47 protein-coding genes (1 of these 47 running past the window's edge) are annotated in these 57,671 nt (G+C 60.8%); 37 read left to right on the top strand and 10 right to left on the bottom strand.

Going from position 1 to position 57,671, the window contains the following annotated elements; translation table 11 throughout:
* Positions 1 to 1,027 carry the 5' portion of a sensor histidine kinase gene (locus ACM62R_RS01770; protein WP_415182353.1) on the bottom strand. It extends 518 nt beyond the left edge of the window, so the window shows 1,027 of its 1,545 coding nt (coding positions 1-1,027); its start codon is at positions 1,025 to 1,027; its stop codon lies beyond the left edge, outside the window.
* Between the two features lie 237 nt (positions 1,028 to 1,264).
* Between ACM62R_RS01770 and ACM62R_RS01765 the strand changes: the two genes are divergently transcribed.
* Positions 1,265 to 1,543 carry a hypothetical protein gene (locus ACM62R_RS01765; protein WP_415182352.1) on the top strand — a complete coding sequence of 93 codons (279 nt, stop codon included), beginning with the start codon at positions 1,265 to 1,267 and terminating at the stop codon, positions 1,541 to 1,543.
* A 68-nt stretch (positions 1,544 to 1,611) separates the two neighbouring features.
* Here ACM62R_RS01765 and ACM62R_RS01760 read toward each other — a convergent pair whose 3' ends face one another.
* Positions 1,612 to 2,109, bottom strand: coding sequence for a hypothetical protein (locus ACM62R_RS01760; protein WP_415182351.1), 498 nt, complete (start codon positions 2,107 to 2,109; stop codon positions 1,612 to 1,614).
* A 253-nt stretch (positions 2,110 to 2,362) separates the two neighbouring features.
* On the opposite strand from ACM62R_RS01760, the gene ACM62R_RS01755 reads away from it, so the two are divergent.
* Positions 2,363 to 3,355 carry an MDR family oxidoreductase gene (locus ACM62R_RS01755; RefSeq protein WP_415182350.1) on the top strand — a complete coding sequence of 331 codons (993 nt, stop codon included), beginning with the start codon at positions 2,363 to 2,365 and terminating at the stop codon, positions 3,353 to 3,355.
* 185 nt (positions 3,356 to 3,540) lie between these two features.
* Here ACM62R_RS01755 and ACM62R_RS01750 read toward each other — a convergent pair whose 3' ends face one another.
* Positions 3,541 to 4,707 (bottom strand): L-lactate dehydrogenase, encoded by a 1,167-nt coding sequence (locus ACM62R_RS01750; RefSeq protein ID WP_415182349.1) that lies wholly within the window; start codon positions 4,705 to 4,707, stop codon positions 3,541 to 3,543.
* A gap of 21 nt (positions 4,708 to 4,728) precedes the next feature.
* Between ACM62R_RS01750 and ACM62R_RS01745 the strand changes: the two genes are divergently transcribed.
* The 6 genes from ACM62R_RS01745 to ACM62R_RS01720 all read left to right on the top strand — a co-directional run bounded on the left by ACM62R_RS01745 (position 4,729) and on the right by ACM62R_RS01720 (position 13,062).
* Positions 4,729 to 4,953, top strand: coding sequence for a hypothetical protein (locus tag ACM62R_RS01745; RefSeq protein WP_415182348.1), 225 nt, complete (start codon positions 4,729 to 4,731; stop codon positions 4,951 to 4,953).
* A gap of 66 nt (positions 4,954 to 5,019) precedes the next feature.
* On the top strand, positions 5,020 to 6,015 hold the full coding sequence (locus tag ACM62R_RS01740) for a zinc-dependent alcohol dehydrogenase family protein (RefSeq protein WP_415182347.1): 996 nt from the start codon (positions 5,020 to 5,022) through the stop codon (positions 6,013 to 6,015).
* A gap of 256 nt (positions 6,016 to 6,271) precedes the next feature.
* Positions 6,272 to 7,243, top strand: a complete 972-nt coding sequence (locus ACM62R_RS01735; protein ID WP_415182346.1) for a phosphatase PAP2 family protein — start codon at positions 6,272 to 6,274, stop codon at positions 7,241 to 7,243.
* Positions 7,244 to 7,542: 299 nt separating this feature from the next.
* Positions 7,543 to 8,613 (top strand): cysteine synthase A, encoded by a 1,071-nt coding sequence (gene cysK, locus ACM62R_RS01730; RefSeq protein WP_415182345.1) that lies wholly within the window; start codon positions 7,543 to 7,545, stop codon positions 8,611 to 8,613.
* A 150-nt stretch (positions 8,614 to 8,763) separates the two neighbouring features.
* Complete coding sequence (locus ACM62R_RS01725; protein WP_415182344.1) at positions 8,764 to 11,961, top strand: glycosyltransferase family 2 protein; 3,198 nt, start codon at positions 8,764 to 8,766, stop codon at positions 11,959 to 11,961.
* Positions 11,962 to 13,062, top strand: a complete 1,101-nt coding sequence (locus ACM62R_RS01720; RefSeq protein ID WP_415182343.1) for a glycosyltransferase family 2 protein — start codon at positions 11,962 to 11,964, stop codon at positions 13,060 to 13,062. It abuts the gene before it with no gap.
* A 55-nt stretch (positions 13,063 to 13,117) separates the two neighbouring features.
* Here the strand turns inward: ACM62R_RS01720 and ACM62R_RS01715 are convergent, their stop codons facing one another.
* The 4 genes from ACM62R_RS01715 to ACM62R_RS01700 form a co-directional block, all read right to left on the bottom strand.
* A complete protein-coding gene (locus tag ACM62R_RS01715; protein WP_415182342.1) occupies positions 13,118 to 14,005 on the bottom strand; it encodes a branched-chain amino acid ABC transporter permease in 888 nt (295 codons plus the stop codon).
* A 1-nt stretch (position 14,006) separates the two neighbouring features.
* Complete coding sequence (locus ACM62R_RS01710) at positions 14,007 to 14,729, bottom strand: ABC transporter ATP-binding protein (protein WP_415182341.1); 723 nt, start codon at positions 14,727 to 14,729, stop codon at positions 14,007 to 14,009.
* A 62-nt stretch (positions 14,730 to 14,791) separates the two neighbouring features.
* The gene (locus ACM62R_RS01705; RefSeq protein WP_415182340.1) at positions 14,792 to 15,943 is read right to left on the bottom strand and encodes an ABC transporter substrate-binding protein; all 1,152 of its coding nucleotides are present in this window, start codon (positions 15,941 to 15,943) and stop codon (positions 14,792 to 14,794) included.
* A 24-nt stretch (positions 15,944 to 15,967) separates the two neighbouring features.
* Positions 15,968 to 17,815 (bottom strand): ATP-binding cassette domain-containing protein, encoded by a 1,848-nt coding sequence (locus ACM62R_RS01700; protein ID WP_415182339.1) that lies wholly within the window; start codon positions 17,813 to 17,815, stop codon positions 15,968 to 15,970.
* 157 nt (positions 17,816 to 17,972) lie between these two features.
* On the opposite strand from ACM62R_RS01700, the gene ACM62R_RS01695 reads away from it, so the two are divergent.
* The 15 genes from ACM62R_RS01695 (at position 17,973) to ACM62R_RS01625 (ending at position 38,029) form a co-directional block, all read left to right on the top strand.
* Positions 17,973 to 18,857, top strand: a complete 885-nt coding sequence (locus ACM62R_RS01695; RefSeq protein WP_415182338.1) for a MurR/RpiR family transcriptional regulator — start codon at positions 17,973 to 17,975, stop codon at positions 18,855 to 18,857.
* Positions 18,854 to 19,513: an isochorismatase family cysteine hydrolase gene (locus ACM62R_RS01690; protein WP_415182337.1), complete on the top strand. Its 660-nt coding sequence runs from the start codon at positions 18,854 to 18,856 to the stop codon at positions 19,511 to 19,513. Before ACM62R_RS01695 ends, ACM62R_RS01690 begins: the two co-directional genes overlap by 4 nt.
* A gap of 9 nt (positions 19,514 to 19,522) precedes the next feature.
* Positions 19,523 to 20,848, top strand: coding sequence for a glutamine synthetase family protein (locus tag ACM62R_RS01685; RefSeq protein ID WP_415182336.1), 1,326 nt, complete (start codon positions 19,523 to 19,525; stop codon positions 20,846 to 20,848).
* 10 nt (positions 20,849 to 20,858) lie between these two features.
* Positions 20,859 to 21,653, top strand: coding sequence for an N-formylglutamate amidohydrolase (locus ACM62R_RS01680; RefSeq protein WP_415182335.1), 795 nt, complete (start codon positions 20,859 to 20,861; stop codon positions 21,651 to 21,653).
* Positions 21,650 to 22,954, top strand: a complete 1,305-nt coding sequence (locus tag ACM62R_RS01675; RefSeq protein ID WP_415182334.1) for an aspartate aminotransferase family protein — start codon at positions 21,650 to 21,652, stop codon at positions 22,952 to 22,954. The genes ACM62R_RS01680 and ACM62R_RS01675 overlap by 4 nt, the downstream gene beginning before the upstream one ends.
* Before the next feature lie 389 nt (positions 22,955 to 23,343).
* On the top strand, positions 23,344 to 24,279 hold the full coding sequence (locus ACM62R_RS01670) for a sulfurtransferase (protein WP_415182333.1): 936 nt from the start codon (positions 23,344 to 23,346) through the stop codon (positions 24,277 to 24,279).
* Positions 24,279 to 25,409: a YeeE/YedE thiosulfate transporter family protein gene (locus ACM62R_RS01665; protein ID WP_415182332.1), complete on the top strand. Its 1,131-nt coding sequence runs from the start codon at positions 24,279 to 24,281 to the stop codon at positions 25,407 to 25,409. Before ACM62R_RS01670 ends, ACM62R_RS01665 begins: the two co-directional genes overlap by 1 nt.
* Entirely contained in the window at positions 25,406 to 25,570 is a 165-nt protein-coding gene (locus tag ACM62R_RS01660; RefSeq protein ID WP_415182331.1) for a hypothetical protein, read from the top strand. The genes ACM62R_RS01665 and ACM62R_RS01660 overlap by 4 nt, the downstream gene beginning before the upstream one ends.
* A gap of 156 nt (positions 25,571 to 25,726) precedes the next feature.
* Complete coding sequence (locus tag ACM62R_RS01655; protein ID WP_415182330.1) at positions 25,727 to 26,728, top strand: ABC transporter substrate-binding protein; 1,002 nt, start codon at positions 25,727 to 25,729, stop codon at positions 26,726 to 26,728.
* Positions 26,725 to 27,534 carry an ABC transporter permease gene (locus ACM62R_RS01650; protein WP_415182329.1) on the top strand — a complete coding sequence of 270 codons (810 nt, stop codon included), beginning with the start codon at positions 26,725 to 26,727 and terminating at the stop codon, positions 27,532 to 27,534. The genes ACM62R_RS01655 and ACM62R_RS01650 overlap by 4 nt, the downstream gene beginning before the upstream one ends.
* Positions 27,531 to 28,280, top strand: a complete 750-nt coding sequence (locus ACM62R_RS01645; protein WP_415182328.1) for an ABC transporter ATP-binding protein — start codon at positions 27,531 to 27,533, stop codon at positions 28,278 to 28,280. The genes ACM62R_RS01650 and ACM62R_RS01645 overlap by 4 nt, the downstream gene beginning before the upstream one ends.
* Positions 28,277 to 29,524 (top strand): NnrS family protein, encoded by a 1,248-nt coding sequence (locus ACM62R_RS01640; protein WP_415182327.1) that lies wholly within the window; start codon positions 28,277 to 28,279, stop codon positions 29,522 to 29,524. Before ACM62R_RS01645 ends, ACM62R_RS01640 begins: the two co-directional genes overlap by 4 nt.
* A 154-nt stretch (positions 29,525 to 29,678) precedes the next feature.
* Positions 29,679 to 31,424, top strand: coding sequence for a ShlB/FhaC/HecB family hemolysin secretion/activation protein (locus ACM62R_RS01635; RefSeq protein ID WP_415182326.1), 1,746 nt, complete (start codon positions 29,679 to 29,681; stop codon positions 31,422 to 31,424).
* 28 nt (positions 31,425 to 31,452) lie between these two features.
* Entirely contained in the window at positions 31,453 to 36,108 is a 4,656-nt protein-coding gene (locus tag ACM62R_RS01630) for a filamentous hemagglutinin N-terminal domain-containing protein (RefSeq protein WP_415182325.1), read from the top strand.
* 31 nt (positions 36,109 to 36,139) lie between these two features.
* Complete coding sequence (locus ACM62R_RS01625) at positions 36,140 to 38,029, top strand: caspase family protein (protein WP_415182324.1); 1,890 nt, start codon at positions 36,140 to 36,142, stop codon at positions 38,027 to 38,029.
* A 7-nt stretch (positions 38,030 to 38,036) separates the two neighbouring features.
* On the opposite strand, the gene ACM62R_RS01620 is transcribed toward ACM62R_RS01625, so the two are convergent.
* A complete protein-coding gene (locus ACM62R_RS01620) occupies positions 38,037 to 40,127 on the bottom strand; it encodes a serine/threonine-protein kinase (protein WP_415182323.1) in 2,091 nt (696 codons plus the stop codon).
* 140 nt (positions 40,128 to 40,267) lie between these two features.
* Between ACM62R_RS01620 and tssH the strand changes: the two genes are divergently transcribed.
* The 5 genes from tssH (at position 40,268) to ACM62R_RS01595 (ending at position 47,368) form a co-directional block, all read left to right on the top strand.
* Positions 40,268 to 42,982, top strand: a complete 2,715-nt coding sequence (tssH, locus tag ACM62R_RS01615; protein ID WP_415182322.1) for a type VI secretion system ATPase TssH — start codon at positions 40,268 to 40,270, stop codon at positions 42,980 to 42,982.
* Positions 42,983 to 42,988: 6 nt separating this feature from the next.
* Entirely contained in the window at positions 42,989 to 44,071 is a 1,083-nt protein-coding gene (locus ACM62R_RS01610; protein ID WP_415182321.1) for a DUF2169 family type VI secretion system accessory protein, read from the top strand.
* On the top strand, positions 44,068 to 45,108 hold the full coding sequence (locus ACM62R_RS01605) for a 3-oxoacyl-ACP synthase (protein WP_415182320.1): 1,041 nt from the start codon (positions 44,068 to 44,070) through the stop codon (positions 45,106 to 45,108). The genes ACM62R_RS01610 and ACM62R_RS01605 overlap by 4 nt, the downstream gene beginning before the upstream one ends.
* Positions 45,105 to 46,376, top strand: coding sequence for a PAAR-like domain-containing protein (locus ACM62R_RS01600; protein ID WP_415182319.1), 1,272 nt, complete (start codon positions 45,105 to 45,107; stop codon positions 46,374 to 46,376). The genes ACM62R_RS01605 and ACM62R_RS01600 overlap by 4 nt, the downstream gene beginning before the upstream one ends.
* 89 nt (positions 46,377 to 46,465) lie before the next feature.
* Positions 46,466 to 47,368 carry a hypothetical protein gene (locus ACM62R_RS01595; protein WP_415182318.1) on the top strand — a complete coding sequence of 301 codons (903 nt, stop codon included), beginning with the start codon at positions 46,466 to 46,468 and terminating at the stop codon, positions 47,366 to 47,368.
* A gap of 6 nt (positions 47,369 to 47,374) precedes the next feature.
* Here the strand turns inward: ACM62R_RS01595 and ACM62R_RS01590 are convergent, their stop codons facing one another.
* Positions 47,375 to 47,722, bottom strand: a complete 348-nt coding sequence (locus ACM62R_RS01590; RefSeq protein WP_415182317.1) for a hypothetical protein — start codon at positions 47,720 to 47,722, stop codon at positions 47,375 to 47,377.
* A complete protein-coding gene (locus tag ACM62R_RS01585) occupies positions 47,722 to 48,141 on the bottom strand; it encodes a DUF6484 domain-containing protein (RefSeq protein WP_415182316.1) in 420 nt (139 codons plus the stop codon). The genes ACM62R_RS01590 and ACM62R_RS01585 overlap by 1 nt, the downstream gene beginning before the upstream one ends.
* A 232-nt stretch (positions 48,142 to 48,373) precedes the next feature.
* Here ACM62R_RS01585 and tssA point away from each other — a divergent pair, with 232 nt between their 5' ends.
* From tssA to tssJ, 9 genes are read left to right on the top strand one after another with little or no spacing between them, the layout of a single operon-like run.
* Positions 48,374 to 49,504 carry a type VI secretion system protein TssA gene (tssA, locus tag ACM62R_RS01580; protein WP_415182315.1) on the top strand — a complete coding sequence of 377 codons (1,131 nt, stop codon included), beginning with the start codon at positions 48,374 to 48,376 and terminating at the stop codon, positions 49,502 to 49,504.
* 53 nt (positions 49,505 to 49,557) lie between these two features.
* Positions 49,558 to 50,094: a type VI secretion system contractile sheath small subunit gene (gene tssB / locus ACM62R_RS01575; RefSeq protein ID WP_415182314.1), complete on the top strand. Its 537-nt coding sequence runs from the start codon at positions 49,558 to 49,560 to the stop codon at positions 50,092 to 50,094.
* Between the two features lie 2 nt (positions 50,095 to 50,096).
* A complete protein-coding gene (gene tssC, locus ACM62R_RS01570; RefSeq protein ID WP_415182313.1) occupies positions 50,097 to 51,602 on the top strand; it encodes a type VI secretion system contractile sheath large subunit in 1,506 nt (501 codons plus the stop codon).
* Between the two features lie 30 nt (positions 51,603 to 51,632).
* Positions 51,633 to 52,121, top strand: coding sequence for an Hcp family type VI secretion system effector (locus ACM62R_RS01565; protein ID WP_415182312.1), 489 nt, complete (start codon positions 51,633 to 51,635; stop codon positions 52,119 to 52,121).
* A gap of 21 nt (positions 52,122 to 52,142) precedes the next feature.
* On the top strand, positions 52,143 to 52,865 hold the full coding sequence (gene tssE, locus ACM62R_RS01560) for a type VI secretion system baseplate subunit TssE (RefSeq protein WP_415182311.1): 723 nt from the start codon (positions 52,143 to 52,145) through the stop codon (positions 52,863 to 52,865).
* Positions 52,865 to 54,742, top strand: coding sequence for a type VI secretion system baseplate subunit TssF (gene tssF, locus ACM62R_RS01555; protein WP_415182310.1), 1,878 nt, complete (start codon positions 52,865 to 52,867; stop codon positions 54,740 to 54,742). The genes tssE and tssF overlap by 1 nt, the downstream gene beginning before the upstream one ends.
* Positions 54,706 to 55,764 (top strand): type VI secretion system baseplate subunit TssG, encoded by a 1,059-nt coding sequence (gene tssG / locus ACM62R_RS01550; protein WP_415182309.1) that lies wholly within the window; start codon positions 54,706 to 54,708, stop codon positions 55,762 to 55,764. Before tssF ends, tssG begins: the two co-directional genes overlap by 37 nt.
* Positions 55,761 to 57,149, top strand: a complete 1,389-nt coding sequence (gene tagH, locus ACM62R_RS01545; protein ID WP_415182308.1) for a type VI secretion system-associated FHA domain protein TagH — start codon at positions 55,761 to 55,763, stop codon at positions 57,147 to 57,149. Before tssG ends, tagH begins: the two co-directional genes overlap by 4 nt.
* A 1-nt stretch (position 57,150) precedes the next feature.
* Positions 57,151 to 57,615 (top strand): type VI secretion system lipoprotein TssJ, encoded by a 465-nt coding sequence (gene tssJ / locus ACM62R_RS01540; protein ID WP_415182307.1) that lies wholly within the window; start codon positions 57,151 to 57,153, stop codon positions 57,613 to 57,615.
* Positions 57,616 to 57,671: the final 56 nt, after the last annotated feature.

The following is a 57,671-nucleotide window of genomic DNA, read 5'->3' as shown; positions in this document are numbered from 1 at the left end:
CCTCAAGCCGGATTAATGAAATGACCGTTTGCAGGTTGTTTTTGACGCGGTGGTGAATCTCGCGTAGCAGATGGTCGCTTTTTTCATTAGCGCGAATAAGTTCGGCCTGCCGGACCTCATCTGTTTTCAACACCCTCAAAAGCCAGATTGATAGAAACCCGGCACTTAACGCGATAGGTAGAAAAATCAGCGATTCTGCGCGTAGCTGTTTCCAGAAATTGCTGAAAACCGTGGCCTCGTTCAGCCCCACGATCGCAATCAGCGGCCAGTCGTCCAGTGCCCAATAGCCAACCATGCGTTTGGTTCCATCAACGGGCGATCTTGCCTGGTACCAGCCGTTCGACGTGGATTTCAGGTGAAGGAACAGCTCGGATTGTGACAAGTCACGCGGCGCGATTGGCGGCGCGCGGGCGATCATCATCCCATCGGTCGCAATCAGCGCCAAAGTTGATCCCTTATCGACCCCCATCGCAGCTGACATTTCCGCAAGGGATTGCGCCGGGATGGCAATGGTTGCGGCGCCATGAAAAACACCGTCCTTTGAAAGTCGTCGGGCCAGAATTATGACTTGCTCACCGGAAAGCCGTTCAGTGACCACGGGAGAAATCGTCAACTCCATCCCATTTCTGATCTTGCGAAAATAGCTGCGGTCGCTGATGTCAATTATCGAAGGGTTCTCAAGGCTGCTGAAGGCCAACGTGCCTTGTGCATCATAGACCGAGTATTGATAGTCTGGGGGCAGGTCGCGCACCGCCTCACCGATGTCACGCACCGTTGCACCTGAGGCGATAGGCGCCCCGCGCAATGCGTCCTCCATTCGCCGCAATGCCTGTGCGCTGGCTTGCAAGACCCACGAATACTGCGTGGCAACCACATGTGCGGTGCGATGGGCCTGCACCTGCGCGGCGTTGCGTACCGACGTGAACTGTCCATAGGCCAACAGATAAACCAGCGCCGCCACGAACAAGATCAGAACCAACCCGCTGACGCGGATCACCTTGCTTGCGCGAAAGACTGTTTTGGCCATACCGGAGGCACTCCACCCATCGTCGTAACCAAGAAAACCACTGCCAGCAAACGATCTGGGCGATGTCATAAAAGGGTCTAACGCCGCAAGATACGGACCTTTGTCCCTGTAAGCTGCACAATAAATCAGTGTTCCGCAACAGTTCTTGTTCAGTTTGGGCGGGGATATGTCAGACTGTGGATTGGGCACAAAACCCGATGCAACATTTTGTGTTGATCCCGGAAAGTGAGGCAATACATGACTGTTTCAGTGGAAATTCTAGAGGGCAGGCTGTTTGCCCAGCGTCGTTTGCTGGTACGGCTTTTGGCAGAACTCGCGCCGGGTTTGGGGGGGCAAGCGTGGCTTGACCGTTTCATGCCAGACACCACCGGCGTCGCGGATGCGCAAGAAGACCCCGGCGCGGTCCCCGATCCGGCTTTTGCGGTCGAGGCCGCTGTCGCACAGGAACACCGGCTAATGGCCGCCGAAGTGCGACGCATCCTGGCCGGTTTGCCACAGGACCCTGCAAAGCCTTAGGGCTGTGTTGGTTCAAGCCGCGTTGGCGGGTGGCCCCGGCAGTTGCCCGCCGGGGTTGGTTCAATGGTTTAGTCAATCTTATCGGCAACCGCCTGGGCAAAGGCCTCTACCATCGAGTGGTAATAGAGCGGGCTGTCGATGGTCAGCAAAGTCGGGTCGGTGCCTTCGGGCAGGTAAATCACCGCCTGATCAAAGCTGACGGCCAGGTCAAACGCATCAAACGCGCTGTTATCGGTTTCCGAGGTAATCGCTACCTTGCCGACCAGTTTCGATTCCGCCAGGCCGTGAACCGCATCTAGCGTGGAGGCCAGTTCAACCTCGTCAATATCAACCGAGATTTTGGCGCCATCACTACCTTCGGGGGCAATTTTGTCGGTCAGGCGTGCAACGATCGCCTCTTTCAGGTCACCGGCAACCGTGGTCAGGTGTTCGGCGGCTTTCGGGTTCTGAATTGCGCTCATATCAAGGGATACGTCGACATCCTTGATCATCGTGTCCGCCATGGCAAGCGAGGCGGTTCCCAGAAGGGCGCAGGTTAGGGCGGGGGTAAGAAATCTGCGGATCATACCAAAAACTCCGTTCTTTGTGGTGGCTGCCAGTCAAGCGGCCTTACACATCAAACGCCGAAACCGGGTATGAGTTCCGTAAAGTGCTATCTTACGGCTAATCAGCGCCCCATTAAGCCTATCTCCGCGCCGCATCGTTCTGGACTGATTGGCAAGGCGCCGTCCTGCGCGCTAGACTTGGATGCAACCCCGCGCCGTTGCGGCAGTTCTCTGCCAGTTTCCTGCGCCTCATATCGAAATGACGGAGCTCTCCATGACCCAAGCCATTATCATCGAAAAGTCCGACGAGACCCAAACCGCCGCGTTGCGTGACATAGATCTGCCGCCCCTGGCAGAGGGTGAAGTGGCGGTGGATATTGCCTATTCCACGCTGAATTACAAAGATGCGCTGGCGCTGACCGGCGCGGCACCGGTTGTGCGCAGTTTTCCGATGGTGCCGGGGATTGATTTGGCCGGGGTCGTGCGCCACAGCCAGCACCCCGATTACGCGCCCGGCGACCGGGTTGTGCTGAATGGCTGGAGCGTGGGCGAGAAATATTGGGGTGGGCTGGCCACGCGCGCGCATCTGCGTGGCGAGTGGCTGGTGCCGCTGCCCGAGGGGGTTTCAATGCGTCAGGCGATGGCCATTGGCACAGCCGGCTACACGGCGATGCTTTGTGTGATGGCGCTTGAGGCTAATGGCGTGACGCCTGACAGCGGCGAAGTCGCGGTGACCGGGGCCTCGGGGGGTGTGGGTAGCGTGGCCGTCGCGCTGCTGGCTGCCGAGGGCTATTCAGTGGCCGCCGTCACAGGCCGCGAAAGCGAGGCGGCTTATCTAATGGCGCTCGGCGCTTCATCGATTGTGGCGCGCGAAGAGTTGACGGGTAAGCCGCGCGCTTTGAACAAGGAACGCTGGGCAGGTGCGATTGATGTGGTGGGCGGCACGGTGTTGGCGAACCTGATTTCGATGATGAAATATCGCGGCACGGTTGCGGCATGCGGCCTGGCAGGTGGGATGGATCTGCCCAGCTCGGTCGCGCCGTTCATTCTGCGCGGTGTAACGCTGGCCGGGGTAGATAGCGTGATGTGCCCACGTCCCCAACGGATCAAAGCATGGCAACGGCTGGCGCGTGATCTTGATATGGATAAGCTGGAATCAATGGTGGTCGAGGTGGCCCTGAAAGACGTGATCGCAACCGCCCCGAAATTCCTCAAAGGGCAAGTGCGTGGCCGGATCGTCGTGCCCGTCGCCCCTGAGCTTGCCTGACGGCACCGCAACGGTAACTGATCGGGGCTGATCAAGGATGATTTGACCTTGCGGCAATACCAGCCAAAGGAAGGCGCGGTTGGAAAAACCATTGTTGGCGATGCTATCCGATCCAGCATTGACGGGGAACATCGCTGGACGGCCAGGATACTTTGCGTGGTGGCCCGCTGATGGCGCGTCAGGTGTCAATCCATCCAGTCGCCCTCAAACCCCTTCGGGATCAGCAGGTTATGCCGCCCGAGGTTGTCAATTCCACGCTCTCCCACCAGCCCCATCGTGGTCAGCAGCTCTTTTTGGATCACCTCCAGCGCCTTTGTCACGCCCGCCTCGCCCATCGCGCCCAGACCATTGACATAAGCGCGCCCGATATAGGTGCCCCTGGCCCCCAAAGACAGCGCCTTCAACACGTCTTGCCCCGACCGGATACCGCTATCCATATGCACTTCGATCTGATCGCCCACCGCATCCAGTATGGCCGGTAGCGCCCGGATTGACGACAGCGCCCCGTCCAACTGCCGCCCGCCATGGTTGGACACGATGATCGCATCCGCCCCAACGGCCAGCGCCTTGCGGGCGTCGTCGGCATCCATGATGCCTTTCAAGATCACCTTGCCGCCCCACATTTCCTTGAACTTGGCAATCCGCGCCCAATCCAAGGACATATCAAACGCCTCTGCCGTCCATGTCGCAAGGTTCGTCGGGTCCGAAACCCCCTTGGCATGGCCCACGATATTGCCAAAGAACCGCCGCTTGGTTTGCAGCATCCCAAGGCCCCATTGCACCTTGGTCATCATATTGGCAATTGACGCGGGCGTCAGTTTCGGCGGCGTCGAAAGCCCGTTTTTCAGGTCCTTGTGCCGCTGCCCCAAGATCTGCAAATCCACGGTAATCACGATGGCCGAACATTTTGCCGCCCGCGCCCTTTCAAACAACCGCCGCATGAAATCATCGTCTTTCAGCGTGTAAACCTGAAACCAGAACGGCTTGGTCGTATGCTCTGCCACATCCTCAATCGAGCAAATGCTCATCGTGGACAGCGTAAACGGCACGCCAAACTTTTCGGCCGCTTTTGCCGCCAGAATCTCACCATCCGCGTGCTGCATCCCGGTCAAGCCAACGGGGGCCAGCGCGACCGGCATCGCCACCTTTTCGCCAATCATCCGGCCTTCGGTGCTACGCCCCGACATATCGACGGCAACCCTTTGGCGCAGTCGCAATTGCGCGAAATCAGATGAATTTTCCCGAAAGGTCTGTTCGGTATAGCTGCCGCTCTCTGCATAATCGTAAAACATCTTTGGCGTGCGGCGCTTGTGCAGGCGTTTCAGGTCATCAATGCAGGTGATCACGGGCATGGCAGTCTTCCCCTTTGGGTGATGCTTTTGCCTACCAACCCCGCACCGCCTGCGCAACTGCCTACGAAAAAGCGTGCGGCGCTGGCGGTAAGTTGGCAGCAGGCCGATTATCGCCTTGTCGTGCCGGGTCTATTTGATAACTTTACCCTGACCCGCCGAAAGACCCCCGGCCTGGTGGCGGCTTTGCTGATGGGGTGGATGTTCCCGGTCGGCGGAATTGCAACTTGTCACTATGATAAGTGTTGAATGTTATCCATAGCGCCCAGACGGACCAAAACCATCTTGCACTCATATCCTCAGGATTAAGGCTAAATGAAAGCTGTCGTTTTTACCGCAAAGAACACCGTGCAGTTCACCGATTTGCCGGACCCCAAGCCAGGCCCCGGTGAGGTTTTGGTCGAGGTCAAGGCAAGCGGGATTTGCCACACCGACTTTGAGGTGCTGAAGGACAATTACGGCACCGGCGCGTTTCCTGTTGTGCCCGGCCACGAGTATGCTGGCATCGTGGTCGAGGTCGGGTCTGGCGTAGCCAACGTCAAGACTGGTGACCGGGTCGCTGTTGATCCAAACCTGGAATGCGGGACGTGCCGTGCCTGCAAGCGTGGTTGGGCGCATCTTTGCGAAAATCTTGGGGCTTACGGCGTCACGACCCACGGCGGCTTTGCCGAGCGAAGCCTCGTCAAGGCCTCTGCCGTTCATTCCATCGGTGAGATGAGCTTTTTACAGGCAGCGCTGGCCGAACCGATGGGTTGTGTATTGAATGGTCTGGACGCGGTTTACGCCCCTTGGATGGAAGAGGCGCTGATTTTCGGTGCCGGTCCGATGGGGCTGTTGATGGGGCTGGCGTTGAAGGCGCAAGGCGTGGCAAAGGTCGCTTTCGTGGATCTTGCGCAAAGCAGGCTTGAGCTAGCGTCCAGCTTTGGCTTTGACCCGGTGGCGGCCGGATCCGATGCGCTCAGGGCATGGCACCGCCGGGCTGATTTAGCGGTTGAAGCCACCGGCGTTCCGGCCGTTGCCTCGCAGCTGACCAACTATATGGCGAATGGTGGCAAGGGTCTTTTCTTTGGTGTGTGCCCGTCGGATGCCAGGATCGACATCGCCCCGTTTGAGCTGTTCCGCAGGCAGTTGACACTCGCAGGCTCGCATTCGCTTAACCACAATATTCCAAGATCACTGGAGGTTATTGCAAGCCTCGGTTCTGAAATTGATCGGGCCGTATCGCATAGGCTGCCGCTTGAAGAGATATCCAAAATACTGGAAAGCAAGCCGCCTCGCGATAGCCTGAAAGTGCAGTGGCAGCGCGACTGACGGTGCAACCTGAAAAGAGTATGGGTGAAGCGATGACCGTCATCACTGAATTCTCGGGGCGCAGCTTGCAATGACGCAGATCGGAAGACATTCGATTAGGAAGTCCAAGCTCAAGCCTTCCGTCCTGCGGCGTTGAGGCAAGCGTCTACGCTTACCATTTTTCGTTATCGCCACAACAACTCCTTATTGCTACCATCTGCCTGACGAAATCTGTGCGTACCAAAGCGACAGCCCCCAATAACCGTTGGCCGCAAAAATGTATTTATGTCGCCTTTATATCTACGTCGTCCTTGCCGTTGCCATCATGGGAAATGTTGGTCTTGCCATTTTCAGCCGAGCGGAAATCGCTTATGTCAACTTGCAACCGCTTCCCGAGACTGGTGCGATGTTGGCGCTTATTTTATTCGCATTAAACAGATCAGTACCAAACTCTACTGCAAGACCGCTCATAATTGTTGTCATCTCGTTTCTCATAGAAGCATTTCTGCTGCTGATCCTTCTCGTCCTTGCGTTTCGGGTTGGGGATCACATTACAAAAATTGGAGCGCCGCCCTATGTAGATGACTGGCTGGCGGCGACAGACATGGCGCTAGGGATCAATTGGATCGGGTATTTTGAATGGATACACGCGCGACCCAATCTGCACCCGATGCTTAGGCTTTTTTATGACGAAGTTAACTGGGCCATAGCGGCTGTGGTCGTCTGTTTTGCTATACTGGGCCGTTTCGATCGGGTGCGCTTTTTCGTTGAGGCTTTTGTCATATGCGCGGGTCTATCCATCCTTTTTGGTGCCTTTCTGCCTGCGCGTGGGGCGCCAGATTTCTGGGTGTATGACGCTGGTCACTATTCAAACTTTGTATCACTTCCGGGTGTATTTTATCTCGATGCATTGGAATATGTTCGCCAACCCGGTCCGGTTGTTATCGGAAATGGCGCGCTGACGGGCCTGGTTACCTTTCCGTCGTTACATACTGCCATCGGCGTTTTGATCATTATTGCCTGCTGGCGGTCTTTGTTGGTGATACCTGCAGTTTTTTACAGTTCTATCATGATACCGGCGACCCCGGTCTGGGGTGGACATTATTTCAGCGATCTCATCGGCGGGACCATTATGGCGCTTGGGGTTGCGGCGGTTTTGATCCGGTCGCCAGCTTTCAGCCAAACGTTCGCCCGTCGCCAAAAGGGTCTTGCCATTCCAGTAGCACGAGGTTTTCGTCCTGTTGGGTAAGGGCCAAACAAATCCCGACCGTGGCCGGGCGGCAGATTTCCGCGATAAAACCAAGAGGTGTGACAAGCGGGCCTTATTGTCTCTGATCCGGCTCTGTCGAATTCGCGCGGATGATCCGCGAAGTGACACTGTTTTGTGGTCACCGGTCGCAATATCATGCCTTTCCTATCATGTTTCGCACGATCACGCACTGCTTTGAGGCGGGGTCGCAACCCAAACACGACGCTGACAAACCGGATATATCCGTGTTACGCTTTTGTTTTCACGCCATACGGCGAATTACACGAGGTGAACATAAGGTGACAGGCCCCAGAACAACCCATGGCCGCGGCCGGCTTTTCGATAGTGTTCTTGACACGGTCGGTGATACCCCCTGCATCCGGATCAACGCGCTCGCGCCCGACCATGTGCGCCTTTTTGTCAAGGTCGAAGCCTTCAACCCGGCGGGCTCGGTCAAGGATCGGCTTGCCCTGAATATGATCGAGGCGGCGGAACGCAGCGGTGCGCTAAAACCCGGTCAGACCGTAATTGAGGCGACCAGCGGCAACACCGGTATCGGGCTGGCCATGGTCTGCGCCCAAAAGGGCTATCCCCTGGTCATCACCATGGCGGAAAGTTTCTCGGTCGAGCGGCGCAAGCTGATGCGGATGCTGGGCGCACAGGTGGTGCTGACGCCGCGGGCTGATAAGGCGATGGGCATGTACCGAAAGGCGATCGAGCTGGCCGAACAAAACGGCTGGTTTCTGGCGCATCAATTTGAAACCGATGCCAATGCGCAAATCCATGAAACGACAACCGGGCGTGAAATCATCAGCGATTTCACAGGCGAACGGCTGGATTTCTTCGTGTCTGGCTATGGCACCGGTGGTACCGTGACCGGCGTGGCGCGCGTTCTGCGCCGTGAACGCCCAGAAACGCACATTGTTCTAAGCGAACCGCTGGAAGCCCAGCTTGTTGCGCGGGGCCACCCCCAAGAGCGCGCGTCAGACGGCACTGCCGCCAGCAGCCACCCCGATTTCGGGGCGCATGCCATTCAGGGCTGGACGCCCGATTTCATTCCGTTGGTTTTGCAAGAGGCTATCGATAACGGCTATTATGATGAGGTGCGCACCGTCAGTGGCGCCGATGCCATAAGATATGCGCGGGAACTGGCCCAGAAAGAAGGCATATTCACCGGTATTTCGGGTGGGGCCACCTTTGCAACCGCGCTTGAGGTTGCCGCAGAGGCAAAACCCGGTTCAGTCATTCTTTGCATGCTTCCTGATACCGGTGAACGGTATCTGAGCACGCCGCTGTTTGACGGTATCCCCGAAGACATGACCGAGGCTGAACAGGCCTTGTCGCGATCGACCCCCGGCTATCAGATGTAGTGGGTAGGTGCTGCTGCGGGTCAGGGTCACGTCCTGGCCCGGAAAGACGCGGCCGGTGGGGGGTAAGGGCCTTGATCAGACCGTAAGATTTGGCCATCTTATCGCCAAAATGGCAGTCCAATCTGGAAATGCCCGCAAAAAGGTGTGCCGATGACCGATCTGCCTATCATTGCCTCTCTTTGGATAGGGGGCAATCTGAGTTTCATTGAGCAGGTATGCCTGAAATCATTTGTCGACCACGGGCACCGCACACTGCTTTATACCTACGAAACCGTTGACAATGCGCCCCCAGGTGTTGAGGTCATGGACGCCAACACCATCTTTCCCGCGTCTGATTTCATTCGTCATGAAAAATCCGGCTCGCCTGCGGTCCACGCTGATGCCTTTCGCTACAAGATGATTGCGCTGCAAAATGTGATCTGGGTTGATGCAGATGTCCTTTGCGTGCAGCCTTGGACCTTTACGGATCAATGGGTGTTCGGTTGGGAAAAAACCGGCAAACTTGTGTGCAACGCGATCCTGGGCCTGCCACGGTTTTCGCGTACGCTTGCCCGCCTGAACGAATTTTGCCAGAACGAATATCCCATCCCCCCCTGGGCGGACAAAGACGAGCGTGCAACGCTAGAGGCGGCGGCGGCGGCAGGTGCGCCGACGCATGTTTCAGCGCTGAAATGGGGGGTCTGGGGTCCGTCGGCGCTAACCTATTTTCTGAATGAAACCGGCGAAATGGCCCATGCCATGCCACAAGAGGCGTTTTACCCCATTCCGTTCAAGAACCGGCGTGACCTGCTTATGCCCGATGACCGGATCGACCTGCAACTGGGCCCGGGGTGCTATGGCGTGCATTTGTGGAACCGGCGGCTTAATCGCAGGTTGCTGACACACCATAACGGCGTGCCACCTGACGGCAGTTATCTGGGCCGCGCGCTGCTGCGCCATGGCATAGACCCCAGCGCGGCCCCGATACCGGATCGCCCCCCAATGGACATCGAAACCACGCAAAAGACGCCGCGCGTGACCGATATTGCCGTGCCCCCGGTTCCAGATCAGGTGCTGAACAGGCTGGTGCAACAGCCCCCGTATCAACGTGCGATCGACAACCTTGAACTGCGCACGAATGATCTGGCCAATCGGTTGCCACCGATAAAGACACCGATTTCCAATGAAGAAATCCTGATCCTGACCTCAATGAAGAACGAGGCGCCCTTCATTCTGGAATGGATCGCGTATAACCTGGCTATCGGGGTGAGGCATTTTTTGGTCTACACCAATGACTGCACCGATAATACGAACGCGATCCTGGACCGGCTGGCCGATAGGGGGCTTGTCACACGCATTGATAACCCGTGGGATCCGGCATCGGGCAAAAAGCCACAACATGTCGCGTTGGAAAACGCAATGCAGCAGCCGGTATTTCAACGCGCTGACTGGGTGCTGACCATTGATATTGATGAATTCGTCAATATCCACGTGGGCGGCGGAACCTTTGCTGAACTGTTCGAGGCGGCGAATTACCCCAATGTCATCTCATTCACCTGGAAGTTTTTCGGCAATGGCGGGGTGAACACCTATGAAGACCGCCCCATCATGGCGCAATTCACCGCCTGCGCGCCAGAATTCATTCCCAAACCGCGCCTGGGCTGGGGCTTCAAGAGTATGGTGCACAAATCCGCGCCCTACAAAAAGATCGGTGTGCACCGACCCTTACACCTTAGTGATGAGGAAAAGCTGCCGCAGGTCCGATGGGTCAACGGATCAGGGCGCACCATGCCTGCGGCTTTGCTGACGAATAACGGCTGGCGTTCTACCAAACGGTCCTTGGGCTATCGGCTGGCCACGCTGAACCATTATATCTTGAGATCGGCCGAAAGTTATCTGGTCAAGCGCGATCGTGGCCGCATCAATCATACCGAACAGGATCAGGGCATAGACTACTGGATGCGGCGCAACTACACCTCTGAAACGGATGGCCGCATGCATGCGCGTTTACCGATGATGCAGGCCAAGCTTGACCAGTTGATGGCGGACCCGCAGCTGGCAAAGCTGCATCAGGATGCGGTTATCTGGCACCGCCAGAAGATCGCGGCCCTCAAGGCAACCCCGGATTATGCCGCGCTATTTCAAAACATTACCGAAATTGCGCGCCCGGATGCAATCTATCTGACCAAACCCGAAGAAGAGGATATGGCGGCTGGCAATATTCAGGCCGATGTCCAGATCCCCGAACCCGAACAAGAAGACATGACACCGCAGCAGATTGCTGCAAAAACCGATTTTCTGCGCGAGATGCTGCAAGGCCGCGTGCGCCGACAAGACCTGCCTGCGCGCGAAAACCAACTGCGCATCGACACGGCCACTAAAACGGCAGACACCAACCGCAAGCCGCCTGCGGATGTCGTGCCTCGTATCAGCATTTCAGTTCCCAAGCCACCGGGGTCGGCGCTTTTACAGCCACGCGATGCACGGTTTGCAGATGCGCGCAGCCACACGGCCCAAAAGGGTGGCTTTTTCTGGGAGGGGCCTGAAAGCGCGTTGTTTTTTGAACCTTTCGGCAAACGGTTGATTGTCTCTTTCGACAACCTGTCGATTGTTCGCGGCGATGACCCGCGTTGGCCGTGGGGGTATCGTTTCCTGACCCAGACCATGGGCTACTCTATCCTGGGGGTGATGGCGAACGAGCGTAATTGGTTTCGCGACGGGTTTGTGCATGACAGTTTTGACGTGCTGCGCGACGCGGGTTTTTTTGACAAATTTGAGGATGTTGTCTTTTACGGAGCATCCATGGGCGGGTTTGCTGCGTTGACCTATGCGCGCGCGGCACCTGGCGCGCGGGTGCTGGCCATTGCACCGCAATCAACACTGGATCGCCGGATCATGCCCAACGAAGATCGCTGGGGTTGGACCGCACGTCTGGATTGGGATGACCGATACGCCGATGCGGCCGGCGCCACCGCAAACGCGCGCGAAGTGATCACCATACACGACCCCTATTTTGCCCCCGATCAGGCACAGATCGCGCGACTTTCGGGTGATAATCTGCGTAGGCTGCATATGCCCTTTTTTGGCCATCAGTTGCCAAACGCGCTGCTGCAAATGGGGATCTTGAAACCGATACTGGTGGATTTGTTCAACGGCACCCTGGATGACCGGCGGTTTTACTCCCTTTTGCGCGCACGCCGAAATTTACCGCGGTTTCAACACGATCTACTGATGAAAGCCGAAGAAAAGCAGCATCCGAAACTGGCGATCCAAGTTTGCGAGTATATCCTGAAAAGGCGTGACGCCACGAACGTCAGCCGATCATTGGACCGCATTCGCGCGTCTTTGGCCACAACAGGGGCGGCATAGATGGCACGCCGGCTGATCGTGACCTGCATGAAGAACGAAGGCCCCTTTATCCTGGAATGGGTGGCCCATCATCTGGCTATCGGGTTTGACCATTTTCTGGTCTTCACCAATGATTGCGATGATGGCACGGTCGAGCTTTTGGATGCGCTTGCCGCGCGTGGAATCGTGACGCGGATGGATAATCCATTTCAACAGATGGGCGATGGCTACAACCCGCAAAAAGGCGCGCTCAAATTTGCAGAAAGACTGGATCTGGTGCGTCAGGCTGAATGGGTTTTGGTGTCTGACGTGGATGAATTCGTCAATATCCACGCCGGAGACGGCACCTTGGATGCGCTTTTTGCCGCAACCAATGGCGCAAGCGTCATCTCCATGCAGTGGCGTCTGTTCGGGAATGGCTTTCACACCAAATATGAGGACGCATTACTGACAGAGCGGTATGCCCATTGCGCACCCAAATACTGCCCGACACCGATACAGGCGTGGGGTATCAAGACCCTGTTTCGCACCGATGGGCCGGGCGTAGCGGGCACCTATGACAAGATCGGGGTCCACCGCCCCCTGAAACGCAAGACAAAGACCATGCCGCATTGGGTCAATGGGTCCGGTCTTCAGCTATCGGAAGAATATGCCGATGAAGGGTGGCGTTTTGGCATCCGCGATCACGGCTACGATCTGGTAACGCTAAATCATTATGCCGTGCGCAATTGCGAAAGTTTCCTTGTGAAACGCGATCGCGGCCGCGTGAACCATGTCGATCGGGATCAGGGCTTTTCCTATTGGATGCGCATGAATTTCAACATGGAAACGGATAATTCGATCCGTCGGCGGTTACCGGATACGAAAAAGCAACTGACGCGGCTAAGGCGCCTGAAAGGGATCAGGGGGCTTCATGATGCCGCTGTTGCAGCCCATCGCGCCAAGATCGCCGCGCTGATGTGCCGCGATGATATGCGCGATTTCCATACCGAAATCGCATCGGAAAAGATGGCGGTCATTTCGCGGCATTTGAATCTTTTCAGCCGATCACAGCTAAGCGATGGGCCGGGGGCGGTGCCGGAAAACCTGATCTCATTCCTGAAACAGGTGCCGGTTCTATAGCAAACCGGTCTGGCGGCCCCGTTTGTGGCCCATTTTGCAAAACAATCCCAATCGATCAGAGTTTCAACACCGTCTGACGCGCCAAAAGCCCCTGTGGGCGAAACAGAAGAACGCCGATCACCAGCATGATCGCAAAGGCATCGCGGTAGGGTAACCAGGCATCGGGCAGCCACGCCTGAAGCATGACCTCGATGAAGCCCAAAAGAAAGCCGCCTGCGACCGCGCCGGTCAGACTGCCAAGGCCGCCGATGATCGCCGCGATGAAGGCCTTTAACACCGGCAAAAACCCCATGAGCGGATCAACCGATCCGCGCTGCGCCACCCACAAAAGCCCCGCGACCCCGGCAAGCAGACCCGAGATGGCGAAAGCGGTGGCAACCACCCCATTGGCGCGCAAGCCCATCAGACGAACAATCGCGAAATCCTCTGAAGCGGCGCGCATCGCGCGGCCGGCAACAGTGCGGTTCATGAAAAGCGTAAGCCCGATCAGCATCAGCGCGGTGACCGCAATAGAGATCGACTGGATGATGCCCAGATGCAATGGCCCGATGTTGATGACCCCCGATAGCGCAGCCGGCATCGGAACAGGCACCGGGCGCGCCGAGATGAAGTTCTGGAATAGCACCCGCAAAATTGCGCTGACGGCAAAGCTGGTCAGCAGCAGCGTCGTGCCGCTGGCGCCGCGCACCGGCCGAAAGGCCACCCGCTCCATCGCCATGGCTAGCACCACCGGCGTGGCAACGGCCAGCATGATCGCCAGCGGCAACGGCACAGAGGCAACCAGCGAAAACGCCATGACATAGCCTGCCACCGTCATCAGTTCGCCATGCGCAAAGTTGATAAGTCCGATGATCGAAAAAACGACCGCAAGGCCCAGCGCCAGCAACGCATAGGTGCCGCCAAGGCTGAGCGCATTCAGGATCTGCTGCAAGAAGATGTCCAATTCAAGCTCCCAGATAGGCGTCGCGGATTTCAGGCGAGGCGATAAGTTCGGCTGCCGTCCCGGCAATTTCGATAAGACCGTTCACCAGCACATAGCCCCGGTCGGCAATTTCCAGCGCCAGCGCGACGTTTTGTTCGACCAGCAGGATGGTCAGCCCGCGGTCGCGCAGGTCGGATATCAGCGCAAAGATCCGGTCGACGACCTGCGGTGCAAGGCCAAGTGATGGTTCGTCAAGTAGCAAAAGATCGGGCGAAGACATCAGCGCGCGGGCAATCGCCAGCATCTGCTGCTCTCCTCCCGACAGCGAGCCGGCCTTTTGGTGCAAACGCTCGGCTAGGATCGGAAACAGGTTCAGCATGTTGGCTTCGGTTTCAGATAGTGATCCACGCGCGGCGTGCTTGGCCCCGCCCAACAGCAGATGTTCGGCCACGGTCAGGGTTGGAAAGATGCGGCGACCTTCGGGAACCAGCGTCATTCCCTGGCGCACAATCATCTCTGTCGGCAGCGTGGCGATGTCGTGCCCCCGAAAGCCAAGGTGCCGTGCCTTGCGGGGGGCCATGCCCACCAGCGCGTTGAGGGTCGAGCTTTTGCCAGCGCCATTTGCGCCCAGCAGGGTGACGATCTCGCCTTTTGCGACGGTCAGGTCGATGCCGCGAACGGCCTCGACGGCGCCATAGCTGACGGTCAGGCCCGAAACGTCAAGAAGATGGGCAGGGCTGTTCATGATCGGTCCTTTTGGGCATGGAGGGGGCGGCCCCCGATCGACGGGGGCCGGGGCTTGCGCGATCAGGGGGCAGGAATATCGGCCGCGGCCGGCACACCCTGCGTGACCAGTTCGCGTTTGCCATCAACAATGCGCACCAACGCAACAGTGCGCAGCGGCATGCCCATGGTTCCAGCATAGCTGATTGCCCCGGTCACCCCTTCGATGTTGTCCAGACTGGCGATGGCATCGCGTATGGCCGTCGGGTCAAGGCTGTCGGCCTTGGTCACGGCAGCATCAATGACGGTGCCCAGATCGTAGCCGTTGGCGATATAGAGAGTGTTCGGCACTTCGCCGGTTTTTTCCTTGTACTTGGCGTTGAACGCGGCAAGCGGGCTACCCTCGGCGGCGAAACCGGCGGTCGAAAAGACGACGCCTTCGACCAGATCCCCCATCGCGAACGTGGTGGGGCTATCAATCCCGTCCGAGCCCAGAACCGGCGTTGTCACGCCCGTTCCGCGCAGTTGCCGGATAAAGGCGGGAAAATCGGGTTCATAGGCGGCTGTCATGATCACATCCGGCTTGGGGTCCATCGCCGCGATCTTGGTGACTTCCGCGCTGAAATCCTGCTGGCCCATCGCGAATGTGCCTTCGCCCAAAAGCGTGCCGCCCTTGGCGGTGAATGCCTGGCCGAAATATTCGGGCAGTTTCAGTGTATAGGCACTGTCGGGAGACATCAGGATATAGGCGGTCTTGTAGCCCTGATCCGTTGCGTAATCTGCCAGCATCGCGGCCTGAACGTTGTCGGCGGGATAGTTGCCAAACATGTAATCGCCCACCGCCAACGGCAGTGTCGGCGTCGTGGCGCAGAAGGAGAACGCCGGAATTCTAGCCTCTTGGGTGATCATTCCCGCCGCGATTGATGGGTCAGCGTCGCAGGGCGTGATGACAATTTGCACGCCCTCTTCGACCAGTTCCTGCGCAACCAACGCCGTTTGTGCGGCGTCTGACCGGGTATCTTTGGCAATCAGCTTGATGGGGAACTTGCCGGCGATGCCGCCGGCGGCATTGATCTCGTCCACCCGCATCTGAAAACCCGCAAGAGAGGGCTGATCATAAGGCGCCAGCACGCCGGTCTGTGCCGTGGCAAGGCCAATGGTCAAATCCTCGGCAAGCGCAGGGGCGGCAAGCGCGATGGCGAGCGCGGTGAAGGTAACGGTTTTTCCAAGTATCATTTTTCTTCTCCCGGTTGGTTGCGGTCAGGTGGCGGGCAGCCCCTGCCCGACAGGTGGCTTTTGGGCCGACGTTTGTGCGGCACGTTTGCGGCCGATATAGGCCTCGATCACGGCAGGGTCAGCGCGGATTTCCTCGGGTGTGCCCATGGCGATCTGCTGGCCCTTGTTCAGAACCACGATACGGTCGCAAAGCCGCATGATCAGTTTGAGGTCATGCTCGACCACCAAAAGGCCAAGCTGATGTTCGGCACGGATGTGGCGAAGAACGTCCATCAGCGAATCCGTCTCAGTCGGGTTCATACCGGCGGCCGGTTCGTCCAGCAGCAGGAAATGCGGCCGCAGCGCCAACGCGCGGGCAATTTCCAGCCGCCGTTGTGCGCCATATGGCAAGGTTGAGGCGATGCGCGGGGCAAGATCAGTCAGCCCGACAGTCGCCAGCGCGGCGCGAGCAGCGGCGACGCTATCTTCGCCCGGGCGCGCAACCGAGTTCGCGGCAACGCGGACATTTTCCAACACGGTCAGATTCTTGAACAGGCGGATGTTTTGAAAAGTGCGGCCCAATCCAGCCCGCGATACCTCATGTACAGCCAGCGCCGCCACGTCCTGCCTGCCGATCATCACACGGCCCGACGACGGGGGCACGATCCCGCAGACAGCATTGATCAGCGTCGATTTCCCGGCGCCGTTCGGGCCGATCAGACCGGTCACAAGCCCCGGCTCGATCACGAAAGTAACATCCTCAAGCGCCGTCATCCCCCCGAATTTCTTGCTGACATTCTCAACGGTCAGGCTCTCGGCCGTGGCTGTCTGGGCCGAGACGTATTCCGGCGCGGTGGCGGGCACATCGTCAAGGCCCAGCCGTTCATCCAGTTCCCGCACGCCAAAAAGCCCTTCGCGCAGGCGATACATGACCAATAGAATTACCAGACCGATGCCAATGTCGGTAAGGCCAAAGATCGGCGGCAAGGTAATGATGCCAAAATCGCCTCCGGACTCGACGCGGCGCAAAAGCTGGACGAGAATGATGATGACCGCCGTGCCGCCAACCGCACCCGACACCGTCGAAATCCCCCCAAGTATAAGCATCGACAGCAAGAGAAAGGTCAGGTTGAAGTAAAAGTCCTTGGGCGAGAACGCACCCAGAAAATGCGCCAATAGCGCGCCCGAGGCCCCGCAGAGCAGCGCACCAAGAACGAAGGACCAAAACCGCAACCGCACGACGTTGACACCGACCGCAATGGCCGCGATTTCATCTTCGCGCGCGGCCCGCAATGCCAGACCGCTGCGAGAGCTTCGGTATAGCCGTGCGGCGACAACAGCTGCCACCGCGCAGCCGGCCACCAACCACATCGGCACGCCGCGTGGAATGCCAAAGAAGGTCTGGCTGCCGCGCGTGATGGTGGTGGAGGCGACCAGCGTGACATGGGTGATGACCAAAATCCCAAGCGTGGCGATCGAGGCGGCAGAGCCGCCAAGCCGCGCAATCGGTAACCCAAAGATGGCCGCGGCGATCACCACCATAACAAGCGCCCCTGCCAGCGCCACCACAAGCGGCTGGCCATTCAGCGCAGCGATCCAACCGGGCAGTTTTGGCAAGGCCGTGGCCTGTATTGCAGGCTGGATCGTCAACAACGCCGAGGCATAGGCGCCGATCGCCATGAAAGACGTGTGGCCAAAAGACATGATGCCCGAGTTGCCCGAATAGATCTGGTTGCCCAGAACAGCCACGACATAGATCAGAAAAAGCGTCGCCAGCCTTGCCCCGGATGCGGGCAGAACCGTTTCGGCAAGCACCGCAACTATAATGAACACTAGCGCCATCATGGCCGATCCGACCCAGGCCGATTTCCCGAACTGCCTCAATCCCAGCACGCAACCTCCCTAACCGGTCCGACAGGCGGACTCGGTAAAAGGAAGCATGTTCGGTGACTATCGTTGTGTCAATAGTGTTTCAAACATTGCAGCATGATTGACAAATGTAATGAATGTTTCCACGATGCCATATGGATTCCCGTTAGGAAGAAGGCCCATGACCATTCGTGACCGCCTGACCGATGGCAGCGTACCGCTGACCCGCTCCGACCTGAAGGTCGCGCGGACGCTACTGTCGAACTATCCGGCAGCGGGGTTGAATACGGTGGCCCATCTGGCGCAGGCGGCCGGCGTTTCAGGGCCGACCGTGGTGCGGTTCGTCGGGCGGCTTGGCTTTGAGGGCTATCCCGATTTTCAACGCGCGCTGCTAGGCGAGGTGCAAGAACGCATGTCGTCGCCGCTGTCGATGATGAATGCGGGCAAGGGAGCGGTGGCGCCCGACAACATCTACCTCGAATCGATGCGCTCAGCGGGTCATGCCGTTGAAACGACGATGTCGATGGTGCCGTCTGCCAGTTTCGACAAGGCTGTCGAACTGGCCATTGACCCGTCACTGTCGGTCCATTGTATTGGCGGGCGGTTTTCGGGCTACCTGGCCGGCATGCTTTGGTCGCACCTCAAGCAGCTCAGGCCGGGATGCCATTGGGTGCAGGGGGCGCGTTCTGATCAGGTCGATGCGCTTGTCGATCTGGGGCGGCGCAGTTTGGTGATCGTCTATGATTACCGCCGCTATCAGATCGACACGGTCCAGTTTGCCCGGACCGCAGCGGCACAAGGCGCAAAGATTGTCTTGTTTACCGACCCCTACGCATCGCCAATCGCCGGGGTGGCTGACGTGATCCTGACCGCACCGGTCGAAAGCCTGTCGCCATACGACACGATGGTGCCGGCATTGGCGCAGACCGAAGCACTGATTGCGGCGCTGACATTGCGGCAGGCAAGCAAGTCGCGCAGGCGGATCGAACAGATGGAAGCGCTGCGTCATGCGTCCTCGGTCACCGAGGACGCATGGGACGTGACAGCACAAGGAGAAACGGAATGAACGAATTCTCGATCGAGGTTGGCGGCCAGACGGTTCGCCGGTCAAGCGATTACGAAAAAGGGCGCACGTCCTTCCTGCTGGTGGACATGCAGCGCATCTGGGCAGAGCCGATGATGGACCCGACCCATCCGCATCCGGCCGACAGTTATTTCATGAAACGCGTTCATGAAATGGTCATTCCCAATCAGGTGCGCATCCTGAATGCCTTCCGCGCCGCGGGCGAGAACGTGCTGCACACGATCATCGAAAGCCTGACTGCCGACGGGCGCGACCGCTCGCTCGACCACAAACTGTCAGACATGCACGTCCCGAAGGGCGCGCCGGAAGGGGCCATCATTGCCCCCCTGACGCCGACCGAGAATGAGCCGGTCCTGCCCAAGACGTCATCGGGGCTGTTCAATTCAACCAATGCGGATTATGTGCTGCGCAATCTGGATACCCGGTTTTTGATTATCGCCGGGATCGTCACCGACCAGTGCGTTGACATGGCGGTGCGCGATGCGGCGGACCGAGGCTATCTGGTGACGCTGGTCCACGATGCCTGCGCAACATACACGCCCGAACGTCATGAGGCGGCGCTACGCGCCTATGGCGGCTATTGCTGGATCACCGACACCGACACGGTGGTCGCGCGCATCAACGCACTGAAATGCTGAGGAGAAGCCATGACCGCGCCTGAGACCGAGGAACTGGTGAGTTTCGTCACTACCGACATCGCCGCGATCACCCGTGGCCGCTCGATCGCGTTGCGCGACCTTGCGGGCGGCATGGAAAAGGGGGTCGGCTGGGTGCCCGCGAACCTGGCCCTGACCCCGTTCGATGAGATCGCCAGCCCCAACCCCTTCGGTGCTGCGGGCGATCTGCGGCTGATCCCCGATGCGGGCGCAAAGGTGCGGGTGACGTCGATACCTGACATGACGCCCTTGCATTTCTATCACTCGGACATCACAGAACTGGATGGTAGCCCGTGGCAAGGTTGCGTGCGCACGATGCTGAAAACGGCGGTGGCTGATCTCGAAGCCGAAGCCGGGTTGCGCGTTGTTTCAGCCTTTGAGCAGGAGTTCCAGATATTGGGTGCCGACTGGCCGGCGGCGCCGTCGTTCGGCCTGTCGGCCCAACGGCGCGCCGATCCGTTCGGGCCCCTTTTGGTGACGGCCCTGCGCGAGGCGGGGGCCGACCCCGAGACGTTTCTACCGGAATACGGGCGCGACCAGTTCGAGTTGGTCTGCGGCCCCTCGGGTGCCGTGGTCGCAGCCGACCGCGCCGTGACGATCCGCGAAATCACCCGCGAGTTGGCGGCGCAGTTCGGCTGGAAGGCTTCGTTCGCGCCCAAGACCGACCCGGCAGGCGTAGGTAACGGCGTCCACATCCATCTGAGTTTCACTGACCTTGATGGTCGGCCCGTGACCTTCGACGCCAGCCGGCCCGGTCGCCTGTCAGAACGCGCCGGGGCCTTTGCGGCGGGTATCGTGCGCCATCTGCCGGCGCTGACGGCCTTTACCGCGCCGACGGTCGTGTCCTACATGCGCCTGCAGCCCCATCACTGGGCGGCCGCCTGGACGACGCTGGGCGAAAAGGACCGCGAGGCAACCCTGCGGATCTGCCCTACGTCCGAGCAGCCCGGCTATGACCCATCGCGCGCCTTCAACATGGAGTTCCGCGCCGCCGATGCGACCGCAAGCCCGCACCTGTCGCTGGCCGTTCTGATCCGGGCGGGGCTGGAAGGTCTGCGCGCCAACCTGCCTCAACCGCCAATCGCCAAGGGCGATCCGCAGGCGATGACGGCAGCCGAACGCGAACGGCTGGGCATCCACCGCCTGCCGGGCAGCCTAAAAGAGGCGCTGGACGCGCTTAATGCGGATCCGGTCGTGAAGGGCTGGTTCAGCCCGACGTTCCTCGAATGCTATTTCGCGATGAAGCAAAAAGAGATCGAGATCGTCGCAGGGCTGGAAGGCCAGGCACTCTGCAATCGCTATGCGACCGTCTACTGAGGCTGATGAGATGACCGATACATTCCTGGCACTGGATGAACCGCCCGCCTATGGCGTTGTGAACCCCGACGGCGCATCGCCCTACGTTTTGTTGTGCGAACATGCCTCGCCGCGCATTCCGCGCGGGCTGGACAACCTTGGGCTAGCTGATGCTGACCGTATGCGCCACATCGGCTGGGACATCGGCGCGCAGGCGCTGGCGTTGGGCCTGTCGGCGGCACTTGATGCACCGCTATTCGTGGCGCAGTATTCGCGGCTGGTGGTTGACTGCAACCGCCCGCTTGGCAACCCCTCGATGATGCCCGAAGTCAGCGAGACGACCGAGGTGCCCGGCAACCGCAACCTGGATGAGGCCGCGCGGCAGGCACGGCTTGACGCGCTGTTTCGGCCCTATCATGCGGCGATTGCCCGGCGGCTGGATGCGCGGCAGGTGGCGGGGTTGCCGACGCTGGTTGTCGGCGTCCATTCCTTCACGCCGGTTTACAAGGGCCAGTCGCGGCCATGGCACGCGGGCATCCTTTACGACGGCGCGCAGGCCTTTGGGCAGTCGATCATTGCGGAACTGGCCCTTGATCCGGCGCTGACAATAGCGGCGAATGAACCCTACCGCATCGACGTCGACGACTATACCGTGCCGATCCACGGCGATGCGCGCGGTCTTCCGGCGGTGCTGCTAGAGGTCCGGCACGATCTTATCGGCAGCCATTCGGGGGTGCGGGAATGGACGCGCCGCCTCTCCGCCGCGTTGCGCGCGGCAGAGGGGCATGCGAGCGCTGGCCATATATCAGGGCAGGCGGTGCAATGACCGGGTATCAGCGCGACGAAGCCACGATTGCTTCGGTGCAAAAGTTGCGGTTCTTTCCCCAATCGGTTGTTGGCGGGCACGGCGTGCGGCTGCTGTCGGACGACGGGCGCAGCTTGATCGACTTTTCCGGGGCTTGGGGCGCGGCGAGCCTTGGCTACGGTCATCCGGCGATTGTCGCGGCGGTAACGCGGGCGGTGGCTGATCCGGCGGGGGCAAGCGTGCTGTCCACGGCGAATGCACCCGCGACGGCGCTGGCCGCGCGGCTGCTGGACCTGTTCCCTTCGGACCGCCCGCAAAAGGTCTGGCTTGGCCATGCCGGGTCTGACGCCAACGAATGTGCGCTGCGCGCCGCGCGACAGGCCACCGGGCGGCAAGGGATCATTGCCTTTCGCGGAGCCTATCACGGCGGCACGGCGGGTTCCATGTCGGTGTCGGGCCATGCCGTGCAAGACGGGTCCGAAAAGGCGGCGGGGCTGATCCAGCTTGCCTATCCCGACCCCTACCGCCCGGAACTGGGCGACGCTGACAGCGTGCTGGCCGATTTGGCGATGCGGCTGGCCGAGGTTGGCCCCGAAACCATCGCCGCCTGCTTTATCGAACCGATCCAGTCTGACGGTGGGCTGATTGTGCCGCCGCCGGGGTTTCTTGCGCGGCTGGCGGCCCTCTGCGCCCGCCATGGGATCTTGACGGTCTGTGATGAGGTCAAGGTCGGCCTGGCCCGCACCGGACGGCTGCATTGCTTTGAGCACGAGGGCTTTCGCCCCGATGTTTTGGTGCTGGGCAAGGGGCTGGGCGGTGGTTTGCCGCTATCTGCGGTGATCGGCCCGGCTGAGGTGATGGACTGTGCGACATCCTTTGCCATGCAGACGCTACACGGAAACCCGATTTGTGCGGCGGCGGGGCTTGCGGTGCTTGACACTATCGCGGCTGAGGGTTTGGCGGCGCAGGCCGCTCTGCGCGGTCAAAGATTGCGCGACGGGCTTGAATGGCTGAAAGCCCGCCATCCGCTTGTTGGCGATGTGCGCGGGCGCGGGTTGGCGCTGGGGGTCGAGCTTGTAACCGACCGCGCCACACAGACCCCGGCCGTGGCTGAAACTGCGCAGATCGTCTACCGCGCGCATGAGCTGGGGCTGGTGCTTTACTATGTCGGGATGCGGTCGAACGTGTTGGAACTGACCCCGCCCTTGGTGCTGACCGACGCCGACATCGACGCGGCCATCGACATTCTCGATCAAGCCTTTGCCGATGTGGCCGCGGGCCGGGTCGATGCGGCTGCCGTGGCGCGCTTTGCTGGTTGGTAGGTTGCCTTGACAAAGCGGCCGATTAGGCAACGTTAGTGTCGATATGAGGGCAGTATTCTTGCTACTTGGCCCTGCCACACGGGACCTTAAAACCAAGCCGCAAAGGCCAAGGCTGGGGCGCTTTTGCCCGACCCGATGAAGTTGACCCCGGATGCGGGCGACTTGGGGGTTTGGGGCGAGGTGGCGAATAAGAACTGCGTTCCAATCCTTTGCATTCTTTTGTTCTGACCCTCCTCTGGGGCGCGAAAAATCGGGCAACTATTGTGGCCATCGTGCTGGTTGCAGAACATTATTCTGGAAATGGCCGAAAAATCGGGCGGTGTGTTCCTTGTATTTGCACATACTTTCATGATTTTGGACGAAATTACCTGTTATGAGAGGAAAACCCCATGCAACGGATCCTTCTGCCTTTTCTCGGTGGTCTTGCAGCGCTTGGTGTTTCAAGCGCGCTGGCTGGCGATCTAGGGCCGCTGATTACGCCTGCCGAACTGGTTGCAGCCGGGGGCGCGCAAGCCCCGGTCATTCTGGATATCCGCGCCAAGGGCTTTGACCAAGGGCATATCGAAGGGGCGATATCAGCGCCTTACGGCCTGTTCCGGGGGCCCGCTGAAAACCCCGGTGCCGTGCCGCCGCTTGCCCAGTTGGAGGCGACCTATGAACAGCTTGGCCTTGCGCCAGAGCGTCCGGTGGTGATCGTATCGCAAGGCGATACCGATACTGATTTTGGCGCCGCTGCGCGTGTTTACTGGACGTTGAAAAGTTCGGGGTTTGGCGATCTTGCGGTGCTGAACGGCGGGGCGACGGCGTGGGTCAATGCCGGGCTGCCGCTTTCAACCGCGGCGGTGACGCCGGCGCCGACGGATCTGCATATCACCTGGCAAGACGCTTGGACTGCCGATACCCCGGCCGTCGCACGGGTTGTTGCAGGCACCGATCAGGGCAAGCTGATCGACGCCCGCCCGACGCCATTTTTTGAGGGTCAAAAGGCGCACGAGGCTGCGGCCCGTCCCGGCACCCTGCCCGGTGCGCAAAGCCTGCCCTATACGGAATTCTTTCGCCCCGGCGCGACGGCTATCGGCGCGGATTCCAATGGTGCGGATCTGAAGGCACGGCTGGGGATCAGCACTGGCGATGAGGTTGTCGCGTTTTGCAATACCGGCCATTGGGCTGCGACAGACTGGTTTGCGCTGTCGGAATTGGCGGGGATCGAGAATGTAAAACTATATCCCGGCTCGATGGTTGAATATTCGCAAACCGATGGCGAAATGGCCAACCAACCGGGCCTGCTTGCCAATTTGCTGAATCAGCTTGCAGGCGGTAACTGATGGCTGACGTCTCATTGGTGTTCGGGCGCAGCTCGGGCGGGGTCACGGCGCGGGCCGGGCTGATCGGTGCGGCGGTGATTGCGGTCGCGGCGGTCGCGCTGTTTGTCGGGGCCCGGTTTGGGCTGATGCTGGCCATTGGTCTGGGGTTTGGCGTCGCGCTGGAGGGGTTGGGGTTCGGCTTTGCGGGGCCATGGCGCGCGATGATCCTGCGGCGTGAACCGGCGGGGATTCTGGCGCAGCTTTTGGCGATAGCGCTGGTTGCCTGTGTCGCGATCCCGCTGCTGGCCGCGCATCCAGATGAGCTGATCGGGGCGCAGGCGCCAATTGGCTGGGCGATGGTCGGCGGCGCGTTTGTCTTTGGCGCGGCGATGCAGGTTGTTCTGGGTTGCGGGTCAGGGACGCTGGTCAATGCTGGATCGGGCAACCCGGTGGGTTTGTTGGCGCTGCCCTTTTTCGCGATCGGAAGTTTTGCCGGGGCTTATCATTTGATCTGGTGGACCGGGCTTGGTGCGCTGCCGATCTTGGCGTTGCGTGGCACGGTGGGGCTGATGATTACGCTGTTGGCGCTGGCGCTGACGGCGATGCTGTTTTGGCGGCTGGGAAAGCCGGGTTCGCGCCGGGTGCCTGCGCGGTATCTGCTGGCGGCGGCGGCTCTGGCGGGGCTGGCGGTTGCCAATCTGGTGGTGGCGGGTCAGCCCTGGGGCGTGGTTTACGGCCTTGGGGTTTGGGCGGCCAAGGGCGCGGTTGCGCTTGGCGCTGATCTGTCGGGCTCGGCGTTCTGGGCGGCCCCGGCCTCGGTAGAGCGGCTGAATGCCAGCATTCTGACCGATTATACCTCCCTTACCGACATCGGATTGTTGGCGGGGGCGTTTGGCGTGGCTGCATGGCGCCGCGGCGGATTGGCGCAGCCGTTGCAATCTTATCCGGCGCGGGCGTGGGTGGCGGCTGTGGTGGCGGGGCTGTTGTTGGGCTATTCGTCGCGGCTGGCCTTTGGCTGTAACGTGGGGGCGTTCTTTTCGGGGATCGCAACGGGTAGCCTGCATGGCTGGGTTTGGTTTGTTGCGGCATTCGCGGGCGCGTTCGTGGGTATCCGTATCCGCCCCCTTCTTGGGCTGGAGGTGCGCAGATGACCCGTTATTTCACGGCAGGTTTGGCGATGTTTGGAGTGGTTGCGCTACTGGGGTTTGATCTGGTCCGCAGCCCGCCAAACCCTTATCAGGCGCCGCCGCTATTTGCGCTTGGCTCTGGTATGGTGGCGTCGGGCGGCTTTTGCGGCGCGTTGCCGGATTAGGGGGCAGAGTTTTCGCGCGTTCGGGTGTGTTGTTGACTTCGGCTAATTCTTGATGGAAACACTGCGACATTGATCAGGCACGCGTTTGCCGTCTGCCGGGTCAGGTGTATTCACCGGGCATGCCACCGCCAGCCCGCTGCAGGGAAAGGGCCGCCCATGTCAAAGCCAAACACCAGGATTGCACGCAGGACCCTGTTGCAGGCAGGGATAGGGGCAGGGGTGACGCTGGCGATGCCGCGTATTTCACGCGCCGCCCCGATGCTGGCGCGGCTGGCGCTATACGGCCCGCCTGCTGGCCCCTCCATTCCGCTGGCCTATGCGGTGGCGACCGGCGCTTTTGCCCATCTGGCGGATGAGGTCAGCTTTATTCCCTGGAAAGACCCGGATGAGCTGCGTGCGGGTCTGACCTCGGGCACGATGCAGCTGGTAATCCTGCCCACGCAGGTTGCAGCGAACCTTTACAACCGGGGTCTGGGGGTCGGTCTGGTCAATGTGATGACCGACGGGCTAAGCTTTGTCGTCAGCGCCGATCCGGCGGTGACATCGGTTGCGGATCTGGCCGGGCATCGCATGGCGCTGCCGTTTCGCAATGACATGCCTGATTTTCTGATGCGGCGTCTTTTTGCAGACGCGGGCGTGGCTGAAGGGGCCGTGGATATCGTGCCTGCCGCCACCCCGATCGAGGCGGTGCAACTGCTGCTGACGGGGCGCGCTGATGCCGCGGTCTTGCCTGAACCCGCCACCACCATGGCCGAGATGATGGCCCTTCAATCCGGCAAGCGGGTTTATCGTGCGATCGACATGCAACTGGAATGGGGCAAGATCACCGGGCTTGGTCGGTCCGTGCCGCAAGCGGGCCTGGGCATGACCGATGCCTTCCGCGCGGCGTACCCCGACGCGCTGGTTGAAATACAGGCCGCAATCGCGGGGGTGTTGCCGGGGGTTCTGGCCAATCCGGTGGCGGCGGCCGCCGCGGCGGCAGGGCCGCTGGGGATGCCCGCGCCAATATTGGCCAAATCACTGCCGCATTGCGCGCTGGTGGCGACCCCTGCCAGCGCCGCCCGTCCGGCCCTTGAGGCGATGTTTTCCGAAGTGGCGATGCATGACCCCAGAATTATCGGCGGCCATCTGCCCGATGACGGGTTTTACCTGCTATGAGCGCGCTGACCGACAGGGCGGGCCGGGTCGGCCGCTTTCTTTGGGGCGGTTGGGCCGGGCTGGCGGGGCTGGCGCTGTTTGCGGCGCTGTGGCAGGCCGGGCATGAGGCGTATGGCGATTTCATCTTACCCTCGCCCCAGGCGACGCTTTGGGCCTGTGCGGCAATTCTGTCGGATCCGGAAAATTGGCGGATCATCGGGCAAACGCTGCAACGCGCGGTGTGGGGTTTTGCCGGGTCGGCGGTGATTGGGGGTCTGGCGGGGTTGATTGCCGGGTATTCCCCCGCCACGATGCGGCTGGCGCGGCCCTTGCTGATAGTGGTTTTGGGTGTGCCGCCGATTGCGTGGCTGGTGCTGGCGATGATCTGGTTCGGCGCGACCGATGGCATGGTGATCGTGACCATCATGGTGGGGGTTGTGCCTTTGGTTTTTGCGGGCACCGCCGAGGGTGTCGCGAACCGGGACCGCGGCCTTGATGCGATGGCGCAGGTCTTTGGCGCGGGCCCGTTGCGCCGGCTTTGGGGCGTTGGCCTGCGGCAGATGCTTTCGCATCTTTTTCCCGCGCTTGTGCTGGGGTTGGCGACCTCGATCAAGGTGGCGGTGATGATCGAGGTTCTATCCTCGGTGGGGGGAATCGGGAATGAGCTGTCACGCGCCCGTCAGTATATGGACGTCACACAAGCACTTGCCTGGGTGTGCCTAGCGGTGGCGGGGCTGATCGCGTTGGAATACGCGCTTGTTCACCCGGTCCGGGCAGAGCTGGAACGCTGGCGGGAAGCGGCGCGGCCGTGGGGGGTCAAAAGATGATCGCATTGCAGCTTACGGGTGTTGGGCATGCGTTTTTGGGGCGGCAGGTTCTGGCAGGGATCAACCTTTCGGTCGCTGCCGGAGAGGTGCTGGCACTTGTCGGCCCCTCGGGGTGTGGCAAGTCGACGTTGATCCATTGTGCCGCGGGTCTGGTCGATCCGCGTGAAGGCCGGGTCATGCGGCATTACGCCCGCCACGGCATGGTGTTTCAAGACCCCCGTCTGCTGCCCTGGGCCACAGCCGAGGCGAATATTGCCTATGCCGCCACCCTGTCGGGCATGGGCCGCAAGGCCGCCCGTGCCGCCGCCCACGCCGCCGCCAGCCGTGTGTCTTTCGCCGCCGAGGATATGGCCAAATTCCCGGTAGAGCTGTCGGGGGGTATGCGCCAGCGTGTCGCGATTGCCCGCGCGCTGGTCGTGCGCCCGGACTTCCTTTTCTTTGACGAACCGTTCACCGCGTTGGATGTAGCGTTAAAGCGGCGCTTGCAGGATCTGGTGATCGAAGCCGTGGGGGCGGGTGATTTCGGGGCGCTTTTCGTGACGCACGATCTGACCGAAGCTGCGCGCATCGCGCACCGCATAGCAGTGATGGACCCGCGAGGGGCCGGCATCGCGGGTACCCGCATCGTACCCGGTCAACCCGGCGCGCGTGACGAGGCGGCCCTGTTTGCCCTGACCGAGGGCTGGCGCTGCCATGACCCGTTGTTTCGCCGTATCCATGACGTCGACGAAAGACGCACCGCATGACCCTGCAATCCCCGATCCCCGATTTACGCGGCATTCCGCCGATTGAACACGCCAAGCACAGGGTCGGGCTGGCGGATGTGCTTACCGATGAGGGCTTTCGGCTGTTTTTTCCGCTGGCGGCGCTGCATGCCGCGCTTTGGCCGTTTTTGTGGATCGCGGTTCAGGGCTATAACCTGCTAGGCGCCACGCAGATTACGTCAAGCGTCTGGCACATGCATGAAATGCTTTATGGCTCTTTCGGGGCGGCGCTGATCGGGTTCTTGACCACTGCTTTTCCGGAATGGACCGACACAAGGCCGATGCGCGGGCGCGTGCTTTGGTATTTTGCCGGTGCGTGGGGGGTGGCGCGGGTGATTGGGCTGCTGGGCGCGGATCTGCTGACGCCATTGGCTGCGCTGGCCGATCTGGCGTGGCTTGGCGGGTTGATCGCCTATGCGGTGTGGATTTCCTGGACCAAGCGCACGGACCGGCTACTGGCCTTTATCGGCTGGCTTGCGGCCTTTGCCCTGGCCGAGGCGGTGACGCGCGGTTGGATGATTTCCGGCGCCAGCTTTGAGGCGGCACAGGCGGTCAAGGTGGCGGGGTTGATCTTTTTGGGGATGCTGGGGCTGGCCCTGGCGCGGATCGGTGTGCCGGTAACCAACCTTGTCTTGGACCCGACCGAGCAAACTTCGCCGTTTCGGCCGCACCCGGGACGGTTGAACCTTGCCTCGGGTTTGGTTGCGGTGGCGATTGCGGGGCAAGTCGCGGGGCTTTCGGAGGCGGTCAACGGCTGGCTTCTTGTTGCCGCGGGGGCGGGATTGCTGGACCGTGTTGGCGAAGGTTTTGTCGGGCGCGATGGCCGCCGCGCCGAGATTGTGGCGTTATGGCTGCCACCCGCGCTGGCCGGGGCGGGGTTGCTTTGGCTGGGCGCAGGGCAACTGGGCGCACCCCTGGCCCCGGCGGGTGGCTGGCATCTGGCGCTGATGGGCGGGTTGGGGCTGGCGGTTCTGGCGGTGATGTCCATCGCGGGGCTGTTCCATTCGGGCCACACGCTGCCCGTGGCGCGCCCCGTCAAGTGGGCAATCGGGGTGATGCTGGCCTCTGTCATGGTGCGGCTAGCGCCGGAATTGGGCGTGATAGACCCGTTTTTGGCGCATCTGGCGGCCTCTATCCTATGGGCGGCAGCGTTCGGCCTGTGGCTTGTCGCCTATTGGCCGCTTTTGTCAGACCCCGCGACCTTGGGCAAACACGAGGGCTGCTAGGCCGGCGATCTGCGCGCGCGCAACCGCTTAGGGTGAAAACTGCACTGTGACGTTCACCAAAAACGCGCGCACATTGTAGAGAATTCGTGACTTTTGGCGCTGATAGCTATTAACTGTTTCCATCGCCTGACGTGATTGTAGGGGAGCATGCCATATGGTGTCCAAAGATCCGCGCCGGAAACCCGCTCTACAGCGACTGGCGCAGACCATTTCCATGGTGCTGGCGGCCGGCATTGGGCTGTCAGGCCCGGCGCTGGCACAACCCGGCACGCCCGCCAGCAATGTGACGCCGGAAACCTTTCAGCCGCCGCTGCAAAAACTGAACGGCGCGATTGTGTTCAGCGGCGCGACATCGGTCAAGGCGCCGCCGGGGGCGGACGCGATCGCGATCACGCTTTCGGGTGTTGATCTGCGTGGCGGGCTGGCGCAACTGGCAACCGCAAATGCCGCGCTGAAGACGCGCCTGACCGGCAAGCGGATCCCCGTATCAGAGCTGTTTGATGCCGTGGCTGCGCTGGAAGAGTCCTACGCCAACGCGGGCTATGTGCTGGTGCGCGTTGTGCTGCCACAGCAGGCGCTGCGCGATGGCGGGGTGCTGAAGGTCGATGTGGTCAACGGGTTCGTAGAGGCGGTCGACCGCGAAAACGTACCCCCCGAGGTGCAGCAGCGGATCGACAGGTTGACCGCGCCGCTGGTCAACCGCAAGGGGCTGACCCTGGCCGAGCTGGAACGTCAGTTGCTGTTGGCGGGCGATATTGCCGGTGTGGCATTGGGGACCGCGCTGGGGGTCGGGCAACTACCCGGTGGAACGGTGCTGACGCTGGACCCAGAGTATCAAAGGATCACGGGGTTTGTCGGGTTTGACAACTTTGCCGACGATGATCTGGGGCCGGTTACGCTGAATGCAGGGGTCGAGTTCAACAGCGTTATGGGCCTGGGCGAGACGCTTTATCTGCGTGCATCGGGTGCGCCCTACAAGTTTTTCAGCAGTGATCCGCGGTACCGTGTTCTGGCGGCGGGCGCGCTGGTGCCGCTGGGCACCTCGGGGTTGGCGCTGAACGGCGAGGTGACGGTCAGCCACACCACGCCCGACGACGACATCGTGCCAACGCAGTCGCAATTTGACCGGCAGTCCTTGCGGCTGATCTATCCATGGATACGGTCGCGGCAAATGAACCTGACGACGCAATTGGCGCTGGACCGGCAACAAGACAGCCAGGACCTTATCGCCGGCGCCGTAACGCCGATTTACGACGACAAGACAACGGTGCTGCGTGCGGGGGCAAGCCTGAATTACCAGCACGGGGGCGGCGCCTATAGTGATGTCGGCGCGGTGCTGTCGAAAGGGATTGACGCGCTGGGTGCGCGCACGCTGGCGGACGTTGGCGCGGGCACGCCGCTGTCACGTCAGGGCGCGGATGCGACATTCACCAAGCTCAGTTTTTCGGGCTTTCATCAACGCCCACTGACGCGCAACCTGATCTTGTCGGTGACGGCGCGGGGGCAGGTGTCGTTTGGCGATGCACTGCTTACGGCAGAACAATTCGGCCTTGCCGGGCCGCGGGAAATTTCGGCGTTTGATTCTGGTGATTTGCGGGGCGATAGCGGCTGGGTGTTGCGCGCGGAACTGGCGCATCAGGCGCCGGGCACTCTGGGCAAGATGCCGGTGATGTTCAGCCCTTATGTCTTTTTGGCCGCGGGGGGGGTGACCATCGAGCAGCCCACCATCCTGGAGCATGGTCATGAAAATGCCCAAGCCTATGGTATCGGTCTGGATCTGTTTTCCCAGACCGAGTCACGATTTAGAGCAAGCAGTCTGAGGCTTGAGATGGCCAAGGGGGAACGCGATTATGGTCCGGATGAAACACGGTTCAGCATATCGGGAAATTTCCGTTTCTAAGCGCTGGGGGCGTTACCAGCTTGCGCCTGTGACGCTGGTCATTCTGGGCTTTGTGCAGCCTCTGGCCGTGCTGGCCGATGAGGTGTTGCCGCAGGGGGGAAGTGTTGTTCAGGGCGGTGCCGTGATTTCGGTACCCGGCGCTGGGCAAATGATCATAAATCAAAGCAGCAACCGTGCGGTGGTGAACTGGAATTCGTTTTCCATCGGGCAGGGGAATTCGGTTGATATTCGCCAGCCGTCAACCTCTAGCGCGATTCTGAACCGCGTTACCGGCACCACCACTAGCGAAATTCATGGCCGGCTAAGCGCAAATGGGCAGGTGTTTGTCGTCAACCCCAACGGGATTTTCATCGGTGAACAGGGCGCTGTCAGCGCAGGCGGCGGTTTTGTCGGTTCGACGCTGGACACGACGGATGAGAATTTCATGGCAGGTCGGCTGCGCTTTGAGGGGCAGGGGGCCTCGGCGGCGGTGCGCAATGACGGGCGCGTGACCATCGGGCGGGGTGGCTTTGCCGCGCTGCTGGGGGGGCATGTGTCAAACGCGGGAACGGTGACTGTGCCGATGGGCCGGATCGGGCTGGCAAGCGGCGAGATGGTCACGCTGGATGTGTCGGGCGACCGTTTCTTGCAAGTGGCTGTGCCCACCGAAGGCGATTCGGATGAGATGCGCGCCCTGATTGAAAATGCGGGCACTGTTGCGGCTGAAGGCGGGCTGATCGAAATGCGCGCCGCCACGGCGCGCGATGCGGCGCGCAACGCGATCAACCTTTCGGGTGTGGCCGAGGCGCGTTCAGTGTCGCGGCGGGGCGGGACGATCATTCTGGGCGGAGGCGCGGGCGGCAAGGTGCGCGTCACCGGTCGGGTGACAACCCGGCCTGCGGCGGCGGTTGAAAAATCTCCTCGCCCACAGGCCCGGCCCGGTGGTGACATTACGATAACCGGTCAGGCCATAACGCTGCAAGGCGCAAAGATTGCGGTTGGTGGCGATGGCGATGGCGGGCGGATCAATATCGGAGGGGCTTTTCAGGGTGGTGACAGCCTGCCAAGCGCCCTTACCCTTGAGGTGGACGGCGATACGCGTATCACGGCCGACGCCGGGCAGACAGGCAACGGCGGCCGGGTGATCCTGTGGTCGGATCAAAAGACCACGTTCGATGGCCAGATTTCCGCACGCGGCGGGGCAAGCGGTGGCGATGGTGGCTTTGTCGAGGTGTCGGGCAAACAGACGCTCGCCTTTCGCGGATTGGTCAATACAAACGCGCCATATGGGGCAACAGGCACGTTGCTGTTGGACCCCCACAACATAACCATTGCAGACGCGGCGTCTTTTGGGATCGGGCCGGATGGGTCGGGGTATACCGCGTCCGGGGATGACGCAATCCTGTCGGTGACGGATCTTGAGTCGAACCTTGCGGATAACAACATTCAGGTTTCAACAGGCTCTGGCGGCACGCAGGACGGCAACATCACGGTTGCGGCGGAAATCAACTGGAGTTCCTTCAACACTCTGGCTTTCAACGCGGCGAATGACGTGACCCTGAATGCCGGTGTCATTGGCCCGAACGGCACCTTTCGGATCAGCGCGGGGGGCGATATCACCACCGGTGCCGGCGGCGCTGTCGAGGTGGCCCGCTTTGATCTGGAGCGGGGCGACTGGATCCAGCAGGGCGCAACTTTGCCCAGCTTCAGTGCGGGCGATTTTCGGCTGGCGCAGGCTGCCGACACCTCATTCTTGCGCGTAAGCGGGGGCACGGGCGACGGTGATCCGTATCTGTTGTTTGATGTGTACGGGTTGCAGGGTGCCGGCTCGCAGCCCCTGCTGGGCCGAGATTTTGCGCTGGCGAATGATATTGACGCCTCTGGCACCTCGGATTGGAACGATGAGCTGGGGTTCGCGCCGATCGGAACACCGGGGGGCAACGTCTTCAGCGGCACGTTGGACGGGCGCGACAACACGATTTCGGGCCTTGGCGTGAACAGGTCGGTGGCTGGCCTGTTTGGCGCGACGAATGGCGCGATGATTTCCAACATGACGCTGGATAAGCTGGCCATCGCTGGCGAGAATATGGGGGGGCTGGCGGTTCTGGCGATTGATACGGTGATCGAGAATATTCAGGTGAACGGCAATGTGGATGCGCTTTATCCTGATATCGTGGGCGGTATCGTCGGTGAATTGCGCGGCGCGGCATCGCAGCTGCGCAACAGCAGCTTTTCGGGCCGGGTGACGGCAACTAACGAAACCGACAGCGGCTATAGCCTTGGCGGGCTAGTGGGCACCAATGCGGGTGGCACGGTTGCCAACAGCGACTTTTCCGGGGTGATCGAGGAACAGGGGATTACCGACGCCTTGCATAGTATCGGGGGCGCTGTGGGGACCAACCGGGGCACGGTTACCGGGGTTACAACTGCAGGTGATATGCTGATTAGCGGAAATGATGGCGTGCTTCTTGCAGGGGGGCTTGTTGCAGACAACCAGTCCGCCGGAGTCATCAGCGGTGCTGATAGCGACATATCGGTGACGTTGGATGATGTGGCGGCAGACCAGATCTATGCGGGCGGGGTTGTCGGGCGCAATAGCGGCAGCGTAGCCGCGTCAAGGACTACCTCGGCGGTTGTTGTGGGCAATGCTGATGGTCCCGTGTCCGTGGGTGGCTTTGCGGGTCTTAATACCAATACCGGCAGCATCAGCGACGCGATGGCCGAGGGAGGTGTGGACGTTTCGGTGTCGTTCTATGCGGCGTCTGGTAATGCGTATATCGGGGGCTTCGTCGGGGAAAACCAAGGCGCTGTCACGCGTACGGCGGCGCGCGGCGCTGTGGACAGCCAGACAGGCCTGCTCAGCGCCTCCGTAGGTGGTCATACCGGCTATAACGACGCGGGGACGGTGTTGAACAGTTACGCCAGTGGCGCCGTCAGCTCCACATCAGACGCCGCCCATTTTGTCGGCGGTCTGGTGGGCCGCACGAACGGCGGGGCGATTACCAGCACCTACGCCAGCGGTGCTGTGGGCGGCGCCGGTAGTGGGGGGCTGACTGAGGGCGGTTTGATTGGCCAGAACGCCGCCACCGCGGTTGCTGCCTCTTACTGGGATACGGAGACATCGGGACAGGCCGATGGCGGCCCCGGCCTGGGGCTGGGGCTGACCACGGCAGAGTTTGCAGACACCGATGAATTTCTAACCACCGCAGGCGATGCCGGCTGGAATTTTGATACCGTCTGGGCGCCCGGTGCTGCCGGGCGCTACCCGGCACTTTATGCGATTGACCGGGTCTTGTTTGCGCGGCCTGACCCCCTGGCCCTAAGCTATGGTCAGGTGCCCCCGGCTGCGACCGGGCCCGTGGCCGGCGGCCCCTTGGCCTATGTCTTTGCCGCCCCGGCAGAGACGATTGACACCGCCCCCATCTTTGCCGCACCTGTTCTGGCCGGCACGGCGGTTGGAACCCAAAGCTATTCGGTGGCCACCCTGCCGCTGACCAGTTCCACCGGGCAAAGCTATGCCGTTGTGGCGCGCACGGGCCGTGCCGAGATCAGCCCCGCCGCGCTGACCCTGACCGCCAATGACGCGACCAAGACCTATGGCACAGAGCTGACGTTTGCCGGAACCGAGTTTACGCTGACTGAGGGCACGCTGTTCTTTGAGGATAGCGTAGACACACTCACGCTGGCCTCTGACGGGGCGGCGGATGACGCGCCAGTGGGGGGCAGCCCTTATGCCATCACCGCAGACGGGCCCGTCACCGGAACAGGGACGGATAACTATGATATCACCTTTGTGAACGGCGCGCTGACGGTAGACCCGGCACCGGTAACGTTGACGGGCACGGTGAATGACGCGCGTAAACCCTATGGCACGGCCCTGACCTTTGCCGGGACCGAGTTCACGCTGACGGGTGGCGCACTGCTTTTTGATGACAGGCTTGACACGCTCACGCTTAGTTCGGCGGGGGCGGCGGCGGGTGCACCGATAGAATACAGCCCCTACGCCATCACCGCGGGCGGGCCGGTAACCGGAACGGGTGTTGATAACTATGCGTTCACGTTCGATCTTGCCGATGGCGCGCTGACAGTGGACCCGGCCCCGGTGACGGTGCCGCCGCCCGACATTCCGGTTTTTGATTTGCCGAACCCGGCCGATACGCTGGTTATTCCGGGGGGCGGCGGTGCTGTGGTCAATATCCCGCGGGACGGCGGCACTACCATCACCGGGCATAGCCCGCGCGATACGCTGCTGTTGGTGCAGGAAATAGCAAACACGCTGGAAATCGCGGCGGCGAACTGTAACGAAAGTTCGGGCGATGTGGGCCGGTATCTGGCCTGTATTTCTGACGCGCTGGATGCATTTGCAGACCAACTTGACGCCATTTCGACCGACCTGCCGCCGGGCATGGAGGACGTGGCGCGGATTGTGCGCGATGCACGCGAGGGTGTGGGCCGCGCCCGCGCCCGCGCCTTGGCGCGCATGGCGCAGGCCACTACCGACGCAGAGCGCGACCAGATCTTCCGCGATGCCGTGAACGAGTCGCGCGCCGCGCTTGACACGGCCTCAAGCGAAATCCGCAAGGCCATTTTGCTGGTCCGCGCCGATGATCCTGAACTGGCGGCGGTGCAGCGGGCAACGATCAATACCGTGGCCCTGGCAATCGACAATGTCGGAATCCAGCTAAGCCGCGTTGAGGAGCTGTGAGACTTTTATGCGTCTGGTGTGCCTTTTCGTCATGTTCTGGCTGTCCTTCATGGGGCTGGCCCGGGCCGAAACGCGGGTTGCACTGGTTATCGGGAATTCCGATTACGAACATATTGATGCGTTGAAAAATCCGCGCAATGATGCGCTGGATATCTCTGTCGCGCTGGAGGGTCTGGGCTTTGATGTGATGCTTGCAATTGACGCGACGCAGGCGCGATTTCAGACCTTGATCCCGGAATTCGCAGCCAAGGGCGCGACGGCGGATGTGACGCTTTTGTATTACGCGGGGCATGGATTTCAGATTGATGGGCACAACTATATGGTGCCCACGGATGCGGCAATTTCCAGCGCCGCGGACCTGACAGATCAAACGCTGCGGCTTGATCAGCTATTGGCCGCGATGGCGCGCTCTGACGGCGTGAAGCTGGTGTTTCTGGATGCGTGCCGGGACAATCCCTTTGGTGCAACGATCAAGGATGCACATCTTGGCAAGGGTCTGGCGCAGGTCGGGACCGAGGCGAATTTCCTGTTTTCCTATGCAACGCAGCCAAACAACGTGGCCTATGATGGTACCGGGCGGAACAGCTTTTATTCTGAGGCCATGTTGCACCACCTTTACACACCGGGGCAGGATGTGGGGCAGATGATGATTGGCGTGCGCCGCGATGTGCTGGCCGCAACGGGGGGCAAGCAGATCCCTTGGGAAAATTCGTCCCTTACCCGCAGCTTTCGGTTCAACGTCAGCCCCGAGGCGATCTCTGAGGAAAGCATGCTTTATCAGATCGCGGTGGATGAACGCGATCCCGATCTGCTGAACCTTTATGTCGATCGCTACCCTACCGGGGCCCATACCCAAGAGGCGTTGGCGTTTCTGGATACCGGCACGCAAACCCGCACGATCGAACGCAACAACGACACCGAGCGTGCCCAACGGCTGTGGGAACTGGCGCAGCGCAGCCGGATGCGACCGCTTTTGGAACTATACGTCGCGCGCTACCCCGATGCCCCCAACCGAGCCGAGGCCGAACGGCTGCTGATGACCATTCCACGCCCCGAGGATGCGACCGCAGGCAAGATATGCGAGCGGCTGGCGACCCACCCGCGCGATGCCACGGCCGAAAATGCGGGTGTGCCGATGTCACGGTTGCAGCAAAATGCGCTGGCGGCGATTCAGGCGTGCAGTGCGGCGGCGGCGCGCGCGCCAGAAGTGCCGCATTATGTGGCGCTTTTGGCGCGTGCGACCGTGGCATCGGGGGATATGGCCCGCGCCGTAGTGCTCTACCGCGACGCGGCAGAGCGCGGCGATTTGCGCGCGATGGTCAGTCTTGCCCAGCTGACTGAACAAGGGACCGGTGTGCCACAAGACAGCATGCGCGCGCTGGCGCTTTATGAACAGGCGGCAGCGGGCGGCAGCGATGACGCGATGATCAACCTTGCGATCACCCTGCTGGAGGGGCGCACCGTTCCCGCCGACCCCGCCCGCGCGCTGGCGCTATTGAAAAGGGCCGCGGCAGAGGGGTCGGCCAAGGCAACGTTCAATCTGGGTGTTTTGGCGTTGGAACGAACAGGCGAAGGCCCAGAGGCCGCGCTTGACTATTTTCAGCGTGCTGCGCGCAACGGCGAGGCAGAGGGCTTCCGCGCTGCGGCAATCTTGCTGGATGAGGGGCGCGGCACCGTGCGCGACCCGGCGGGCGCTGCCAGAATGCTGTTGCGCGGCGCGGTTGAGGACCGTGGGCTTATCGTACGTCAGTTGACGACCGCGACGGATCAATGGGCCCCCGAGACGGTGCGCGCGGTACAGGCGCTACTGCAAGAGGCGGGCTATTACACCGCCGCGATCGACGGTCTGCCGGGATCGAACTTTACCGCCGCCCTTGAAAAATGGCGCAATGGCGGTTTCAAGGCGGCGGTGCTGAACTAAGCGGGCGCTAGGGCCGTGCGTCAATGATCCTTGAGGCGACCCCGATAATATCTGTTTCACGGCCCGATAGGGTCGCTTTCAGCGCCTCGGCCAGTGATTTGACGCTTTCATCACGGGGGCGGCGCATATCAAAAAGCGGGGTTTTCGACAGGATCGCGACGATTTCGGATTTACCGTAATTTTCAGCGTCAATTTCAATTGCGAGGCGCGTCGGATCCTCTTGCAAGGCTTTGATCGGCCACAGCACCCGCACCCGGCGCACGCCGTTTTCAACGACCCCCAACGTGTCGACCATATGCGCGGTATGGTTGATGTTGGGCAGGATGTTGAAAACCTTGCCCGTATTGTCAACCACCAGAACCCAAAGCGACGCGCCCGTAACCGAGGCGGGTAGCTGCACATCGACAATGGGATTTTCGCCGGTGTTATAGACCCCGCTCAGCACCGCCTCGCCGGTGGCGCCTCGCCCAAGCCAGATCGAGATGGCCCCCCCTGCCGTGGTTGGCATCACCGCGCGGATTGCGCAAAGATCAGCGTTCAACACGGTGGTCTCGACCCGCAGGGCGCGCTCTCCGATCATCGGGGTCAGCGCCAGTTTCAGCGCCTCTACATCCGCCGCTTCTGCCAGGTCGCCGGTCACGGTGACCGGGTCAAACATCGCGTAGGCATCGTTTTCGGCCCCCAGTAGCGTCAGCTTGCCACAGGTCGCGCGGGCGGCCAGGATCGGCGCCAAGGTGCCGGTGCCAAGAGTTTCGGGGCCGGCCAGGATCGTGCCTTGCAGGTCCATGCCGCTGCGCGCGGTCCAGTCGTGCATGGCCACGCCAAGCGCGTCACGCGTTGGCGCATCCGGCGCCAGCCCTGCAACCGTAACATCGGTGTCTGCGATATCAAGCTGCCATTCCGCCAGGGGCGCAAGCAGGGTCATCAGCTCGGCCACCTGTTCGGGCCATGCCGGATCGGGGACCCCGGTTGCCAGGTGCAACGCCTCTGGTGGCGGTTGCTTGCCGGTGCTGCCGGTATAGGCGGCCAGCAATAGCGCGGCACTGTCCGCATCGGGGGCGTGGCCGGCCAGGGTGCTGCCTTCAACGCCATCGGCGGCATTAAGCGTATATGGCGCCGCGAGCGGCAAGCCAGGGGGAAACAGTGTCTCAAGCGCGCCGGAAAAATAAACCCCACCCGCAAGAGCCCCCAGCACCAAGAGCCCCAGCACCGGCTTGCCAAGGCGAAATTTCGGCCTTTCTGCCGGGCCTTTGTGCCGGTGCGTGTCGGGCTTTAGCCACTGGTCCAGCCGGTCCTTTGCGGCCTGGGCGCTGGCGGGGCGATCATCGGGGTTGGGGGCGCTCAGCAGTGAAATCAGATTGCTGAGCGGCGGGTGGATGCCAGAAACATCCAGCGGATTTTTCTTGAACCGCACCACGTCGCCGGGGTTGTGGCCCACATCGGGTACAGCGCGGCGCGCCACCGCCAAAAGCGAGGCCCCGAGCGCATAAAGATCGGTGCGAAAATCCGCATGGCCATCCAGCTGTTCGGGGGCGGCATATTCATATTTCCCGGCGAAACTCTTGCCGACAATGGTGCGTGCGCCGGCGGCGGTATCCTTGGCGATGCCGAAATCTATAATCGTTGCCTTTTCGGCCTCGCCTCCGCGCAGAATGATATTGTCGGGCGACAGGTCACGGTGAACGATGCCCTGGGCGTGGGTCGCCACCAGCCCCGCCAGTATGCGGTGCGCGATGATCAACAGTTCGCGGTCGCCGAGCTGGCGTTCAAACATCAGATCGCTTAGCGGCGGGCCTTCTACATAGTCCATCACCAAAAAGACATGGCCCCCATCGGTGCGCGAACATTCGGAGTAGCGCACCACCGCGTCATGCATGATGTTGCGCATCTGCTCTTCACGCTTCATCAGTTCCAGATAATCGGCATTGCCTGAAAACCGTGCGTTCAGCGCCTTGATCGCTGAAAGCCGCTCGGTGATCTGGTTGACGGCAAGGTAAACCTCGCCGGTGCCACCACGGCCCAGGATACCCTTGATCTCGTAGGTGTTGTTAAGCACCTGCCCGGTTTGAAAAATGTCCGAGGGCATGGGATCTTTCATGAAACGATCCTCTCTTGGTGAGATTTGTTCAAAACTGTCGATTCAAACCGAATTTCAGTCTACCATAGCGTATGAGTCTGGTTCGCCCAAATTTCGACTATTGCTTTGATACATCAGATTGCACGAAAGGACGCCGCTAGATGGCTGCACGTGGATCCAATGGAACGATCAAACGCAAAGAGCTGGTGGGCAAGCTGAATCCGACCTGCCTCAAGGCTTTTTCCGAGGCGGCGCAATCGGCCAAGCGACGCGGCAACCCCTATGTGGAGCTGGTCCATTTCATCACCACCCTGGCAGATACCGAAGGCGCGGATTTCGCGCTGTTGATGGAAGCGGCCGGCGTGGACCGCCACAAGTTCAACGGTGATATCCTGCGCGCCCTTGATGCGCTGCCCCATGGTGCAGGGTCGGTCGAGGAATTTTCAGACCACATCTTTCGTGCAATCCAGGAGGCGTGGAATTACGGCACCTTTGAATTTGGCGATGATACGGTGCGTTCGGCCTATGTGCTTTTGGCGGCGCTTGATGTGCCGGTGTTGGAGGGGTTGCTGTTCAAGATCAGTCTGGAGTTTGACAAGTTTGACGCCGCCGTAATGGCCGCCGATCTGAACAATCTTCTGGCCGATTCAATCGAACGTGGCGCTGCAAGCGATACCCCCGAACCGGGTACGAAAAAGGTACCGGGCGGCAAATCGGCGCTGGCACTATATGCCACCAACCTGACCGAGCGCGCACGCGCGGGCAAGATGGACCCGGTGATGGGGCGCGATCCCGAGATCCGCCAGATCATCGACATCCTGATGCGGCGCAAGCAAAACAACCCGATCCTGACCGGCGAGGCGGGCGTGGGCAAGACGGCGGTGGTGGAGGGTTTTGCGCAGCGGCTGGCCAAAGGCGATGTGCCGCCGCAACTGCGCAATGTGGATTTGCAGATGCTTGACATTGGCCTGATGCAGGCCGGGGCGAGCGTGAAGGGAGAGTTTGAAAAACGCCTGAAAGCGGTGATCGAAGAGGTGCAATCCAGCGACCGGCCCATCATCCTGTTCATTGACGAGGCCCATACGCTGATCGGGGCGGGGGGCTCTGCCGGAACGGGCGACGCGGCAAACCTGCTGAAACCGGCACTGGCACGCGGAGAGTTGCGCACCGTTGCCGCAACCACCTGGGCCGAATACAAGCAACATATTGAGCCCGACCCGGCCCTTACGCGGCGATTTCAGGTGGTCAAGGTCGAAGAACCCGACGAGGCCAAGGCGATGCTGATGTGCCGCGGCATTGCCGGGGTGCTGGAAAAACATCACCGCGTTGAACTGCTGGATGAGGCGATCGAGGCGGCGGTCAAGCTGTCGCACCGCTATATCCCCAGCCGCCAATTGCCCGACAAGGCGATCAGCCTTCTGGATACCGCCTGCGCCCGTGTCGCGGTCAGTCAGCACGCCACCCCGGCAGAGGTCGAGGATGCGCGCCGCCGTCTTGACGCGCTGGAGATAGAACAAGGCATCATCGGGCGTGAAGAGGCCATCGGCATCGACGTTGCCACGCGAAAGGCGGCGGTTGAGGCTGCCTTGGCCGACGCGGTTGCCGTATTTGACGCGGCCAACCTGCGTTGGGACGCTGAAAAGGCGATTGTCGCTGAAATCCTTGATCTGCGGGCACAACTGCGGGGGCTGGGCGCTGCGGTGGATGAGACCGGCGATCTGGGCGATGCGGATGACGCGACCAACGATCCTGACGATCCGGACGCGCCAGAGGCCGCGCCATTTGATCGCGCGGGCGCTCTTGCCACGTTGAAAGAGCGTATGGCCACGCTTTCGGCTGCGCAGGGTGAAACGCCGCTTATCCTGCCATCGGTGGACCGGCTGGCCGTGGGGTCAGTGGTGCAGGACTGGACCGGCATTCCACTGGGCCGGATGCTGACCAGCCAGACCGAACGCGCGTTGACACTGGCGGCCATGCTGGGCGAACGGGTGGTCGGGCAGGATCACGCCATGGAAATGATTGCCAACCGCATTCAGACCTCTGCCGCCGGGCTGAAATCGCCCGAAAAGCCGGTTGGGGTGTTCATGCTGTGTGGCCCCTCGGGCGTGGGCAAGACCGAAACCGCACTGGCCTTGGCCGAACTGATGTATGGTGGCGAAAACAATCTTATTTCCATCAACATGAGCGAATTTCAGGAGGCACACACCGTATCGACCCTGAAAGGCGCGCCACCGGGCTATGTCGGCTATGGCAAGGGCGGTATCCTGACCGAGGCGGTGCGGCGCCGGCCCTATTCGGTGATTTTGCTGGATGAGGTCGAAAAGGCCCACCCCGATGTGCACGAGATCTTTTTTCAGGTGTTCGACAAGGGGATGATGGACGATAGCGAAGGCCGACGGATAGATTTCAAAAATACGCTGATCTTGTTGACCACCAATGTCGGGTCCGAGGAAATCATGGCGATGACGGCAGACGGCCGGCAACGCGCAGATGCCGATGAACTGGGGGTGGCACTGCGTGCGCCGTTGCTTAGGGTGTTTCCCGCTGCGCTTTTGGGGCGGGTCGTGGCGATCCCGTATTTTCCGCTGTCTGATACGATGATCGAGGCGATTGCCACCCAAAAACTGCGCAGTCTGGCCCGGCGTCTGGGCGAAGGCTACGGTGCCGAGCTGGTTATCGGTGACGGTGCGATGCAGGTAATCAAGGACCGCTGCACCGAAATCGAAAGCGGTGGGCGGATGATCGACGCGATCCTGACCAATACCCTGATGCCGGAACTTAGCCGCCGCATCCTCAACTATCGGCTTGAGGGGCGCGAATTGAACAAGGTGACAGTGACGGGCGGCGCTGAGGGCTTTGGCTATAACTTCGAGTGAGGTGGCATGAAGGTTTTCAACCGCCCCGGATATCTGCACCAGCACACCATGGGTATGGATGTGGCCGGGCGCGAACATTTCGTCCTGGTTATCAAGGGCAGTTTTGATTTTCCTGTGCTTAGCGGCGCGGTGCCAACCCCGGCGGCGTTACAGCTGCCGCTGATCACCGCTGATGAGCCGACGGGCGAGCCGGGGTTTTCCGCGACCCGCTGGGAAACCGATTTCGCCTTTCGCAAGCCAAGATGTGATATCGTGGTGCAGGGTGCCGCCTACGCCCCCAAGGGCCGCAAGGCCGCGCGCGTGCAGGTTGGTCTGCGCGTGGGGGGCTGGCAGAAAAGTTTCCACGTTGTCGGTCATCGCGAGTGGCGCGTGATCGGCCCTTCGGTACGCGCAACCGAGCCCTACCCCTTTACCCGCGCTGAATTTGGCTATGACACTGCGTTTGGCGGTGTTGACCGGCTTGCCCCCGAAGACCCCAAACCGCCCGCCTACATGGCCAACCCCCACGGCCGCGGCTTTGCCACGTTTCGCAATCAGGCCAGACTGTCGGGCCAACCCTTGCCCCTGACCGAGGAAGTCGGCGTGCCGGTAACCTCGCCCTATGAGGAATATCGCCCGATGGCGCTGGGGCCCATCTGGCGCGGTCGGGCAGATCGGTTGCGCTTTGGCGGCACCTTTGATCAGCACTGGCAAGACAATGTGTTTCCTTTCCTGCCGCGCGATTTTGACGAACGCTATTACCAGCAGGTCGGTGAGGATCAGCAGATCGCCAAGCCGCAGCGCGCGCAAGACATCGTATTGCTGAACCTGACCCCTTCGGGGCGCGAGGCCTTTCGCCTGCCCGATCCCGCGCTGCCGGTGCGGATATTTCGCGGATGGGAAACCGCGTTTGACGGCATGCTTTACCCCGACACGCTGATTTTTGACACCGAAGCGCGCAAGCTGTCGATGCTGTGGCGGGTAGATGTGCCGATGAGGCGCATCATCACCGAATTTACCGAAACCTGGATTGGCCTGCCGCGTAAGGGGTTGGTGCGCGCCAAGGCGCAAGGCAAGCGCTATCTGTCGCTGGCGAGGATTGATAGATGAGCAGGTGCGTCAATATCATCGGGTCCGGCATGGTAACCGCGGTGGGGCTGAACGCGCTGGCGACAACAGCCGCGATGCGCGCCGGGATTGACGGGTTTCAAGAGACGCAATTCATAACGCCGGGCGGCGCTTGGCTGATTGGTGCGCCGGTTCCCTTGCCGCGTGACTGGGTGGGCGAAAAGCGGCTGGCGCATCTGGCGGCGGGCGCGGTTGTCGATGCGCTGGACGGGCAGGGGGTGGCACCGGAGGGTCTGCACATCGTGCTGTGTCTGGCCGAGCCGTCGCGGCCCGGCCGTCCGGTGCGCAATGTTGAACGCTTTGGCCAACGGGTCTTGGAATACGCTGGCCTGCCAGCCCGCACCCGGCTGCATGTGGTCAGCCACGGCCGCCCCTCTGGGCTGGTGGCGCTGGAAAGGGTTCGACGGATGTTTCAGCGTGATGAGGCGCCCCATGCGTTGATAGTGGGGGCCGATAACCTGCTGAGCGGGCCGACGATCGCGCATTATCTGCGTGAACAAAGGCTGCTGACCGCCGATGTGGCCAACGGCTTTATCCCCGGCGAGGCGGCCGCGGCAATCCTGTGCAGTGCGGGTAGGCCGCAGCATTTTGCGCTGACGGGGTTGGCCCTCGCCCGCGAAGAGGCGTTTCTTTATAACCCCAAGGACAGGCCCCTGCGCGCCGACGGTATGACCCAGGCCTACCGCGACGCCATGACGGCTGCGGGGCTGGATGATTTCGGTCAGGTTGATCTTCGTATCAGCGATCTGACCGGCGAGGCGTATTTTTTCAAGCAAAGCGCGCTCGCGATGCAGCGCACCATGCGCCTGCACCGCGCCCCGCAGGCCATCTGGACGCCGACGGATTGTATCGGCAACGTCGGCGCTGCGATTGTGCCGCTGATGGTAGGTTGGGGGCTGACGGCGTTTGAACGCGGCTATCTTGCGGGTGAGGTGGCATTGATCGAGGCCAGCGGCGATGACGGTGCCTGTGGCGCGGCAATCTTGCAGGCCGCTGCGCGCGCAAGGGTGGCGGCATGACTGTTTTCGCGAACAAGCTGGAAGTCTCGTGCCAGGCGCAGGCCAACAAGATCCTCGCAGCTTTTCCCGATGTCTGCATGACCCCGCCCGAGGCCCCGCCAACCCCGCCCGGCGTGCCGATCCCCTATCCAAATTTCGGCATGGACAGCGACACCGACAAAGGCACCGGCACGGTCAAGATCGGCGGCAAGACGGTTAACCAGAAGAACATATCCTACTTCACCAAAACCACCGGCGACGAGGCGGGTGCGGCGGCCAAGAAGGGCGTGATCAGTTCCAAGAACACCGGCAAAAGCTATAGCCAGGCGTTTTCGATGAACGTGAAGGCCGAGGGTGAAAACCTGACGCGCTTCTCGGACATCTCGACCAACAACCATGGCTCGCCGCCGAATGTCGTGCCATGGCCCAAGATCGGAGCGCCGCATATGCCCGGCGGTGTAGACCCCTGCGAAGGCGACAAGAAAGACGCCGATGAGGCGTGCGGCGATCAGGCCGGCATCGACGCGGCCTGCAAGAAGGCAGCGCTGGACCTGAAAGTCGGGGAACGCGGCAACATAATGGGAACCAGGGATGGCTATAACACGACAATCCCGGTCATGGGATCGAGTTTTCGGGACAATGCGGACCTCATTGAAATGGCGGATACGGCGCAGTTGGATCCATGCCTTGCTGCGCTGGCCTGCGTCTTGCCGAAGAAGGGCAGCGAGAACCAATGCCCTTGCCCGGGCCAGACCGGGCACCACATGGTGCCGGCTTCGGCATTTTATAACAATGGCCGGGGTGAGGGAACAATTGAGCCCGGCGACTTTCCCATAGACATCTGTCCATCACCCAACCCTGTGCCGTCAGATTACAAGGCCCCTCCCGGTTACAAGGCGACCAGCGCACCTTGTGTCTGCGCGGAAGGGTGTTCCAACACAACTGGCTCGCATGGCATGATGCACACAGAGATGAGTGCATTTATTTCCGAGAACGCAGCAGAGGGTGTCGAAATACCCATTATGGGATCTACGCCTGGCAAGCAGGAATTGCCGAGCCTTACCTACGAGGAAATGCGCGACGAAGCTATCAGGTCTCATGCAGTGATCTTTCCCTGCTCAAACTGCAGTGAAGCCTGCCTGAAAGCCCAACTGGACTCTTATCACTGTGATCAATTGGGCATGAAGCCCGACCAACCCCTCAGGGCGGATAAATGCGGCAAAGGGTCTGCTGAGGAGGGACCTGCCAGAGTGTATGCGTCACTGCGGTCCAGTTGGCTAAGTGGTTAGGTTGGCTGAAACGTTTCGACATGCGGTCGAATGGCGACGATGTGTCGAAACGCGTAACATCGGCTTTGGCATGTTTTTGGAGGTGAAGAATGAAGCCGATCCTTGAGAACACTTCTTTGACACGAGCCACGGTGCACAGCGACGATGAGGCCTTTTTCGCCTTGGTCGTAGATGAATTTGCCCATGATTTTGAGAACCCGCATGCAGTGCTCTACTCAATGTCCCCATCTACCGCATCTGAACTCGGCTATTTTGATTTTGCGGTCTCCGACCTTACCTATGCCAATGGGGGCAAGACACGCGTGGCAGTGGGCCACTATGCAGAAGCGATCATTATTGAGGGCACCACCACAACACTTGAGACGATCAACCCGAACGAATGGCCGATCCGGGGCGTTTCAGAGGCCGGGCGCGATATCGTGGCGTGTGGCGCTAACTTGCGGGTTTACCGGCGCCTGGGTCCGGACAATTGGGAAGAGTTCGGTCCGGGCGACAATATGAGCGATGAATTCCAGAACAACCATCTGGAATCTATTGGCGGGTATTCCGAAAGCGAAATATACGCCACCGGCCGTGACGGTATGATCTGGTGGTATGACGGCGCGCACTGGACCGGGGTTCAATGCGCGACGAACCTGGCCTTTCTCAGTGTGGTTTGTGCCGAAGACGGATATGTTTATGTAGGTGGTATAAATGGGATCATGGCCAAGGGCCGACGTGACGAATTTGTCGTCTATACGCCGCCTGCCCCGCTAAGAGACATCTGGGCGCTCCAGGATTTTCGTGGTGCGATATATTGCGCCATGACACGTGCTTTGTTGACATGGACGCCCGACGAAGGGTTTGTGCCGGTGCCAGAAGCGATGCTGCTTGCCAAGACGTTTTACAACCTTGGCAAAGGAAAAGAGGTACTCTGGAGCCTTGGAGAGAAGGATGTGCTCCGGTTCGATGGTGCAGCTTGGACAAGAATCGACCGGATTAATGTCGAATGACTATCGTTAATCTCGCAGGGGCGATTTTGCCGCCAGATAAGTCCGCACTCCGTCCAGATCGAGATCCGCGATTAGCAGCCCGCGCGCCTCGGGTTGCAACATGCGCAGCACGAACAATTCGCCGGCTTCGGGGAATTCGGCGTAGCGCGCCTCAGCGATGCTCTGGCCCTCGGCGCCGGCCACGCGCAGCCCGTCTAGATGGGCGTCCAGACGCGCGACGAGTCGGGCCAGCCGCTCTTCGTCCATGTCGGGGTTGTCGTCGGGGTTCAGCAGGGCAAAGTCATAAAGGCGCCACAGATGCGCGGCGGCTTCGGCGTGCTGGCGCACGATATCCTTGAGGATGGGCGCCGCCATCAGTTCAGATTGACCGACCCGCCACGAACGTGGTTCGAGCCGGAGGCGTGGCTAACCAGATGGGTGCCGCGAATGGTGATATGGCCGTCCTTCTCCAGAATTATTGCGGCTTTGCCGACCCGCAGCTCGATCCGCTCATTGGCGGTGATGCGGGTTGTTTTGCCGTCGTGAACCACATGCGGCGGGCTTTGGCGTGCAGGCTCGATGATGCGCCCGACAATAAGTGGCCGCGCAAGCATACCATCCTCAAACAAAAGCGCCACCTCGCAACCGGCATCCTGCGCGCCAAGCGTGCAAAGCGCCCGTGCGGTTACAGCGTGATCAGCCGGGTTGGAGGGAAAGACAACCAGCGGCGCATCGTTGTCAAAGCCCAGAAAAAGCCCGATCACGACACCGTCCACCTGTTTCGTGATTTCCATGATGCTCTCCGAAAGCGATTTCAGATCCATAATGGATTATCCCATGCGCACGACGATTTACCAAGAACCGGTTTACCCCTGCTGTAAAAAAGATCTGCCTTGCAAACGCCCCTCGATGCGGTGTCGGGGCCATTTCAAAATGCGGGAAATCCTTCTGTTCGGTTTTGTTGCCAAAATGGCAATCCCGTGCAACACTTGCAGTTGTACTCGGCTTTTCTAAAGGTCTTGCGGTATGAATTTTGACCGCCTTCTTGCGCCCATAAATGAGCAGGCGCCCTCGGGCGTGGAATTGAGGCATGATCTGCGGTTTCACGATCTGGTGCGCCTGACCGAGCCTGCCATGCGTTCTGCGCGTGTGAATGGCGACGGTTCCTTGAATGACGCGGCGCCGAATGTTGACTGGACCAAGATACTGGACGACGGTCAGGATCTTGCAACCGAAGGGCGCGATTTGCGCCTGCTGGTACTGCTGGTGCGGGCGCATTACAACGTGGAGGGTTTTGAGGCATTGGCGCAGGCGCTGGGGTTTTTGGCGCAGACCGTGACGCAATATTGGGACAGCCTTCACCCCGCATTGCGCGGCCGCGATGACCCAAAAGCTGCGGCATTGCCCCGGCTGAATGCGCTGCGGCAACTGGAAAATGACGATGACGGGCTTTTGGGGGATATGCGCTTTGGCGTCTTGCTTAACCGGCGTGGTATCGGGCCGGTTACGGGCGATGATCTGGCCCATGCCGCGTTAAGCGATTTCGAGATGCTCGTGCAGGCTGCATCGGGGCTGAGCCAGGCGGAAAAAGACGCGCTGATTGCGGCCCATGGAAAGCGGATCAACCGGGTAAAGGCCGCAACCCGAAGCATGGCCGTCGAGGATGCGCCGGGCATGGCGGTGCTGATTGCCGGCATTACGGCCTGCGAAGCGGCATTGGCCAGCCTGAGCGCGGCAGTGGCACAGGCCGCACAGTTTGGCGACCAGCCAGGGCTGGTGATGCCGGATATGACGGTGTTTTTGGCGCAATGTCGCAAGACCCTGGAACAGGCGGCAAGTACCACGACCCAAGATGCCCCAACCGCCGGGGAAGGCCCCGGTGCCCCCGCAATCGGCACCCCCGCGCCGGTGACGGCCGCGCCGACGGCTACGGCGGCATTGGGTGCAATCAGGTCGCGCGGCGATGTCGAAGAGAGCCTCGGGCGGATCATCGAGTTTTATGAGCGCACCGAGCCAAGCAGCCCGATCCCGCATCTTGCGCGGCGGATGCGCCGGATGGTGGCGATGGATTTTCTGGAACTGATGGAAGAGATCGCGCCATCCGGCCTCAAGGAATTTCGCAACATCGCCGGCGTGGAAGAAGCCAGAAAGAAATGACGCCGCACGATCCGCAGCGACCAGTTTCAGAATAATGACCGGAGGTATTCCAAGTGGCAGACAGCAAGCAGAAGGTTATCGAACGCAACCGCGCGCCAAGGGTGCAGATTGCCTATGAAGTGGAACATTACGGCAGCCCCACCACGATCGAGCTGCCTTTCGTAATGGGTGTGATGGCAGATCTGGCCGGCGCGTCAGAAACGCGCGAGGCGAAAAAGCCGATCAACGAACGCGCATTCGTTGAAACCGATGCGGGCAGGTTCAACAAATTCATGGAGGCGCTGGGCCCACGCGTAAAGGCGCGCGTCAAGAATACCTTGCCGGGTACCGATGGCGCGGAGGGCGATGAAGAGCTGTTTGTTGATCTGTCGTTCAATAGCATGAGCGATTTTGCCCCCGACAAGGTGGCCGAACAGGTGCCGCAACTTAACGAACTTCTCAAGATGCGCAAACAGTTGGAAGAGCTGCTCAGCTATATGGACGGCAAGGTGGATGCCGAAAAACGTATCGCCCAGCTATTGACCAACGAGCCGCTGCTGGCGCAGGCTGCCGCGCAGGCAATGGCGGCAACATCCGAGAAGGAGAGCTGAGCATGGCTGAGAAAAAACAAGCAGACGCAGCAGCCGCCGAGGCCGAAGTGCTGGATCTGGGCGAATTCAGCGAACTGCTGGAAAAGGATTTCCGCGTCAAGGACAGCGAAGGCGAAAAGCTGCAAGCGCTGGTATCAAATCTGGCGCTTGCCGCCAAGGATCGCGCGGGCACCGCGACAATTTCGGGCAACGCGATCAAGTCGATCAAATCGCTGATTGCGGGTATTGACGGGATGCTGACCACGCAGATGAATGAAATCCTGCACGCCCCCGAGGTGCGCAAGATGGAGGGCAGCTGGCGCGGCCTGCATTACCTGATCAATAACACCGAGACTGACCAAAAGCTGAAAATCCGCGTGCTCAACATCACCAAGACCGAACTGGCCGACCATCTGGAAGACTATGAAGGCCAGATGTGGGATCAGGCGGTGATGTTCAAGAAAATTTACAGCGACGAATATTCAATGTTCGGTGGCGAGCCGTTCGGCGCGATCATCGGTGACTATGAATTCAGCCACAAGCCCAAGGATGTCAGCCTGCTGCGCAACCTTTCGGGGATTTGTGCCTCGGCGCACGCGCCGTTCATCGCTGCCGCCGCACCGCAGTTATTCCGCATGGAAAGCTGGCAGGAACTGCCCAATCCGCAGGATCTGGCGCAGATCGTCTCAAGCCCCGATTACGCCAGCTGGCAAAGCCTGCGCGAAAGCGAGGATGCGCGTTACATCGGCCTGGCGATGCCGCGGGTGCTGGGCCGTCTGCCCTATGGCGCCGAAACGGTGCCGGTCAAGGGCTTTGCCTTTGAAGAGCAGATCGACGGGCAGCATGACCATTATGTGTGGATGAACGCGGCCTACGCGATGGGCGTCAACATCAACCGCAGCCACAAGATTTCTGGCTGGGGCACACAGATCCGTGGCGTGGAATCGGGGGGCACGGTGATGAACCTGCCGGTACATACCTTCCCGACCGATGACGGCTCGACCGCGATGAAATGCCCGACCGAAATTGCCATCGACGATCGCCGCGAGGCAGAGTTGGCGAAACTGGGCATGATGCCGATCCTGCACCGCAAGAACACGGATGTGGCCGCCTTTATCGGCGCGCACAGCCTGCAAGATGACGAAACGCGCGCAGGCCGTCTGGTTGACCCCGACGCGCAGGCGAACGAGCGGCTTTCTGCGAACCTGCCCTATCTTTTCCCGGTCAGCCGTTTTGCGCATTACCTCAAGGCGATTGCGCGCGACAAGGTCGGCACATTCAAGGAACGTGCCGATATGCAGATCTGGCTAAGCGAATGGATCAATCGCTATGTTCTGGCCAACCCCGCCATGGCTGATGACAAGGCCAAGGCAAAACGCCCTCTTGCTGCTGCTGAGGTTCAGGTCGACAGCGTCGAGGGCCGTCCCGGCTATTACAGCGCACGGTTTTATTTGCGGCCACACTACCAGTTGGAGGGCATTAACGCGTCGTTACGCCTGGTTTCGGAACTGCCTTCCGTCAAAACCTGATTGCAACGCTGAACAGATTGGAGAACTGACATGGCACTGACAGCATATCTGAAAATTGGCGATATTGCCGGAGAATCGCAGCGCGCCGAACACGAAGAAGAAATTGATATCCACAATATCCACTGGAATATCGAACAGGGTTCTGCGGCGCAGATTGGCAAGGGGCGTTCACGCGGGCGCGCCCAGGTCAGCCCGATAAGTTTACGCAAATACAACGATGCCGCGTCGGCCTATCTGGCACAGGCTTGTATGCAGGGTAAATCCTTCAAGGATATGGTCTTGTCCGTCCGCAAGGATTCCGGGGAAGCGCATCTTGATTACCTGATCATCACAATGGAAAATGTAACGATTTCCAAGTTTGAGACACTGGGCGTGGGTGAAGAAGAGGGCCATCAGTTGATCGAGGAAGAGGTCAGCCTCGTGTTCGAAAATGTGAACTATAAATACACCGTCCAGGAAGATGACCACTCGAAGGGTGCTGAACATGAGTTCAGCTTTGACATCGCGGCTGGGGTCTGACCGGCAATCGGGTAACACCTTATGGTCGATCAGGGGGATGTAAACGCAGTCGCCCGGCAAGAAGCCGTTCAGCCATCGCTTTGGGACCGATTGGTGGATGAACTGCCGGGCATGGACGCGGAACATGACGCACTGCTTCGCGATCTGACAAAAGCGCTTGGCAGTGCGGCTGAGGTGCAGGCGTTGATTAGCGGCGGTGCCCGCGCTGTTGAGGAACGCGGCGATCTGGATGAACGGGTCAAACTACTGGCGCATCGGCTGCTACACCTATCGGTGCGCAAGCGCCGGCTAGAGGAAGGCGGCGTTGTCGTTACCGCCGAGGTCCTGCGCGAGGCGGTGCGGCGCGACATTGAAATGCTGTTCAACATCGAACGGCTGGAGGCGCAATTCTTGTTGACCGACCATGAAATCCTGGAACACGAAAGCCCTGCCAGCCAGTTGGCGGCATTTCCGCAGGTTCGCGCCAGCGTCCTGAATTTCGGCGTGCCGTCCTTTTCGGGGCGCACCAGCACGGATTTTGACAAGGACGATCTGGCCCGCGATATAAAGGCGGTTCTGAATACATTCGAGCCGCGCCTGAAACGCGACAGCGTCAAGGTGCGTGTGCGCACCGGTGACAAGATCGGTCTGCGTATTGATATTGAGGCCGTCTTGTTACTGTCGCCAGTGCCTGAACGTCTGCGGCTTTCCACAAACGTCGATCTGGATACCGGGCGCGCCCTGACCACGCTGGAGGACCGGTGATGGATCAGGCTTTTCTGGAATACTACGAAGAAGAACTAAGCCATATCCGCACCATGGCAGAGGAATTCGCCGCCCTGCACCCCAACGTTGCGCGCAATCTTGCGCTTGACGCCATTCCTTGCCCGGATCCCTATGTTGAACGGCTGCTGGAAGGTGTGGCCTACCTTGCTGCGCGCACAAGGCTTAAGATAGACGGTGAGGCCAGCCGCTATGTGCGCACGCTTATTGATACGCTCTATCCCGATCTGGCCGGGCCAGCACCTGCGATGACCATGGCGGCGCTGACGCCGGGGCCACAGGTTCAGCGGATGCTGGACGGGCATCTGATGGCGCGGGGCACGCGGCTGATGTCGGGGCTGCGTGAAGGGCAGCAGACACGCTGCACCTATACCAACGCGCAGGCGGTTCACCTGTGGCCGATCGCGGTGGCGGGTGTTGAATACCTGCAAGACAAGGGCGCATTGGCGCAGGCCGGTATCGGGCCGGGGATCGCGCGCGAGGCGGCGGCGGGCATCAAGATCACCCTCAGGCGTGACGGCGCAGGCCAGCTGGATGAGCTGTCGCTTGACCAGCTTGACCTTTATTTCGGGGCCGGGTCGCGCGGGGGCGCTATTTTTGATGCGGTGTTTGGCTTTGGTGCCGGTGCCGTGGCGCGGCCGACGGAAAAAAAGACGCCCTATCAGGTCATTGGTACCCCCGGCATGATCGGGGTCAGTGACGCAGAGGCCCTGTTGCCGCGGGTCCGCGCGTCTTTCGAGGGCTATCGGTTACTGCGGGAGTATTTCCTGTTGCCGTCGCGGTTTTATTACATGCGTCTTGGCGGGCTTGGCCCGGTGGTGCGCGCAACAGGCGCCAACCGGCTGGAAATCGTGGTTTTACTGCGTGAGGAACGCAGTGATCTTTCAGGGATCAGCCCTAAGGATTTCAGCCTGTTCACCACGCCTGTGGTCAATCTTTTTGAACATGAATGCAATCTGGTAGAACTGCACCGCAATGCCGCCCAGCATATCGTTCACGCCGACCGCACCCGCCCCCGCGACTTTGAGATCTACCGCCTTCTGCGGGTCGAAGATGCCGAAACCGAAGGGCCGCAAGCGCGCGTGACGCCACTGTTTTCCGTCGAGGCCGAAGCCGATAGCGGTTACGTCTATTCAGCCGACCGCCGCCCGCGCCGCCCCGACACAGAAGAGGTTCGCCGCGGTCAAACCCGCTCAAGCTATACCGGGGATGATTTCTACATCTCTGTCGGGCGCCCCAGCTATGCGCGGCCCGCGCGGGCGTTGCGGCGGTTGGATGTGCGCGCCTTGTGTACCAATCGCGATCTGCCGATCCTGGACGATAACCCGCGGCTTACGCTGGATTCAGGTGATCCGGTGCAGTTGGTCACGCTGTTGGGGCCGATGCGCAGGCCACGGGCGTCGTTGCGGGCCGTGCTGCCGTCGGGGGCCTCGGATGAACGCCAGATTGACGATCTTAGCTGGCGCTGGATTTCACAACTCAGCCTCAATCACATCTCACTTGCCGAAGCCGACAGCGGCGCCGAGCCGCTGCGCGCCCTGATCCGGCTTTATGCAGATCGCGGCGACCCGGCACTGCGCCGTCATGGCAACGCCGTTACTGGCCTGCGGTCGCGCGCATTGGTTGAGCGGTTGGCGGTGGCGGGGCCTTTGTGTTTTGGCCATGGCACTGAAATCACGCTTGAAATCAATGATGCGCTGTTGACCGGAACCAGCAGCCTGTTGCTTTCGGCGCTTTTGGCCCAGCTTTTTGCGCGCCACACGGCAATCAATTCCTTTGTGCGAACAAAGGTGCATCTGACCCAGCAACAAACGGAGGTGACATGGCCCATGACGACCGGCACACGCGCCCTGATTTGACAGAAGGGCCAGCCATCGTGACGATGGATTTTTTTGAACTGCTGCGCCGGCTGGAGACGAATGAGCTACGCTTTGGCCGGGCTGGTGGCGCGCAAAAGGAACCTGCGCGCCTGGGTCAGACGGCACGCATGACCTTTGCGGCAAGCGATGTTGCCAGGTTGACAGCCGCCACAGCCACTACAAAGCCGCAGATCGCCGTCAATGTCTTGGGTCTGATCGGACCAGAAGGGCCGATGCCGCTGCATATGACGCGCTGGATCATGGCGCGGTTGTCGAACCGCTGGTTTGCAGGTGACAGTACCGGGGCCACCGCCGACACCTCGTTTCTGGATTTCATCAACCTGTTGCAGCACCGGCTGATTGCGCTTTACTGGCGGGCCTGGGCCGATGCCCGCCCCGAAATCAACATAGCCCACGGCACCGGGGGCCGGGTTAGCGCGACCATGCGCGCGCTGGCGGGGCAGGGGCTGCCGGGCACGACCACCGGCGATATCCGGCTTGACGGTGCAAAGCTGCGCCATGCGACGTCGCTGGTGATGGAGGCGCGCAGCCCCGAGCGTCTTTGTGCGTTTTTGGAAACCGTTCTGGGCGTGCCGGTGCGGCTGGCAGAATTTACCGGCCACTGGATTGATATTCCCCGGCATTTGCAAAGCCGTCTGGGCACGCAGCACGCCGGGTTGGGAAGCGGCGCGGTGATTGGCGCGCGGGTGTTTGACCGGCAAGGCCACGCCGAATTGCAACTTGGCCCGCTGACGCTGAAACAGTTCACGCATTTTCTGGCCGATGCAGACGCCTGGGCCCGGTTACGCCATGCGCTGGTATTTGCCGCAGGCAGGGACATCAACTTTGGCTTGCGGCTGATCCTTGCATCAGGCGAGGTGCCGGCCGCACAGTTGGGCGCTGATTGCCAGCTTGGCCGAACCTCATGGCTTGCGCCTTTGGCGGATGCGGGGGCAGATGATCTCGCGTTTTCGAATGTGGCCGAACCTGTGGCGACCCCGCCAGAAAGGGCCGCCGCATGAACTTGCGCCTTGTCATAGAAGCCGCCCCCGTACCACAGGCCGAAATGGAGCGTGTCTTTTCCGGCGGGCAAATGTCGATCGGGCGCAGCCCTGATGCCGATTGGCAGATTGATGACCCTAAGATGTTTGTATCGCGCCGCCACTGCGTGATCAGCGAAGAAGGCGGTAAGGTGGTGGTAACCGATGCCTCGTCGGGCGGGCTGTTCATCGACAATGCGGCAAACCCCGTGGGGCTGGGCAATGCGCAGGCGATTGAACCTGGGATGCGCCTGCATCTGGGGGATTTCACCTTCCGGGTCGAGGCGGCGTCAGGCGCGCAGCCCACACCAGAACCGGCGCCGCTCAGGGTGGGGGGGGGCGGTTTCTTTCCACCCGAAGACACCCCGCCCGCAGCTACACCCCCGCCCGCGCGCCCTGCTGAATTGCCCGACCCTTTCGGCCTGCGCAGGGATGGCAGCCAAGAGATGCGTCACAAGGAAAAGCCGCGGCCCCCGCGCCCCCTGGATCAGCCTGATCCCTTCGGGTTGGATTTGCGCGAAAGTGCGGTGGAGCGGCCTGAACCTGACGCCGGGCGCGCCGGCGACAGGGTGGGTTCCTTTGGCAACTTTTTTGACGATGCGCCTGCCGCATCGCCGCGCCGCGATGTGCCAGAGCCAACCGCAAAGCCCACAACGACGCCACCGCCCGCCAAGCCCGATATCTTTGGAAACTGGCAGCAATCGGTATCGGAGGTGCCGAACGATGCGCCGGTTGACAGGCCAACTGCCCCGGCCGCCAGCGCCCCGCCGGCTATGCCGCAGCGTTCGGATGAAAACTTGCGCGATGCGCTGCTGCGTGGCATGGGCATCGACCCCGCGCAGATACCTGCGCGCGATGCGGTGGCGGAAATGACCCATCTTGGCCAGTGTATGCGCGATCTGGTCGAGGGGGTGATGCTGTTGCTGCGCACCCGCGCACAGGAAAAGCAAAAGGTCCGCGTGGCCCAAACCATCATTGCCAGCGCCGATGTGAACCCGCTGAAATTCTTGGCAACGCCAGAAGATGCGCTTGGCGCGCTTATCCAGCCGCGCGGGCATGGCTACATGGCACCAGAAGCGGCGATCGAGGGGGCGTTTCGTGACCTGACCGATCATCAGGTGCGCACATGGACTGCGCTACAGGTTGCACTGCGCCGCATGGTGGACAAATTCGACCCCGCAGAAATCGCCAAAGAGATGGAGGATGTCGGTCTCTTGGAATCCTTGGCGGCCGGTGGACGCAGCGCCAAGCTATGGCAGATTTACCAAGACAGATACCGCGATATAGCCGAGACTGCAGAAAAGCAGTTTTTGGGGGATGTCGGGGCAGATTTCCGTGACGCCTATGAAAACAGAAGGAAAGACTGACATGGCATATCTTGCACGTCGTACATTTCTGATCACCGCCGCTATGGGCGCGGGCACGTTCCTGGCGGGCTGTATGGGCGATGCGCCGCCCGCCGTTGTGACCGTCAGCGCACAAGGGGCCGCAGGTATGAACCCCGGCCCCGGGGGCGGGGACCGGCCAGTGACGCTGACCATCTTGCAATTGGCCGGTGCCGGTGCGTTTGACGCCGCTGATTACTATGCCTTGCAAGACCCTGCCACCGCGCTGGGGGGGGATCTGATCCGCGCGGATCAACTGGTATTGGCCCCCGGTGAGAGCCCGAGCAAACAGATCACCATTCAACCCGGCACCAGCATGATTGGCGTGGTTGGCGGTTTCCGCGACCCGGCAAACCGCACCGTGCGCGCAAAGACCATGGCACCGGGCGCGGATTCGGGGCTTATCATCAAGGTCGGCCCAGGCGGCATAGCATTGACCCGCACATGACCTGCAAAGGACGGATATGACGGATAAAAACAAGGTCGTCTGGTCTGAAGGGCTGT

Source organism: Phaeovulum sp. (assembly GCF_047638075.1).
In the GTDB taxonomy this organism is placed as follows: Bacteria; Pseudomonadota; Alphaproteobacteria; order Rhodobacterales; family Rhodobacteraceae; genus UBA6197.
This window is presented reverse-complemented; position numbering and strand designations above follow the sequence as displayed.

Coding starts and splice junctions, on each gene's coding strand:
- ACM62R_RS01635 (WP_415182326.1), top strand. CDS start 29,679: ATGGTGTCCAAAGATCCGCGCCGGAAACCCGCTCTACAGCGACTGGCG.
- ACM62R_RS01750 (WP_415182349.1), bottom strand. CDS start 4,707: ATGCCCGTGATCACCTGCATTGATGACCTGAAACGCCTGCACAAGCGC.
- ACM62R_RS01655 (WP_415182330.1), top strand. CDS start 25,727: ATGTCAAAGCCAAACACCAGGATTGCACGCAGGACCCTGTTGCAGGCA.
- tssC (WP_415182313.1), top strand. CDS start 50,097: ATGGCTGAGAAAAAACAAGCAGACGCAGCAGCCGCCGAGGCCGAAGTG.
- ACM62R_RS01640 (WP_415182327.1), top strand. CDS start 28,277: ATGACCCTGCAATCCCCGATCCCCGATTTACGCGGCATTCCGCCGATT.
- ACM62R_RS01745 (WP_415182348.1), top strand. CDS start 4,729: ATGCTTTTGCCTACCAACCCCGCACCGCCTGCGCAACTGCCTACGAAA.
- ACM62R_RS01665 (WP_415182332.1), top strand. CDS start 24,279: ATGGCTGACGTCTCATTGGTGTTCGGGCGCAGCTCGGGCGGGGTCACG.
- ACM62R_RS01705 (WP_415182340.1), bottom strand. CDS start 15,943: ATGATACTTGGAAAAACCGTTACCTTCACCGCGCTCGCCATCGCGCTT.
- ACM62R_RS01585 (WP_415182316.1), bottom strand. CDS start 48,141: ATGGAAATCACGAAACAGGTGGACGGTGTCGTGATCGGGCTTTTTCTG.
- ACM62R_RS01595 (WP_415182318.1), top strand. CDS start 46,466: ATGAAGCCGATCCTTGAGAACACTTCTTTGACACGAGCCACGGTGCAC.
- tssA (WP_415182315.1), top strand. CDS start 48,374: ATGAATTTTGACCGCCTTCTTGCGCCCATAAATGAGCAGGCGCCCTCG.
- ACM62R_RS01680 (WP_415182335.1), top strand. CDS start 20,859: ATGACCGATACATTCCTGGCACTGGATGAACCGCCCGCCTATGGCGTT.
- tssE (WP_415182311.1), top strand. CDS start 52,143: ATGGTCGATCAGGGGGATGTAAACGCAGTCGCCCGGCAAGAAGCCGTT.
- ACM62R_RS01670 (WP_415182333.1), top strand. CDS start 23,344: ATGCAACGGATCCTTCTGCCTTTTCTCGGTGGTCTTGCAGCGCTTGGT.
- ACM62R_RS01755 (WP_415182350.1), top strand. CDS start 2,363: ATGACCCAAGCCATTATCATCGAAAAGTCCGACGAGACCCAAACCGCC.
- ACM62R_RS01760 (WP_415182351.1), bottom strand. CDS start 2,109: ATGATCCGCAGATTTCTTACCCCCGCCCTAACCTGCGCCCTTCTGGGA.
- ACM62R_RS01690 (WP_415182337.1), top strand. CDS start 18,854: ATGAACGAATTCTCGATCGAGGTTGGCGGCCAGACGGTTCGCCGGTCA.
- ACM62R_RS01695 (WP_415182338.1), top strand. CDS start 17,973: ATGACCATTCGTGACCGCCTGACCGATGGCAGCGTACCGCTGACCCGC.
- ACM62R_RS01600 (WP_415182319.1), top strand. CDS start 45,105: ATGACTGTTTTCGCGAACAAGCTGGAAGTCTCGTGCCAGGCGCAGGCC.
- tssH (WP_415182322.1), top strand. CDS start 40,268: ATGGCTGCACGTGGATCCAATGGAACGATCAAACGCAAAGAGCTGGTG.
- ACM62R_RS01675 (WP_415182334.1), top strand. CDS start 21,650: ATGACCGGGTATCAGCGCGACGAAGCCACGATTGCTTCGGTGCAAAAG.
- ACM62R_RS01735 (WP_415182346.1), top strand. CDS start 6,272: ATGTATTTATGTCGCCTTTATATCTACGTCGTCCTTGCCGTTGCCATC.
- ACM62R_RS01660 (WP_415182331.1), top strand. CDS start 25,406: ATGACCCGTTATTTCACGGCAGGTTTGGCGATGTTTGGAGTGGTTGCG.
- tssF (WP_415182310.1), top strand. CDS start 52,865: ATGGATCAGGCTTTTCTGGAATACTACGAAGAAGAACTAAGCCATATC.
- ACM62R_RS01620 (WP_415182323.1), bottom strand. CDS start 40,127: ATGAAAGATCCCATGCCCTCGGACATTTTTCAAACCGGGCAGGTGCTT.
- ACM62R_RS01645 (WP_415182328.1), top strand. CDS start 27,531: ATGATCGCATTGCAGCTTACGGGTGTTGGGCATGCGTTTTTGGGGCGG.
- ACM62R_RS01725 (WP_415182344.1), top strand. CDS start 8,764: ATGACCGATCTGCCTATCATTGCCTCTCTTTGGATAGGGGGCAATCTG.
- tssG (WP_415182309.1), top strand. CDS start 54,706: ATGGCCCATGACGACCGGCACACGCGCCCTGATTTGACAGAAGGGCCA.
- ACM62R_RS01605 (WP_415182320.1), top strand. CDS start 44,068: ATGAGCAGGTGCGTCAATATCATCGGGTCCGGCATGGTAACCGCGGTG.
- ACM62R_RS01610 (WP_415182321.1), top strand. CDS start 42,989: ATGAAGGTTTTCAACCGCCCCGGATATCTGCACCAGCACACCATGGGT.
- ACM62R_RS01625 (WP_415182324.1), top strand. CDS start 36,140: ATGTTCTGGCTGTCCTTCATGGGGCTGGCCCGGGCCGAAACGCGGGTT.
- ACM62R_RS01650 (WP_415182329.1), top strand. CDS start 26,725: ATGAGCGCGCTGACCGACAGGGCGGGCCGGGTCGGCCGCTTTCTTTGG.
- tagH (WP_415182308.1), top strand. CDS start 55,761: ATGAACTTGCGCCTTGTCATAGAAGCCGCCCCCGTACCACAGGCCGAA.
- ACM62R_RS01720 (WP_415182343.1), top strand. CDS start 11,962: ATGGCACGCCGGCTGATCGTGACCTGCATGAAGAACGAAGGCCCCTTT.
- ACM62R_RS01710 (WP_415182341.1), bottom strand. CDS start 14,729: ATGAACAGCCCTGCCCATCTTCTTGACGTTTCGGGCCTGACCGTCAGC.
- tssJ (WP_415182307.1), top strand. CDS start 57,151: ATGGCATATCTTGCACGTCGTACATTTCTGATCACCGCCGCTATGGGC.
- ACM62R_RS01685 (WP_415182336.1), top strand. CDS start 19,523: ATGACCGCGCCTGAGACCGAGGAACTGGTGAGTTTCGTCACTACCGAC.
- ACM62R_RS01740 (WP_415182347.1), top strand. CDS start 5,020: ATGAAAGCTGTCGTTTTTACCGCAAAGAACACCGTGCAGTTCACCGAT.
- ACM62R_RS01565 (WP_415182312.1), top strand. CDS start 51,633: ATGGCACTGACAGCATATCTGAAAATTGGCGATATTGCCGGAGAATCG.
- ACM62R_RS01590 (WP_415182317.1), bottom strand. CDS start 47,722: ATGGCGGCGCCCATCCTCAAGGATATCGTGCGCCAGCACGCCGAAGCC.
- ACM62R_RS01765 (WP_415182352.1), top strand. CDS start 1,265: ATGACTGTTTCAGTGGAAATTCTAGAGGGCAGGCTGTTTGCCCAGCGT.